The sequence below is a fragment of the Streptomyces sp. NPDC046379 genome, from assembly GCF_055587785.1.
The window spans coordinates 115,344-171,480 of the sequence record NZ_JBVJFP010000005.1 but is presented as its reverse complement, the minus strand read 5'-3'; the positions used below and the strand labels follow the sequence as shown (position 1 = coordinate 171,480).

At 72.4% G+C, this 56,137-nt stretch carries 50 protein-coding genes and 1 pseudogene (2 of these 51 only partly in view); 28 read left to right on the top strand and 23 right to left on the bottom strand.

Features of this window, described 5'->3' with window-relative positions; all coding sequences use genetic code 11:
- A protein-coding gene (locus ACZ6KF_RS11625) for an effector-associated constant component EACC1 (RefSeq protein WP_469238305.1) crosses the window boundary here: on the bottom strand, window positions 1–459 show its 5' portion. It extends 6 nt beyond the left edge of the window; 459 of the gene's 465 nt are visible here — the first part of the coding sequence; its start codon is at window positions 457–459; its stop codon lies off the left edge, out of view.
- A gap of 93 nt (window positions 460–552) precedes the next feature.
- Here ACZ6KF_RS11625 and ACZ6KF_RS11620 point away from each other — a divergent pair, with 93 nt between their 5' ends.
- The gene (locus ACZ6KF_RS11620; protein ID WP_356633685.1) at window positions 553–1,137 is read left to right on the top strand and encodes a sugar O-acetyltransferase; all 585 of its coding nucleotides are present in this window, start codon (window positions 553–555) and stop codon (window positions 1,135–1,137) included.
- 10 nt (window positions 1,138–1,147) lie between these two features.
- Window positions 1,148–1,708 (top strand): TetR/AcrR family transcriptional regulator, encoded by a 561-nt coding sequence (locus tag ACZ6KF_RS11615; protein WP_469238302.1) that lies wholly within the window; start codon window positions 1,148–1,150, stop codon window positions 1,706–1,708.
- A 146-nt stretch (window positions 1,709–1,854) separates the two neighbouring features.
- Here ACZ6KF_RS11615 and ACZ6KF_RS11610 read toward each other — a convergent pair whose 3' ends face one another.
- Together ACZ6KF_RS11610 and ACZ6KF_RS11605 are read right to left on the bottom strand one after the other, a co-directional pair.
- A complete protein-coding gene (locus tag ACZ6KF_RS11610) occupies window positions 1,855–4,239 on the bottom strand; it encodes an ATP-binding cassette domain-containing protein (RefSeq protein WP_469174836.1) in 2,385 nt (794 codons plus the stop codon).
- Between the two features lie 179 nt (window positions 4,240–4,418).
- Window positions 4,419–5,345 carry an SMP-30/gluconolactonase/LRE family protein gene (locus ACZ6KF_RS11605; RefSeq protein ID WP_469238300.1) on the bottom strand — a complete coding sequence of 309 codons (927 nt, stop codon included), beginning with the start codon at window positions 5,343–5,345 and terminating at the stop codon, window positions 4,419–4,421.
- Window positions 5,346–5,622: 277 nt separating this feature from the next.
- Here ACZ6KF_RS11605 and ACZ6KF_RS11600 point away from each other — a divergent pair, with 277 nt between their 5' ends.
- Entirely contained in the window at window positions 5,623–7,659 is a 2,037-nt protein-coding gene (locus ACZ6KF_RS11600; RefSeq protein WP_469238298.1) for a sigma-70 family RNA polymerase sigma factor, read from the top strand.
- 121 nt (window positions 7,660–7,780) lie between these two features.
- On the opposite strand, the gene ACZ6KF_RS11595 is transcribed toward ACZ6KF_RS11600, so the two are convergent.
- Window positions 7,781–9,340 (bottom strand): carbohydrate-binding protein, encoded by a 1,560-nt coding sequence (locus tag ACZ6KF_RS11595; RefSeq protein WP_469157704.1) that lies wholly within the window; start codon window positions 9,338–9,340, stop codon window positions 7,781–7,783.
- 220 nt (window positions 9,341–9,560) lie between these two features.
- Here ACZ6KF_RS11595 and ACZ6KF_RS11590 point away from each other — a divergent pair, with 220 nt between their 5' ends.
- Window positions 9,561–10,334, top strand: coding sequence for a restriction endonuclease (locus ACZ6KF_RS11590; RefSeq protein ID WP_356633697.1), 774 nt, complete (start codon window positions 9,561–9,563; stop codon window positions 10,332–10,334).
- Window positions 10,335–10,341: 7 nt separating this feature from the next.
- On the opposite strand, the gene ACZ6KF_RS11585 is transcribed toward ACZ6KF_RS11590, so the two are convergent.
- Window positions 10,342–10,998: a peroxiredoxin-like family protein gene (locus tag ACZ6KF_RS11585; protein WP_356633699.1), complete on the bottom strand. Its 657-nt coding sequence runs from the start codon at window positions 10,996–10,998 to the stop codon at window positions 10,342–10,344.
- A gap of 179 nt (window positions 10,999–11,177) precedes the next feature.
- Here ACZ6KF_RS11585 and ACZ6KF_RS11580 point away from each other — a divergent pair, with 179 nt between their 5' ends.
- On the top strand, window positions 11,178–11,798 hold the full coding sequence (locus ACZ6KF_RS11580) for a TetR/AcrR family transcriptional regulator (protein ID WP_469238296.1): 621 nt from the start codon (window positions 11,178–11,180) through the stop codon (window positions 11,796–11,798).
- Between the two features lie 497 nt (window positions 11,799–12,295).
- On the opposite strand, the gene ACZ6KF_RS11575 is transcribed toward ACZ6KF_RS11580, so the two are convergent.
- The gene (locus ACZ6KF_RS11575; protein ID WP_469238294.1) at window positions 12,296–13,735 is read right to left on the bottom strand and encodes an endo-1,4-beta-xylanase; all 1,440 of its coding nucleotides are present in this window, start codon (window positions 13,733–13,735) and stop codon (window positions 12,296–12,298) included.
- A gap of 451 nt (window positions 13,736–14,186) precedes the next feature.
- On the opposite strand from ACZ6KF_RS11575, the gene ACZ6KF_RS11570 reads away from it, so the two are divergent.
- Window positions 14,187–15,653: a non-reducing end alpha-L-arabinofuranosidase family hydrolase gene (locus tag ACZ6KF_RS11570; protein WP_469238292.1), complete on the top strand. Its 1,467-nt coding sequence runs from the start codon at window positions 14,187–14,189 to the stop codon at window positions 15,651–15,653.
- Between the two features lie 193 nt (window positions 15,654–15,846).
- Here ACZ6KF_RS11570 and ACZ6KF_RS11565 read toward each other — a convergent pair whose 3' ends face one another.
- From ACZ6KF_RS11565 to ACZ6KF_RS11550, 4 genes are all read right to left on the bottom strand, one after another.
- Window positions 15,847–17,235 (bottom strand): APC family permease, encoded by a 1,389-nt coding sequence (locus tag ACZ6KF_RS11565; protein ID WP_356633707.1) that lies wholly within the window; start codon window positions 17,233–17,235, stop codon window positions 15,847–15,849.
- 171 nt (window positions 17,236–17,406) lie between these two features.
- Entirely contained in the window at window positions 17,407–19,038 is a 1,632-nt protein-coding gene (locus ACZ6KF_RS11560) for a cellulase family glycosylhydrolase (protein WP_469238290.1), read from the bottom strand.
- Window positions 19,039–19,093: 55 nt separating this feature from the next.
- Window positions 19,094–20,200, bottom strand: a complete 1,107-nt coding sequence (locus ACZ6KF_RS11555; RefSeq protein ID WP_356633711.1) for a GDSL-type esterase/lipase family protein — start codon at window positions 20,198–20,200, stop codon at window positions 19,094–19,096.
- A gap of 254 nt (window positions 20,201–20,454) precedes the next feature.
- The gene (locus ACZ6KF_RS11550; RefSeq protein ID WP_356633713.1) at window positions 20,455–20,895 is read right to left on the bottom strand and encodes a hypothetical protein; all 441 of its coding nucleotides are present in this window, start codon (window positions 20,893–20,895) and stop codon (window positions 20,455–20,457) included.
- A 123-nt stretch (window positions 20,896–21,018) separates the two neighbouring features.
- On the opposite strand from ACZ6KF_RS11550, the gene ACZ6KF_RS11545 reads away from it, so the two are divergent.
- Window positions 21,019–21,915 (top strand): alpha/beta fold hydrolase, encoded by an 897-nt coding sequence (locus tag ACZ6KF_RS11545; RefSeq protein ID WP_469238288.1) that lies wholly within the window; start codon window positions 21,019–21,021, stop codon window positions 21,913–21,915.
- A gap of 113 nt (window positions 21,916–22,028) precedes the next feature.
- A complete protein-coding gene (locus ACZ6KF_RS11540) occupies window positions 22,029–22,673 on the top strand; it encodes a TetR/AcrR family transcriptional regulator (protein WP_469174851.1) in 645 nt (214 codons plus the stop codon).
- A gap of 69 nt (window positions 22,674–22,742) precedes the next feature.
- Here the strand turns inward: ACZ6KF_RS11540 and fabI are convergent, their stop codons facing one another.
- Window positions 22,743–23,522: an enoyl-ACP reductase FabI gene (gene fabI / locus ACZ6KF_RS11535; RefSeq protein WP_356633719.1), complete on the bottom strand. Its 780-nt coding sequence runs from the start codon at window positions 23,520–23,522 to the stop codon at window positions 22,743–22,745.
- Window positions 23,519–24,481 (bottom strand): alpha/beta hydrolase, encoded by a 963-nt coding sequence (locus ACZ6KF_RS11530; RefSeq protein WP_469157710.1) that lies wholly within the window; start codon window positions 24,479–24,481, stop codon window positions 23,519–23,521. Before ACZ6KF_RS11530 ends, fabI begins: the two co-directional genes overlap by 4 nt.
- 144 nt (window positions 24,482–24,625) lie before the next feature.
- Between ACZ6KF_RS11530 and ACZ6KF_RS11525 the strand changes: the two genes are divergently transcribed.
- From ACZ6KF_RS11525 to ACZ6KF_RS11515, 3 genes are read left to right on the top strand one after another with little or no spacing between them, the layout of a single operon-like run.
- Entirely contained in the window at window positions 24,626–24,799 is a 174-nt protein-coding gene (locus tag ACZ6KF_RS11525) for a hypothetical protein (protein ID WP_356633723.1), read from the top strand.
- On the top strand, window positions 24,796–25,740 hold the full coding sequence (locus tag ACZ6KF_RS11520; protein ID WP_356633725.1) for a patatin-like phospholipase domain-containing protein: 945 nt from the start codon (window positions 24,796–24,798) through the stop codon (window positions 25,738–25,740). Before ACZ6KF_RS11525 ends, ACZ6KF_RS11520 begins: the two co-directional genes overlap by 4 nt.
- Window positions 25,737–26,087, top strand: a complete 351-nt coding sequence (locus tag ACZ6KF_RS11515) for an indolepyruvate ferredoxin oxidoreductase subunit alpha (RefSeq protein ID WP_356633727.1) — start codon at window positions 25,737–25,739, stop codon at window positions 26,085–26,087. Before ACZ6KF_RS11520 ends, ACZ6KF_RS11515 begins: the two co-directional genes overlap by 4 nt.
- A gap of 147 nt (window positions 26,088–26,234) precedes the next feature.
- On the opposite strand, the gene ACZ6KF_RS11510 is transcribed toward ACZ6KF_RS11515, so the two are convergent.
- The 8 genes from ACZ6KF_RS11510 to ACZ6KF_RS11475 all read right to left on the bottom strand — a co-directional run bounded on the left by ACZ6KF_RS11510 (window position 26,235) and on the right by ACZ6KF_RS11475 (window position 35,572).
- Window positions 26,235–27,206, bottom strand: coding sequence for an acyl-ACP desaturase (locus ACZ6KF_RS11510; protein ID WP_356633729.1), 972 nt, complete (start codon window positions 27,204–27,206; stop codon window positions 26,235–26,237).
- 56 nt (window positions 27,207–27,262) lie between these two features.
- Window positions 27,263–28,708, bottom strand: a complete 1,446-nt coding sequence (locus ACZ6KF_RS11505) for a DHA2 family efflux MFS transporter permease subunit (RefSeq protein ID WP_469157714.1) — start codon at window positions 28,706–28,708, stop codon at window positions 27,263–27,265.
- A 459-nt stretch (window positions 28,709–29,167) separates the two neighbouring features.
- Window positions 29,168–30,061, bottom strand: a complete 894-nt coding sequence (locus ACZ6KF_RS11500) for a prephenate dehydrogenase (RefSeq protein ID WP_356633733.1) — start codon at window positions 30,059–30,061, stop codon at window positions 29,168–29,170.
- Window positions 30,061–30,978: a phytanoyl-CoA dioxygenase family protein gene (locus ACZ6KF_RS11495; protein ID WP_469238285.1), complete on the bottom strand. Its 918-nt coding sequence runs from the start codon at window positions 30,976–30,978 to the stop codon at window positions 30,061–30,063. The genes ACZ6KF_RS11500 and ACZ6KF_RS11495 overlap by 1 nt, the downstream gene beginning before the upstream one ends.
- A gap of 68 nt (window positions 30,979–31,046) precedes the next feature.
- Window positions 31,047–32,111 carry a 4-hydroxyphenylpyruvate dioxygenase gene (hppD, locus tag ACZ6KF_RS11490; protein ID WP_469157716.1) on the bottom strand — a complete coding sequence of 355 codons (1,065 nt, stop codon included), beginning with the start codon at window positions 32,109–32,111 and terminating at the stop codon, window positions 31,047–31,049.
- A complete protein-coding gene (locus ACZ6KF_RS11485) occupies window positions 32,108–33,391 on the bottom strand; it encodes a beta-ketoacyl-[acyl-carrier-protein] synthase family protein (RefSeq protein ID WP_356633739.1) in 1,284 nt (427 codons plus the stop codon). Before ACZ6KF_RS11485 ends, hppD begins: the two co-directional genes overlap by 4 nt.
- Window positions 33,388–35,037, bottom strand: a complete 1,650-nt coding sequence (locus ACZ6KF_RS11480; RefSeq protein ID WP_469238283.1) for a class I adenylate-forming enzyme family protein — start codon at window positions 35,035–35,037, stop codon at window positions 33,388–33,390. The genes ACZ6KF_RS11485 and ACZ6KF_RS11480 overlap by 4 nt, the downstream gene beginning before the upstream one ends.
- A gap of 271 nt (window positions 35,038–35,308) precedes the next feature.
- Complete coding sequence (locus ACZ6KF_RS11475) at window positions 35,309–35,572, bottom strand: phosphopantetheine-binding protein (protein WP_356633743.1); 264 nt, start codon at window positions 35,570–35,572, stop codon at window positions 35,309–35,311.
- Between the two features lie 18 nt (window positions 35,573–35,590).
- On the opposite strand from ACZ6KF_RS11475, the gene ACZ6KF_RS11470 reads away from it, so the two are divergent.
- On the top strand, window positions 35,591–36,253 hold the full coding sequence (locus ACZ6KF_RS11470) for a 4'-phosphopantetheinyl transferase family protein (protein WP_356633745.1): 663 nt from the start codon (window positions 35,591–35,593) through the stop codon (window positions 36,251–36,253).
- Here the strand turns inward: ACZ6KF_RS11470 and ACZ6KF_RS11465 are convergent.
- Window positions 36,197–37,669, bottom strand: coding sequence for a class I adenylate-forming enzyme family protein (locus tag ACZ6KF_RS11465; RefSeq protein WP_469238281.1), 1,473 nt, complete (start codon window positions 37,667–37,669; stop codon window positions 36,197–36,199). The two genes, ACZ6KF_RS11470 and ACZ6KF_RS11465, sit on opposite strands and share 57 nt — an antisense overlap.
- Before the next feature lie 220 nt (window positions 37,670–37,889).
- Complete coding sequence (locus ACZ6KF_RS11460; RefSeq protein WP_469238279.1) at window positions 37,890–38,960, bottom strand: alpha-hydroxy acid oxidase; 1,071 nt, start codon at window positions 38,958–38,960, stop codon at window positions 37,890–37,892.
- 187 nt (window positions 38,961–39,147) lie between these two features.
- On the opposite strand from ACZ6KF_RS11460, the gene ACZ6KF_RS11455 reads away from it, so the two are divergent.
- The 10 genes from ACZ6KF_RS11455 (at window position 39,148) to ACZ6KF_RS11410 (ending at window position 47,062) form a co-directional block, all read left to right on the top strand.
- Window positions 39,148–39,846 carry a TetR/AcrR family transcriptional regulator gene (locus ACZ6KF_RS11455; RefSeq protein ID WP_469238277.1) on the top strand — a complete coding sequence of 233 codons (699 nt, stop codon included), beginning with the start codon at window positions 39,148–39,150 and terminating at the stop codon, window positions 39,844–39,846.
- Window positions 39,836–40,786 (top strand): alpha/beta hydrolase, encoded by a 951-nt coding sequence (locus tag ACZ6KF_RS11450; protein WP_469238275.1) that lies wholly within the window; start codon window positions 39,836–39,838, stop codon window positions 40,784–40,786. Before ACZ6KF_RS11455 ends, ACZ6KF_RS11450 begins: the two co-directional genes overlap by 11 nt.
- A gap of 3 nt (window positions 40,787–40,789) precedes the next feature.
- Entirely contained in the window at window positions 40,790–42,124 is a 1,335-nt protein-coding gene (locus ACZ6KF_RS11445) for an aminotransferase-like domain-containing protein (RefSeq protein ID WP_469238273.1), read from the top strand.
- Between the two features lie 131 nt (window positions 42,125–42,255).
- Complete coding sequence (locus ACZ6KF_RS11440) at window positions 42,256–42,858, top strand: TIGR03086 family metal-binding protein (protein ID WP_356633757.1); 603 nt, start codon at window positions 42,256–42,258, stop codon at window positions 42,856–42,858.
- Window positions 42,859–42,905: 47 nt separating this feature from the next.
- Entirely contained in the window at window positions 42,906–43,166 is a 261-nt protein-coding gene (locus tag ACZ6KF_RS11435) for a hypothetical protein (protein ID WP_469238271.1), read from the top strand.
- 42 nt (window positions 43,167–43,208) lie between these two features.
- The gene (locus ACZ6KF_RS11430) at window positions 43,209–44,180 is read left to right on the top strand and encodes a ferritin-like domain-containing protein (RefSeq protein ID WP_469238256.1); all 972 of its coding nucleotides are present in this window, start codon (window positions 43,209–43,211) and stop codon (window positions 44,178–44,180) included.
- A complete protein-coding gene (locus tag ACZ6KF_RS11425) occupies window positions 44,116–44,571 on the top strand; it encodes a holo-ACP synthase (protein WP_469238226.1) in 456 nt (151 codons plus the stop codon). The genes ACZ6KF_RS11430 and ACZ6KF_RS11425 overlap by 65 nt, the downstream gene beginning before the upstream one ends.
- A gap of 20 nt (window positions 44,572–44,591) precedes the next feature.
- Entirely contained in the window at window positions 44,592–45,002 is a 411-nt protein-coding gene (locus ACZ6KF_RS11420) for an acyl-CoA thioesterase (RefSeq protein WP_469238224.1), read from the top strand.
- Complete coding sequence (locus tag ACZ6KF_RS11415; protein WP_469238222.1) at window positions 44,999–46,573, top strand: AMP-binding protein; 1,575 nt, start codon at window positions 44,999–45,001, stop codon at window positions 46,571–46,573. The genes ACZ6KF_RS11420 and ACZ6KF_RS11415 overlap by 4 nt, the downstream gene beginning before the upstream one ends.
- Window positions 46,574–46,807: 234 nt before the next feature.
- Window positions 46,808–47,062: a hypothetical protein gene (locus ACZ6KF_RS11410; RefSeq protein ID WP_469238220.1), complete on the top strand. Its 255-nt coding sequence runs from the start codon at window positions 46,808–46,810 to the stop codon at window positions 47,060–47,062.
- An 89-nt stretch (window positions 47,063–47,151) separates the two neighbouring features.
- On the opposite strand, the gene ACZ6KF_RS11405 is transcribed toward ACZ6KF_RS11410, so the two are convergent.
- Complete coding sequence (locus ACZ6KF_RS11405; RefSeq protein WP_469238218.1) at window positions 47,152–47,661, bottom strand: potassium channel family protein; 510 nt, start codon at window positions 47,659–47,661, stop codon at window positions 47,152–47,154.
- Between the two features lie 346 nt (window positions 47,662–48,007).
- On the opposite strand from ACZ6KF_RS11405, the gene ACZ6KF_RS11400 reads away from it, so the two are divergent.
- The 6 genes and pseudogenes from ACZ6KF_RS11400 to ACZ6KF_RS11375 form a co-directional block, all read left to right on the top strand.
- A complete protein-coding gene (locus tag ACZ6KF_RS11400) occupies window positions 48,008–48,448 on the top strand; it encodes a DUF7144 family membrane protein (protein WP_469238217.1) in 441 nt (146 codons plus the stop codon).
- A 45-nt stretch (window positions 48,449–48,493) separates the two neighbouring features.
- Window positions 48,494–48,730, top strand: a pseudogene (locus ACZ6KF_RS11395) (hypothetical protein); the annotation flags it as partial.
- A 325-nt stretch (window positions 48,731–49,055) separates the two neighbouring features.
- On the top strand, window positions 49,056–50,123 hold the full coding sequence (locus ACZ6KF_RS11390) for a DUF2332 domain-containing protein (RefSeq protein ID WP_469238214.1): 1,068 nt from the start codon (window positions 49,056–49,058) through the stop codon (window positions 50,121–50,123).
- Between the two features lie 301 nt (window positions 50,124–50,424).
- Window positions 50,425–51,654 carry a right-handed parallel beta-helix repeat-containing protein gene (locus ACZ6KF_RS11385; protein ID WP_469238212.1) on the top strand — a complete coding sequence of 410 codons (1,230 nt, stop codon included), beginning with the start codon at window positions 50,425–50,427 and terminating at the stop codon, window positions 51,652–51,654.
- Window positions 51,655–52,014: 360 nt separating this feature from the next.
- The gene (locus ACZ6KF_RS11380; RefSeq protein ID WP_469238431.1) at window positions 52,015–55,176 is read left to right on the top strand and encodes a glycosyl hydrolase 115 family protein; all 3,162 of its coding nucleotides are present in this window, start codon (window positions 52,015–52,017) and stop codon (window positions 55,174–55,176) included.
- Window positions 55,173–56,137, top strand: partial view of an SGNH/GDSL hydrolase family protein gene (locus ACZ6KF_RS11375; protein ID WP_469238210.1) — the 5' portion only. It continues 367 nt past the right edge of the window; the window shows 965 of its 1,332 coding nt (coding positions 1–965); its start codon is at window positions 55,173–55,175; its stop codon lies beyond the right edge, outside the window. The genes ACZ6KF_RS11380 and ACZ6KF_RS11375 overlap by 4 nt, the downstream gene beginning before the upstream one ends.

Sequence of the window (56,137 nt, the reverse complement as noted above, 5' to 3'; positions counted from 1 at the left end):
GGCGGGCGGGCGGCCGTCGTCGGCGTCCGGGCGGGGAGCGTCGTCGGCGTTCCGGGCGCGGGGACGCGCGTCCGGGCCGGCCGGATCGTCGCCGGGCGGGGCGGCGGCGTCGACCGCGGCCGCCAGTTCGCGGGCCAGGTCGGCCGCCCGGCGGGCGTCCAGGGCCTTGACCTGGGCGGCCGTGACGGTGATCCGCGTGCCGTCGGGGCGGGTGATCGTCACGGTCCGGGTGCCTCGGCGGCTCTGGAGCCAGGCGACCAGGGCGCCGGCGAACACCGCGGCGATGCCACCGGGCTCCACCAGGGCGACCAGTGTGTCGGACACGGCGCCCGTGGCGCCGGGCGGCGGCGCGTCCGCCGGCCGGACCCGGCCCCGCATCTCCGGTTCGGCCGTCAGCCAGCGGCGCAGCTCGTGGCCGCTTCCGGAGTCGTCGCCCTCGACCGTGACGATGATGCGCATGGCACGTCAACCTACCAGTGGACGCAGGGCACTTGACCCCCAAGATCGGCCGAATCCGGGACAGCCGGACCCTGGGAGCGTACGATCGTACGCATGTCGACGACGGACTACTTCGCCCAAGACCCCCGCACCAACCTCGAGCGCATGCTCGCGGGTGACCTCTACATCGCGGACGATCCCGAGATCGCCCGCCGGCAGCAGCGGGCCGTGCGGCTCGCCGCCCGCTACCAGGCCGCGTACGCCGAGGACGCCGGCGCGGCCGGGGCCGTCCTCGCCGAGCTGCTCGGCGCCCTGGGCGAGGAGGCGCACGTACGGCCGCCGCTGTACGTGGACTACGGCAGCAACATCTCGATCGGCGCGCGCACCTTCGTCAACTACAACCTGACGGCGCTGGACGTAGCGGCGATCACGATCGGCGAGGACTGCCAGATCGGGCCCAACGTCCAGCTGCTCACGCCGACCCACCCGCTGGAGCCGGAGCCCCGCCGGGACAAGCTGGAGGCGGCGAAGCCGATCACGATCGGCGACAACGTGTGGCTCGGCGGCGGCGCCGTCGTGCTGCCCGGCGTGACGATCGGCGACAACTCCGTCGTCGGCGCCGGGGCCGTCGTCACCAAGGACGTGCCGGCGAACGTCGTCGTCGTGGGCAACCCGGCCCGCCCGGTCCGCACTCTGTGAACACCCCGCCATGGCCACCGGGCACGCCGATCCGCAGCGCCGCGAGCGCATCCTCGCGGCGGCGCTCGACCTCATCGCCGAGGAGGGCGTCGCCGGGGTCTCCCACCGGAAGATCGCCGCGCGCGCCGGGGTGCCGCTGGGGTCGATGACGTATCACTTCGACGGCATGGACCAACTGCTCCGGGAGGCCTTCGGCCGCTTCACCGACCACATCGTCGCGGTCTTCGACGCGTACCTCTCCGCCCCGGCCACCCGCGACGAGGCGAGGGAGGCGGTGGCCGACCTCGTGCACGCGCTGTCGGAGGGAAGCCGCCGCGATCTGGCCGTCACCCAGGAGCTGTACACCCTCGCCGCGCGCCGGCCCGCCTACCGGGAACTGACCCACGAGTGGATGCGCCGCAGCCGGGTCCATCTGGAGAAGCACTTCGACCCGGACACCGCCCGGCAGCTCGACGCGCTGATCGAGGGCCTGACCCTGCACCGGGCGCTCGCCGCCGCACCGCACGACCGCGCCCTCACCCTGGAGGCCGTCTCCCGCATCACCGCCACCGGCGAACGGCGCGATCCCTAGAAGACTGATGAAGATCTTGCTGAGGGACCGTCGGCCGGACCGGACGGCGGACGCCGGGCCCGGCGCGCGCTCGCCCACAGCCGCCCGTGCGGCACGGACCTGACCGCCGTGCCGCACGGGCTCCCCGCCCTGCCCTTCACCCGGGGTCAGGCGCCGACGTACGCCGCCAGGTGCTCGCCGGTGAGGGTGGAGCGGGCCCGGACCAGGTCGGCCGGGGTGCCCTCGAAGACGATCCGGCCGCCGTCATGGCCGGCGCCGGGGCCGAGGTCGATGATCCAGTCGGCGTGCGCCATGACCGCCTGGTGGTGCTCCACGACGATGACGGACTTCCCGGAGTCCACGAGCCGGTCCAGCAGGGCGAGCAGCTGCTCCACGTCGGCCAGGTGGAGGCCGGTGGTCGGCTCGTCCAGGACGTAGACGCCGCCCTTCTCGGCCATGTGCGTGGCCAGCTTCAGCCGCTGGCGCTCGCCGCCGGACAGGGTGGTGAGCGGCTGGCCGAGGGTGAGGTAGCCGAGCCCGACGTCGGCGAGCCGGTCGAGGATCTTGTGCGCGGCCGGGGTGCGGGCCTCGCCCGTGCCGAAGAACTCCTCCGCCTCGGTCACCGACATCGCCAGCACCTCGCTGATGTCCCGGCCCCCGAGCCGGTACTCCAGCACCGACGCCTGGAACCGCTTCCCCTCGCACTCCTCGCACGTCGTCGCGACGCCCGCCAGCATCGCCAGGTCGGTGTAGACGACGCCCGCGCCGTTGCAGGTCGGGCAGGCGCCCTCGGAGTTGGCGCTGAACAGGGCCGGCTTCACGCCGTTGGCCTTGGCGAACGCCTTGCGGATCGGATCGAGCAGTCCCGTGTACGTCGCCGGGTTGCTGCGCCGGGAGCCCTTGATCGCACCCTGGTCGACCGAGACGACGCCGGCGCCGGCCGGGACCGAGCCGTGCACCAGGGAACTCTTGCCGGAACCTGCGACGCCGGTGACGACGCAGAGCACGCCGAGCGGGATGTCGACGTCGACGTCGCGCAGGTTGTTCGCGTCGGCCCCCCGGATCTCCAGGGCGCCGGTCGGCTTGCGGACCGACTTCTTGACCGCGGCCCGGTCGTCCAGATGGCGGCCGGTGATCGTGCCGGAGGCCCGCAGGCCTTCCACCGTGCCCTCGTAGCAGACGGCGCCGCCTTCCGTGCCGGCGCCCGGGCCGAGGTCCACGACGTGGTCGGCGATCGCGATCGCCTCGGGCTTGTGCTCAACGACCAGCACGGTGTTGCCCTTGTCGCGCAGGCGCAGCAGCAGGTTGTTCATCCGCTGGATGTCGTGCGGGTGCAGGCCGACGGTCGGCTCGTCGAAGACGTAGGTGACGTCGGTGAGCGAGGAGCCGAGATGGCGGATCATCTTGACGCGCTGCGCCTCGCCGCCGGAGAGGGTGGCCGCGGGGCGGTCCAGGGAGAGGTAGCCGAGGCCGATCTCCACGAACGACTCCAGGGTGTGCTGCAGCGCCGCGAGCAGCGGGGCGACGGACGGCTCACCGAGGCCGCGGACCCACTCGGCCAGGTCGCTGACCTGCATCGCGCAGGCGTCGGCGATGGAGATGCCCTGGATCTTCGAGGACCGGGCGCCCTCGCTGAGCCGCGTGCCGTCGCAGTCGGGGCAGGTCGTGAAGGTGACGGCGCGCTCCACGAAGGCCCGGATGTGGGGCTGCATCGCCTCCTTGTCCTTGGACAGGAACGACTTCTGGATCTTGGGGATCAGTCCTTCGTACGTGAGGTTGACGCCGTTGACCTTCACCTTGGTCGGCTCGTGGTAGAGGAAGTCCCGCAGCTCCCGCTCGGTGAAGTCGCGGATCGGCTTGTCGGGGTCGAGGAAGCCCGACTGGGCGTACAGGCCGACGGTCCACACGTTGTCCGACTTCCAGCCGGGGATGGTGAACGCGCCCTCCGCGATGGACTTGGAGTCGTCGTAGAGCTGGGTGAGGTCGATGTCGGAGACCGTGCCACGGCCCTCGCAGCGCGGGCACATGCCGCCGGTGCGGGTGAACGTCGCCTTCACCGCCTGCTTGGAGCCGACGCTGATCGCGCCGCTGCCCCGGACGGAGGCCGTGTTGAAGGAGTAGGCGCTGGGCGGGCCGATGTGCGGCTCGCCGAGCCGGCTGAAGAGGATGCGCAGCATGGCGTTGGCGTCGGTGGCGGTGCCGACGGTGGAGCGCGGGTCGCCGCCCATCCGCTGCTGGTCGACGGTGATGGCGGTGGTCAGGCCGTCGAGGACGTCGACCTCCGGGCGCGCCAGCGTCGGCATGAAGCCCTGGACGAAGGCGCTGTAGGTCTCGTTGATCAGCCGCTGGGACTCGGCGGCGATCGTGTTGAACACCAGCGAGCTCTTGCCCGAGCCGGAGACGCCGGTGAACACCGTCAGCCGGCGCTTGGGGATCTCGATGCTGACGTCCTTGAGGTTGTTCTCGCGGGCCCCGTGCACACGGATCATGTCGTGGCTGTCGGCGGCGTGCCGCGCAGGCGGCCGTGTGTCCGTCCTCGTGGCCTTGCTCATCGTTGTCTCCATCCGTCGGGCGGGGCCGCCTGCGCGGCCGTGCGCTGCTCGCCGGGCGCGTGTCCGACCGGCTGCGGGGGCTTGGTTTCGCCGGTCAGCCTAGGCAAGGGCGCGGGTCCGGCGCTTCTCGATTCCCGCTCGTCCGACGCTCGTCGTTTCCGCTCCTGCGCGCCGCCGGGTCACCGGCGGGCGGTCGGCAGGGGCGGGGTGCCGGTGACCGAGAGGACGAGGGAGTACAGCGTCGTGTCGGCGGCGATGAACATGCGGTTGCGCCGGAGTCCCCCGAAGCGGATGTTGGCGACCACGCCGGGGACCAGGAGGCGGCCCAGGAGGGTGCCGTCCGGGTCGTAGCAGTGGACGCCGCCGTCCATGGCGGCGGCCCAGAGGCGTCCGGCGTCGTCGAAGCGGATGTTGTCGAACTTGCCGAGGCGGCACTCGGTGAAGACCTCGCCCTCGCCGAGCGTGCCGTCGTCGCGGACGTCGAAGACGCGGATGTGGTTGGCGCGGCTGTCGGAGACGTAGAGCCGGCGTTCGTCCGGGGAGAAGACGAGGCCGTTGGGTCCGTCGAAGCCGTCGGCGACCAGGCGGACCTCTCCGTCGGCCGGGTCCACGCGGTAGACGTTGCGGGCGCCGATCTCGCTCTCGGCGCGGTGGCCCTCGTAGTCGCTGATGATGCCGAAGTCGGGGTCGGAGAACCAGATCGAGCCGTCCGACTTCACGGCGGCGTCGTTCGGGCTGTTGAGCCGCCTGCCCCGGTAGCGCTCGGCGATGACGGTGACGGAGCCGTCGTGCTCGGTGCGGGTGATCCGGCGGTTGCCCTGCTCGCAGGTGACGAGGCGGCCCTGGCCGTCCAGCGTGTTGCCGTTGGGGTGACCGGCGGGCGAGCGGAAGACGCCGACCTCGCCGGTGGTCTCGTCCCAGCGGAGCAGGCGGTCGTTGGGGATGTCGCTCCAGAGCAGGTAGCGCCCGGCGGGGACGTACAACGGACCCTCGGCCCAGCGGCAGCCGTCGAAGAGGACCTCCAGCCGGGAGTCGCCGGCGGTGCACCTGCCGGTGCGGAAGCGTTCGTCGAAGACCTCGTACAGTTCCGGTCGCTCGCCGGGCATCCGCCCACCTCACCGTCTCGTCGCGCACATCGCCGTCGATCTCTTCCGGCACCAGAGTATGCGTGAACCGTCCCCGGCCTGCTCGCGGACGGGGCCGGGCGAACCGGGGCGGGGCCGGGCCCGACCGCGCACGGGGCGGGCCGGGTCGGACGGCGGGCAGGGCGTGCGGCGCGATTTCCGTTGTCGCGCGGGCGCTCCGCCGTCTCCCATAGTGGGCGGACGACGATCGTCCGGCCCGGGTACCGCCCCAGGGCATCAGAGAGGAAGAAGACGCTCCATGCGCACAGACCACGGGCACGACCCCGGCGCCGCCTTGGTGTCCGCTGCCTGCGCCGGCGATCCACGAGCGGTCGAAGGGCTGGTGTCGCAGTCGTTGCCGCTCGTCTACAACCTCGTCGGGCGCGCGCTGGACGGCCACCAGGACGTGGACGACGTCGTGCAGGAAACGCTGCTGCGGGTGGTGCGCAGCCTGAACCGGTTGGAACGCCCCACGGCGTACCGGTCTTGGATGGTGGCCATCACTGTGCGGCAGATACGGGACTGGATGCGCGGCCGGCAACAGCAGCGGCGTACGCAGGAGCCGATCGACGTGGCCGCGCATCTCGCCGACCCGGCCTCGGACTTCGCGTCGCTCACCGTCCTGCGGCTGCAACTGCGCGACGACCGCCGGGAGGTCGTCGAGGCCACCCGCTGGCTGGACGGCGATCACCGTGAAGTGCTCTCGCTGTGGTGGCTGGAGGAGACCGGTCAGCTGACGCGTGCCGAGGTGTGCGAGGCGCTGGGGCTGTCCGGCCGGCACACGGCGGTGCGGATCCAGCGGCTCAAGGAGCAGCTCGACGCCGGGCGGGCCGTGGTGCGGGCACTGGCCGCGCAGCCGGTCTGCGCGGAGCTGGCCGAGGTGACGCGGACGTGGGACGCGCGGCCGAGTCCGCTGTGGCGCAAGCGGATCGCCCGGCACCTGCGCGACTGCCGCCGGTGCGGTGAGCAGGGCGACGGGCTGCTTCCGGTGGCGCGCCTGCTGGTCGGTCTGCCGCTGCTGGTTCCGCCGGCAGGGCTCCACGACACCGCGCTGGAGGCGGTACGGGCCGAGGCCGCGATGGGCGCCGCACGGGCCGCCGAGGCCGCGCCGGACGCCGTACCGGCCGAGGCCGCGCCGGATGTCCCACCTGCCGACGCCCACGCGTCCGCCTCGTCGCCCTCCGTAGCGCCGCCGCAGGCCCCGCCGCGGTCCCGGTCGGTGCGGCCCGGGCGCCGGCGCCGCACCGCGGGGCGCGCGCGGCACGGCCGTGCCGTCGTCGCCGCCATGGCCACCGCCGCCGTCGTCGTCGGTGCGTGGGTCCTGACGCCGTCGCGGGACGGCGGCCCGACGGCGGCGCCCGACAGCGGGGCGCGGCCCGCCGCCGGCCCGGCGTCCGCGTCCGCGACGGCGCGGGAGCGCAGCGCGCCTGTCTCCCCCAGCCCTTCGGCGACCGAGCGGAAGGCGAAGCCGTCCGCTTCGGCGAGCGCGTCGCCCCGCGCGTCGAAGTCCGAGGCGCCGAAGGCCGCCGACGCGCCCGAAGCGGCGTCGCCGGTGGTGTCCACGCAGCGCAAGGGCGTCGGAGTGTGGTCGTTCTCCCGGGCGCAGGACGCGCTGCGGCAGTCCGGGGCGGGCTGGTACTACACCTGGTCCACCCGCCACCCCGGCATCACGTCCGCCGGCGGCGCCGACTTCGTGCCGATGATCTGGGGAGCCGACAGCGTCACCCCGCAGGCCCTCGCGGAGGCGAAGGCCGCCGGTCCCTACCTGCTCGGCTTCAACGAGCCCGACTTCGACTCCCAGGCGAACATGAGCGTGGAACAGGCCCTCGACCTGTGGCCCCGCCTGGAGTCGACCGGCAGCGTCCTGGGCAGCCCGGCCGTGGCCTACGGGGGCGACCGGCCCGGTGGCTGGCTGGACCGGTTCATGACCGGGGCCGAACAGCGGGGCCTGCGCGTCGACTTCATCGCCCTGCACTGGTACGGCGCCGACTTCCGCACCGAGGCGGCGGTGGAACAGCTGCGGGGCTACCTGGACGCCGTGCACCGGCGGTACGGCAAGCCGATCTGGCTGACCGAGTTCGCGCTCATCGACTTCTCGCAGGGCGTGCGCCACCCGGCCGACGAGGAGCAGGCGGCCTTCCTGACGTCGGCCACGAAGATGCTCGCCGGGCTGCCCTACCTCCAGCGCTATGCCTGGTTCGGGCTCGGGACGGACGAGTCGGGGCCCGGGACCACGCTGTTCCGGCCGGGCGGCACGCTGACGCCGCAGGGCAGGGCGTTCCGGTCGGCGCCATGACCTCGGCCGCGATCTCTCGACGGTGGCCGCCGCGGCGCCGGTGCCCCTGGCCGGCGCCGCACCGGTGCCCGGCCCGCCCGGACGGACTGCCGGGTGGGCCGGGCGTTCAACGGCGTCGGCGTCAGCCGAAGGTGACGACCAGTCGGCCGTCCGAGGCGAAGGACCACCTCAGCGTGCCCGCGTAGGAGGAGCAGCGGGAGCCGTTCGAGCCCGACCAGAACTGGTTGGAGCCGTCGGCGCTGCCGATGATCCGGTCGTTGGTGCCGCTGCCGCTGCGGCAGGAGGTGTTGTTGCGGAACACCGAGGTGCCGCCGTCGAAGTTGAAGTTGCGCTCGGCGTTGTCGACGCTGACGTTGTCCGAGACCGTCATGGTGCCGGGGTTGCTGTTGTACGTGAACCCGTGCTTGCCGTTGCGGTAGGCGATGCTGCGCCGGACGACGTGGTCGACCTTGATGTTCTCGCCGCCGAGCTTGTAGCCGTTGCGGTCGCCGTTGCCGGCCTGGGAGCCGTCGCTGAGCGTGCCGTTGGTGTGGGCGAGGGAGTCCTCGATGGTCACCGGCCCGATCGCGCCCGTGTCCGACTTGGTGTAGAGGTCCCAGCCGTCGTCGATGTTGTGATGGGCGACGGCGTACCGGAAGACGTTGCCGCTCCCGGTGGTGAGCTTGGCCGCGAAGCCGTCGGCGTCCTCGCCGTCCGAGTCGGCGTTGTCGTGCGACTCCGCGCTCAGGATGAGGTTGTTGGAAGGCCACTGCTCGCGGGGCGTGGTGGACAGCATGCGGGAGAGCTGGAGGCCGGTGTCGCGGTTGTAGCGGGTGACCGTGCGCTCGATGATGTTGTTGCTGCCGCCGACGAAGATGCCGTTGTCGCCGGCGCGTTCGACGACGAGGCCCTTGACGTGCCAGTAGGACCCGTTGACGGCGAGGCCGCGGTTGGCCGGGTCCTCCGTCTGGGCGGAGAAGTTGAGCACGGGGGTCTCGCCGGGGTGGGCGAGGAGTTCCGTGCGGTCGCTCGCGGTGCCGTTGTTGCCGGCCGGGATGGTGACCGTCTGCGAGTGGCGGTACGTCCCGCCGCGCAGGTAGATCGTGCCGCCCGGGGTGATCCGGCTGATGGCCGAGGTGAGCGTGGTCGGGGCCGCCTCCGTGCCGGCCGCGCCGTCGGTGCCGCCCGGCGCCACGTAGAGGGCGGAGGACGTGGGCGGCGGGGTGGTGGTGCCGCTGGTCTCTACGTCGACGTAGTCGATGTTGGGCAGGCCGCCCGACGTGGTGGGGCTGAGGCGGATGGTGTTGCTGCCCGAGGCGACCGGGACGGTCACCGTCTTGGTGACCCAGGTCGCCCAGGCTCCGGTGCCCTCGAACGACAGGGTGGTGGCCGCGCCGCCGTTGACGGTGAGGTTCGCCGGTCGGGCGGTGGAACTGCCGTTGGCGAAGCGGATGCCGAGCGTGGCCGTGCCGGCGGCCGATGCGTTCACGGTGAACTGCGCGTACGCGCCCACGGTGTTGTTCGCGTTGCAGAATCCGGTGCCCGAGTAGCCGGACCAGTCGGAGTCGATGCTCCCGGTGCAGACCGCCGGGGAACTCTCGGCCTCGTAACGGGTGGTCGCCGCCTGGGCCGTGTTCCCGGACAGCGCGACGAGCGTGCCGGCCAGCAGGCCGACGCAGGCAAGAACGGGTGTGCGGTGCATCGTTGATGTCTCCCGGTGTGGTGGGCTCGACCGACGAGGGGCGCACGACCCCCGTTGTGAACCGCAGCGCTTTTTCCTGGACGGTAAGCGCTTGCCATGGGCGCGTCAACGGTTGCGTCACTGATCGTCGTTCACTTACCTGAACGTCGACGCATGTGAGCGCGCTGGTCGGCTCATCACTCGCACGGGTGAAAGTCCCGATCGAGGGCAATCGGCGTGCATGATCAGTCCCGAGCACCGCACCCGGCCGATCCATCGCGGGCGCCGCTTCGACCTGCGCTCCACGGCCGTGTTCTTCGCCCTGCTGGCGACCGTGCTCATCGCCCTGGGGCTGGCGGGCCGCGCGGCGGCGGATGCGCTGGAGCAGCGTCCCGTGTGGACCGGAGCCCTGCTGTCCGTGGGGTTGGCAGCGGCCGTCGGTCACGGACGTGGACGCCTCCGCAGACGCTCCGCGGCGAGGCTCGCCCGGCGGGCCGCCGAGGCGCTGGAGCGGGGCACGACGACGGCGCTGGAGGACCTGGAGCACACGGCCGTCCTCCCGCGGGACGGGTCGTCCGGCCCGCCGTCACCGCCCGGCGCCGCCGACGGCGTCCTCGCCCACGACGCCCTGAGCCCGGAGGAGTTCGAGCAGGCCGTGGCCGGCCTGCTCGAGCGTGACGGCTGCTCGCAGGTCGAGGTGGTCGGCGGGGCGGGAGACCTGGGCGCCGACGTGGTGGCGCTCGCGCCGGACGGCCGGCGGCTGGTCGTCCAGTGCAAGCGCTACGGCGAGGAGAACAAGGTCGGCTCACAGGACCTCCAGCGCTTCGGAGGCACCTGCTTCACCGTCCACGAGGCCGACCTCGCCGTCGTCGTCACCACCGGCGACTTCACGGCGCCTGCCCTGGAGTACGCCGGACAGTGCGGCATCGTGTGCGTGGACGGGCGGGCCCTGATCGCCTGGTGCGAGGGCAACGGCCCGACTCCATGGGCGGGTTGGGACCGCCGGGAGGAGTGAGCGGCCGTCAGCCGACGCGGTCCAGGCCGTCCAGCGCGGCAAGGACGTCGGCCGGCTCGGCGCGGACGGTGTGGTCGTGGTGCACGAACGCCCAGCGGATCACGCCCTCCCGGTCGATGACGTACGTCGCGGGCATGGGCAGCGTGCGCGGGTGGCCGGCGTTCGAGCGGGCCAGGTCGATGCCGAACTTCTCGTGCACGGCGGCGAGATCCTCCGGCATGTCGAAGGCGAGACCGTACTGCTTGGCCGTGTCGCAGCCGACGTCGCTGAGCACGTCGAAGGCGAGCTGGTGCTTCTCCACGAGGGACAGGGACTCGTCGGGGATCTGCGGGGAGACGGCGACCAGCCGCGCGCCGCGGGCGATGACGGCGTCGTGGTGTTCCCGCAGGGAGCGCAGGGTGATGTTGCAGTACGGGCACCAGGAGCCGCGGTAGAAGGTCAGCACCACCGGTCCGCCGGAGAGGAGTTCGGTCAGCGAGACGGACAGCCCGGTGGCCGAGGGCAGCGTGAAGGCCGGGGCCTTGGCGCCCACGGTCAGGGCACGCTCCGCCTGCCTTGACTCGGCCAGTTCATCGACCCCGCGCTGGAGGATGGCACGGATCTCGGCGGGGATGTGCTCCTGACGGCTGTCGAAGAAGGCGCGCAGTTCGGCGTTGACGCTCACGGGTGTTCCCTCCGGAGGGACTTGGCGGCATGAACTTGGAACGACCGTTTCAAGATAGGTGGTGGAGCGCACTCCGAGTCAACGCCGGAGAGTTATCTTGGGACCGCCGTCCCGGAATGGCTCGACGCCGGCGCGGCGGCAGGACGGCGAGACCGATCGACGAGGCGGGATGGGCGCGGATGCCGGACACCAAGCACTTCGATCCGGACGCCGTCCTCGACACGGTGGTCCGGCTGTTCTGGCGCCGGGGCGTCGCCCGGACGGGAATCCAGGACGTCGTGAACGCGACCGGCCTCAACCGCTCCAGCCTGTACGCCACGTTCGGCGGCAAGCAGGAGCTGTACCTGGCGGCCCTGGAACGCTACGTCGCGCAGCGCTCCCGCCCGGTCCTCGCCCGGCTGGCGGCGGACGACCGCGGACTGCCCGCCGTCACCGAGTTCTTCACGAACCTCATCGAGTCCCGCTGCACCGGGGCGTACGCCCGCTGGGGCTGCATGATCTCCAACGCCCACGCGGGCGCCGAGAACACCGAACCCGCACTGCGCGCCGTACTCGACCGCCAGCACGCGCACCTGCGCGACGCCCTGCACTCGGCCCTGCGCACGGCACAAGGGCTGCGCCAGCTCGCCGACGGAGTGGACCCGGCGTCCGCCGCCGAGTTCCTGGCCCTCCTCGCGCACGGCGTCAACATCCGCTCCCGCGCGGGAGTCGACGCACAGCAGCTGCACGCCACGGTCACGGCGGCCCTCGACGCGGTGACGGGCACGTCCGGGACGACCGCGACGCGCCCTCGGTCCTGACGCCGCACGGCCCGCCCGGCCCGCGGCCTTGACGCCGGGGCCGCGGTGCGGCGTCATCGCGGACACACCGCATCACGCACATACCGCGAGGCGGCCCTCCCGGGCGTATACCTCGGACGGCGGACGGCGGACGGCGGAGGAGGACGCATGGCACAGCGCAGTGGCCTACGGCGGCGCAGGGCGGTCCTGGAGGACGAGTGGCGCCGCTGGGCGCCGCGGCGTTCGGCGGTTACAAGAAGTCGGGCATCGGCCGCGAGACCCACCGCATGATGCTGGACCACTACCAGCAGACTTAGAACATCCTCTGTTCCTACAGCCCGCGGAAACTCGGCTTCTTCTGGAAGGTGAGGCCGGTTGTCCGGCCGCCTCGTCGTGTGCCGGGCGGCCGGACGTACAAGAGGAGTGGGGCCAGGATCGGCCTGGCCCCACTCCTCGGTGCGAACGGATCGCCGACTCGACGAAGAACCTTCGGACCCCGTCGTTGGCAGGGGCTCCCGTCAGGCGCGGGTCCAGCGCTGGTTGCTGCCGTTCGAGCAGGTGTAGAGCTGGATCAGGGTGCCGTTGGCGGTTCCGGCCCCGACGGCGTCGAGGCAGAGGCCGGACTGGACGCCGACGATCGATCCGTCGGAGTTGAGGCGCCATTTCTGGTTGTCGCCGCCCCAGCAGCTGTAGATCTGGACCTTGGCGCCGTTGCCGGTGCCGGCGGCGTCCAGGCACTTGTTGCCGTAGACCCTCAGCTCGCCGGCGGTGGTGTGCGTCCACTGCTGGTTGGTGCCGCTGTGGCAGTCCCACAGCTGGACCTGGGTGCCGTCGGTGGTACTGGCGCTGGGCACGTCGAGGCAGCGGCCCGAAGCGACGCCCTTGATCTGTCCGCCACCCGGCGGGGGGTCCGTGGGAGGTGTGGAGCCGCCGTTGAGTGCGTTGAGCACCGCGGTGTAGGCGGGCTTCTTGCTGCCGTCGTTGTTGAACAGCAGCGGCGTGTCCCCCGATCGCCAGGAGTCCATGTCGCGCACGCCCCAGACGGTGATGCCGAGGCAACGCGGGACGGCCAGGCAGTCGTTGACCACGTTGGCGTAGGTCGTGGCCGAGGCGCCCTGGATGTCGAGTTCGGTGACGGCCACGTCGACGCCGAGAGCGGCGAAGTTCTGCAGGGTGGTGCGGAAGTTCGCGTTGTAGGGGCTGCCGCTGTTGAAGTGCGCCTGGAAGCCGACGCAGTCGATCGGCACGCCGCGCTGCTTGAAGTCCCGCACCATGGCGTACATGGCCTGGGTCTTGGCCCAGGTCCAGTTCTCCACGTTGTAGTCGTTGTAGCAGAGCTTGGCGGCCGGGTCGGCGGCGCGCGCGGTCCGGAAGGCGACCTCGATCCAGTCGTTGCCCGTGCGCTGCAGGTTCGAGTCGCGCCGGGCTCCCGAAGAGCCGTCGGCGAACGCCTCGTTCACGACGTCCCACTGGGCGATCTTGCCCTTGTAGTGGGCCATCACGCCGTTGATGTGGTCGATCATCGCCTGGCGCAACGCGCTGCCGCTCAGGTTCTGCATCCAGCCGGGCTGCTGGGAGTGCCAGGCCAGGGTGTGGCCGCGCACCTGCTTGCCGTTCCGCACCGCCCAGTTGTAGACGCGGTCGGCGGCGGTGAAGTTGAACTGGCCACGCTGCGGTTCGGTGGCGTCGATCTTCATCTCGTTTTCGGCCGTGACCGAGTTGAACTCACGGTTGGCGATCGTCGTGTACGCCGAGTCGCCCAGCTTGCCCGAGGCGATGGCGGTGCCGAAGTAGCGGCCGCTCTGCGCCGCCGCGGCGCCGAGCGTGGTCTCGGCGGCGTGTGCGGCCGGCGGCGCGGTCAGTGCGGCGGCCGTGCCGACGGCGCCGACCACCAACGTCATCAGCAGGCCGCGGATCCTCCGGCCGATAGCGGCTCTGGGAAGGGCATAGGAGCCCATGGGCTGTGCCTCCAAAATAATCACAGAAGGACTGGAGCGCAGGGTGATGCGTCGTCCGCTCCCGCTGGACGGTCGGACGGGGCGGGCCGGGAACCGGCTGTGCGTGGACCTGCCGTGGCAGTGCAGCTCACCCAAGACCCTCGTTCGACATATCGAACTTTGGCCGGTCTCCCAGACAGGATGATTGAGGCGTTGACGATGAACCGTCAATACTGCTCGCAGAAAAATTTACGACCGCCACTCGAAATTTTCGGAAGCCGAAGCAGGCGTGCTGCGTGGGCAGTTCTGCGGCAGGCCTTGACCGAACGGCTCAGTCGTTCCTAGCTTGTGCCCTCGACGCCTCCGAGACCCCTTCGAAACGTTTCGGGGCCGTCCCCTGCCCCCGGCCGCCCGCTGCGTGGTTCGGACCGGGCCACCTCACTCACGCCTGCCCCCAAAGGAGTGCCCTCTGATGCGGTTCCGCCGACCGTCCCCGATCCGCCTGAAACGCTTACTCGCCGCCCTCGTTCCCTTGCTGCTCGCCGCCACCTTCCTCGGCGCCCAGCCGGCCGCCGCGGCGACCGTGGACCCCAACGCCTCGTACGTGCTGGTCAACCGCAACAGCGGCAAGGCGCTGGACGTCTACAACATGGCCACCAGCGACGGCGCCCGCATCACCCAGTGGACCAGGAACGACCAGGCACAGCAGCAGTGGCAGTTCGTCGACGCCGGGGGCGGTTACTACCGCATCAAGTCCCGCCACTCGGGCAAGGTGCTGGACGTGCACAACTGGTCCACCGCGAACGGCGGCTCGATCGTCCAGTGGACCGACCTGAACGCCGCCAACCAGCAGTGGCGGCTGGCCGACAGCTCGGACGGCTACGTGAGGCTCGTCTCGCGCCACAGCAACAAGGCCCTCGAAGTGCAGGGCGCCTCAACCGCCGACAACGCCAACATCGTCCAGTACGACGACTGGGGCGGCGCCAACCAGCAGTGGCAGCTCGTCAAGGTCGGCGCCGGCAATCCCGGCACGTGCGATCTGCCGTCGAGCTACCGCTGGTCGTCGACGGGTGCGCTGGCACAGCCCAGGCCGGGATGGGTCTCGCTCAAGGACTTCACCGTCGCCCCGTACAACGGCAGGCAGCTGGTCTACGCGACGACGCACGACACGGGGACGAGTTGGGGTTCGATGAACTTCAGCCCGTTCACCAACTGGTCGGAGATGGCCTCGGCGAGCCAGAACGCGATGTCGTCCTCCACCGTCGCGCCCACGCTCTTCCACTTCGCGCCGAAGAACGTCTGGGTGCTCGCCTACCAGTGGGGCAGGACCGCCTTCTCCTACCGGACGTCGAGCGACCCCACCAACCCGAACGGCTGGTCGGCCGAGCAGCCGCTGTTCTCCGGGACCATCACCGGCTCCGGCACCGGGCCCATCGACCAGACGCTCATCGCGGACGGGACGAACATGTACCTGTTCTTCGCGGGTGACAACGGCAAGATCTACCGGGCCAGCATGCCGATCGGGAACTTCCCGGGCAGCTTCGGCACGACCTCGACCGTGGTCATGAGCGATACGACGAACAACCTGTTCGAAGCCCCGCAGGTCTACAAGCTGCAGGGCCAGAACCGGTACCTCATGATCGTCGAGGCGATCGGCTCGCAGGGCCGCTACTTCCGCTCGTTCACGGCCACCAGCCTGAACGGCTCGTGGACGCCCCAGGCCGCGACCGAGAGCAATCCCTTCGCCGGCAAGGCCAACAGCGGCGCCACCTGGACCAACGACATCAGCCACGGCGAACTGCTCCGCACCAGCGCCGATCAGACCATGACCGTCGACCCCTGCAATCTGCAGTTGCTGTACCAGGGGCGCAGCCCCAACTCCGGCGGCGACTACGGCCTGCTGCCCTACCGTCCGGGTCTGCTGACACTGCAGCGCTGACGGCAGACGCCCTCTCCTCGGGCACGGCCGCCCACAGCCCACCGCGGGCCGTGGGCGGCCGCACTCCCACCAGTTCTCGTACCGCGCCTCCCCGAGGCCCGGACGCCGCCCGGGTTACGACACCGTCACGCCGCCGTAGCCGGCCAGGTCGATATCGCCAGTGCCGGCACCGGTCCGGTCCGGCACCCGGCGGTCAGGGCTCGTCCCGGACGGCGCCACCGGCCCCGCCGTGCGCGTCCGCCCGATCCGGCTCGTTTCGGCGCCGGTGACGCCGTGTCGCCGCCATCGCGCCGAGCAGCGCGCCGACGGCCAGGACGGCCGACCCGCGCAGCCAGACCTGCCCCTCGATCCGCGTGGCGAGTAGGACGCACGAGGCGGCGCCCAGCACCGGCAGCACGGTCGGAGCCCGGAAGTGCGCCGACGTGCCGGGGTCGCGGCGCAGGACCAGCACGGCGACGTTGACCATGAAGAAGACCACGAGCAGCAGCAGGACCAGGGTGGACGCCAGAGCGGTGACGCTGCCGGTCAGCGCGAGGAACATGGCCGGCGCCGTGGTGGCGGCGATGGCCGCCCACGGCGTACGACGGCCGGGCAGTACCTTGGCCAGCGGCGAGGGCAGCAGTCCGTCGCGGGCCATGCCGAAGGCGAGCCGGGAGGCCATGATGCCGGTCAGCAGGGCGCCGTTGGCGACCGCGACGAGCGCGATGGCGCTGAAGAGGAGCGGGGGCACGCCGCCCGCCTCCCTGACGACTTCCAGCAGCGGCCCGCTGGACGCGGCGAGCCGGTCCGTCGGCACGGCCGCCGAGGCGGCGACGCCCACCATGACGTAGACGGCGCCGGCGGTGGCCAGGGCGCCGAACAGGGCACGGGGGTAGGAGCGGCGCGGGTCGCGGGTCTCCTCGACGACGTTCACGGACGTCTCGAAGCCGACGAAGGAGTAGTACGCGAGGACGGACCCGCTGAGGATCGCGGCGGCCGCCCCGTGCTCCGCGGTGCCCAGCCGCGTCAGCCGCCCGGCGTCGCCCTCGCCTCGCAGGAGCAGCCATGCGCCCAGGGCGACGACGACGAGCAGCCCGCCGACCTCGACGACGGTGGCGACGACGTTCGCGCGCATCGACTCCTTGATGCCGCGTGCGTTCAGCAGGGCGATCAGGGCGAGGAAGACGACGGCGACCAGACCGACGGGCAGGGACACGAAGGCCGACAGGTAGTCGCCGCCGAACCCGCGGGCCAGGGCGGCGACCGAGACCACGCCGGCGGCGAGCATGCAGAAGCCCGCGAGGAACCCGGCGAACGGCCCGAAGGCCCGCGTGGCGTAGTGGGCGGCCCCTCCGGCCCGCCGGTACTTGGTGGCCAGCTCCGCGTACGAGGCGGCGGTCAGCATCGCCAGCAGCAGGGCGACGACCAGTGGCGCCCACACCGCTCCGCCCGCGTCGGCGGCGACCTGGCCCACCAGGACGTACACCCCGGCGCCCAGGACGTCACCGAGGATGAAGAAGTACAGAAGCGGCGTGGTCAGGGCCTTCTTGAGCGCCGGGCCGCCCGGGGCGGTCGCCGGTCGCTGATCTCTCACTGCTGGCATACCGACCCGTATCCCCCGCGACGCGTCCCTCACGCCCAGGGATCGGCCCATCGGCCCAGCGCGGCCGTCCGTCGTCCCGGACGAGGCGGTGCGGGACACCGTGACACCGGGACGCGGGGGCGCGGCGGGAAGCGGGCCCCGGCCCGGTGTGCGGGCCGGGGCACCGGACGGTCAGGCCGTGGAGCAGGCGGAACCGTTCAGGGTGAACGCGGTGGGGCTGGAGTTCGTGGCGCCCCGGGAGGCGGTGAAGCCGAGGGTGACGGAACCCGCCGCGGGCACGGACGCGGTGTACGGGGCCGAGGTCACCGTGACCTCCGCGCCGCTCTGTACGGCCGTGCCGCCCCACAGGTTGCTGACGCGCTGACCGTCGGCGAAGGTCCAGCGCAGCGTCCAGCCGTTGATCGCCGACGTACCGGTGTTGCGCAGCACGATCTCGCCCTGGAAACCGCCGGGCCACTGGCTCGTGACCTTGTAGCCGACGGTGCACGCGGCCGTGGAACCGCCCGAGGAGGTGGTCACCGCCACGGTGCCGGAGCGCTGCGAGCGGTTGCCGGCGGCGTCGCGGGCGTACACGGCGAACGTGTACGAGGTGGCCGGGGTGAGCCCGGTGACGGTGGTGGAGGTGCCCGTCGTACTGGTGACGGCCGTCTCCTCCGCGCCGGCGACACGGACCACGTCGTAGCCGGTGACGCCGACCGCGTCGGTGGAGGCGGACCAGGACAGGGTGACGGACGAGGAGGTCACCGCCGACGCCGCGGGGGTTCCCGGAGCGGTCGGTGCGACGGTGTCGCCGGAGGAGGAGTAGACGGCGGCCTCCTTGGCCGTGGCGGCGATGCCGTTCGGGCCGTTGAAGAGCCGCTGCCCCCACGGGGTGAGCTGGTTCGGGTCGAAGTTCGTGACCATGTCCAGGTACTCGACCCCGCCGCCGTTGCCGCTCCAGGACCAGCCGAGGTAGCCGAGGTCGAGCTGCCGCGTCACCGCCAGGATCGCGTCCTCGTCGGGGTTGCCGTCCGAGTGGTCGTGCCCGAACTCGCCGACCACGATGGGGAGTTTCGCGGTGACGAAACGGTTGAGGTAGTCGCCGACCTCGGCGGCGGTGTCGAAGACTCCGTACATGTGGATGGAGAAGACCGTGTTGCGGTCCGGGTCGGCCGCGAACACCGAGGCGGCGTTGTCGCGCATGGTGAAGGACCAGTCCTGGCCCCAGTTGGGGGCGTCCACCATGATCGTGTGCTGGAAGCCCGCGCCGCGCAGCTTCTGGATGGCCGCCTTGGTGTCGGCCGTCCAGTTCGTGTAGTTGGTGTTGCCGTACGGCTCGTTGCCGATGTTGACGATGACGTACTTCTCCTGGCCCAGCAGGGCGTTCTGCACGCTGATCCAGTAGTCGGCGGCGCGCGACAGCGTGACGGCCCCGCTCTGCTCGCCGTAGCCCGTGGTGTCGTGCACCTCCAGGACGCAGATCAGGCGGGTCCGCTTGCACTCGGCGACGACGTTGGCCACGTCCGTGGTGTCGTTGCGGGTCCAGCGGTCACCGCTGGAGAGGACGACGCGGACGGTGTTGGCTCCCTTGGCCTTGATGTGGGAGAGGGAGCTGAACCGGTCCGGATACCAGGTGTGCGCGTGGTTGACGCCGCGCATCACGAAGTCGTTCCCGGACGCCTCCAGCAGGCGGCCGTTCTCGACGCGGAAGCCGGTGGGCGCCGCGTGGGCCGGGGTGCCCAGGGCGAGCAGGGACAGGAGCAGCCCCGCCATGGCGGCCAGGACGGTGGCCAGGCGAGGGGCGGTTGCGGTGGAAGATCTCATGGCGGCTCCACAAGAGGGATGACGGTGACGGGACGAGGGATGAGGTGAAGGGCTGTCAGGAGACGGCAGCCCTGGCCGTGCAGCCGACGGTCGCCGACGGGACGCCGGCCGTGTCGGAGGTGGTGGCGATGTAGCCGAAGGTGGCGCTCGCTCCGGGTGCGAGCGTGCCGTTCCATGCCAGGTTGGTGACCGTGGCGGTGCCGTCGGCGGCGGTGGTGAGGCTGCCGTTCCAGACCTGGGTGAGCCGTGCGCCGCCCGACGGCACGACGGTGGCGGTCCAGCCGGAGACGGCCGAGGCGGAGGTGTTGCTCACCGTCACCTCGCCCTGGTGTCCGCCCCGCCAGACGGAGACGGCCCGGAACGTCGCGGTGCAGGTGGGCTCGCTGCCGCCCGGACCGCCGGGCCCACCCGGCACCCCCGCGTCGAGCGTCGCGGCGAGGGCCGGGTACCAGCGGGCGGCGATCTTGTCGTCGCCGGACGCGTTGGGGTGGACGCCGTCGTAGGTGTCGGCTGCCGTGCTGAAGCCGGTCCACTGGTCGACGACGGTCACCGGGGAGCGGCTGGTGCTCGTCGCCCGCGCCCAGTCGGGGATGCGCGCGTTCAGGGCGACGACGCGCTGGGCGCACTCCGCGCAGGTGCTGGGGTTCATCGGGATGATCTGCGCGACGAGGACCCTCATGTCCGGGTTGGCGGCCCGCATCTGCTCGACCAGCTTGGTGTAGGCGGCGAGGATGCGGTCCGGCGGGATGTTGCTCCAGACGTCGTTCGTGCCGAAGTGCATGACAACGATGTCCGGCTGCGTCGACGCGAGCCGCGCGGGGAGCAGGTTCCGGTCGGCCGTGTTGGTCACCAGCTCGCCGCCGTGGCCCTCGTTGTCCCCGTCGTGCGCCTGACCGCAGCCCTGGGGACCGAGGGTGCCGACGAAGTCGATGTCCGTGTACCCGGCGCTCAGCAGCCGGTTCCACAGCACCGCCCGCCAGCAACCGGGCGAGCCGGTGATCGAGTCGCCCAGCGGCATGACGCGCACCGGGTCCGCGGTCGCCCCGACCATGGGTGCGGCTGCGGCGCTCGGGGCGAGGAGCATCCCCAGGGAGAGGACCAGGGCGGCCAGGAGACCGAGGAGAGGAAGGGCTGGCGGACTCGACGAACGGGGTCTGTTCATGGCGGTCCCTTCTTCGTGTGGGGATGGGAGCGGCATGGGAGCGCTCCCACAAGGACCATCAACCCATCATTGTCATTTACCCGTCAACCCTGCTGCGGCAGACCGGCGTTCCGGTGTCCCGGGCGGCGAGTGAAAACACCCCCGGCGGTCCGCGTGCGCCGCGCCGTGCACACCTCTCCGGCCGCACGCCTCGTCCCGCGCCCCGTCGAGCGGGCGCCGGACCCCGCCGCCGTCGGGACCGCGCGGGGAAGGATTCACCGGGGGGCGGGCTGCGCGCTCCATTCCCGGATCAGGGACCGCGCCGCCACAAGGGTCTCCCTCTTGTCGAAGCGGTCCGTCCGCCAGGTCGCCGAGTGCAGGTCACCGCGGTCCCGGTAGGCGCGCATGATGCGCACGTGGTCGTGACGGGCCACGAAGGCGTGCAGGTGCCGCTCGTCGCGCCATACGGAGACCGAGCCCGACCGGGGGCGCAGCAGACCGGGGACGCTCCACAGCCAGAGCCCGACCGCCCCCTCGACGTCGCCCCAGCTCCGGCGCAGGGCGGCGCCGCGGGCGTTGACACCGAAGGAGGTCCAGGGGCGGTGCGGGACGAAGTCCGTGACGCTCACGACGGCCGTGCCGCCCGGTTCGTCGTCCGGAGCGGCACGGTCCGCCGGTCCGGGCTTCCACGGGGCGAACCAGATGGCGGCCGGCATGGCGTCTCCTCGCGGGCAGGTACAGCGGATGGATGGTCGAAGCGGGCGGTCAGGACCGTTGAAAACTGCACGGTCGTTCGTGCTAATATATCAGGCCCCTGATGCCTACCGAGGAGCTCGAGCATGAAACCCACCGAGGCCGTCGCGAGCACCGTCCTCAATACCGCCGCCCTGGTGTCGGGACGGCTGGCGGGCAAGGGCGCGTTCACCCTGTTCCACATGCCGCTCGCACGCAGCGGGCTGCGGTCCGCCGAGCGCGAGCTGTTCGAGAAGGCCGAGGTCGACCGCGTGGACGTCGGCGGCGGCAAGCAAGCGGTGACCTACCGCTGGGGCGACGGCAGCCGCCCCGTGCTGCTGGTCCACGGCTGGCAGTCGCGCGCCTCCCGGCTGTCCGCCTTCGTCCCGGGTCTGCTCGACCGCGGCCACAGCGTCATCGCCTTCGACGCGCCGGGGCACGGTGACGCGAACGGCCGCGGCACCACGATCCTGGAGTACCGCGACATCGTCTCCGCGCTGCACGACCGGTACGGCGCCTTCGAGTGCCTGATCGCGCACTCCCTCGGGGTGCTGGGGTCGTTCTACGGGCTCAAGCACGGGGTGACGGCGCGGAAGATCGTGACCATCAGCGGCGTCTGCGACTTCGACTACCTGGTCGAGGAGTTCTGCACCGAGCTCAAGGTGCGCGACCGGCTCAAGGCGCGGCTGCACGACGAGATCCGGACGAACCTCTTCCCCGACCTGCCTCCCGCCGAGGTGCCCTTCTCCATCACGGACGTCACGGGGATCGTGCGCTCGCCGATGCTGGTGATCCACGACGAGGACGACACCCGGATCCGGGTGACGCAGGGCCGCCGGCTGGCCGGGGCCTTCGGCGACCGGGCGCGGCTGGTCGTCACGAACGGCCTCGGTCACCGCCGGATCCTCGGCGACCCGGAGGTCGTACGGACCGTGCTGGACTTCATCGCCCAGGACCCGCGCCCGGCCGACGGGGCGGACCCCCGCGCGGTCGCGCTGGACTGAGTCGTTCCGGTTTCGCGCACGCTAACCGCACGAACGTCCGCTCATTGGTTATGATTGCTGTCGCCTCAACGGAACCGAGAAGTCCGGTGCCAGGAGAGTAGGTGCACATGGGCGTGGCAGGGACGCAGGCCGACGGCCGGATCGCGCGCGGCAACCAGACCCGGCAGATGATCCTCAGACGTGCGGTGGACATCGCCTCCGTGGAGGGCCTGGCGGCGCTGTCCATGGGACAACTGGCGAGCGACCTCAAACTGAGCAAGAGCGGCGTGTTCGCGCTGTTCGGCTCCAAGGAGGACCTCCAGCTCGCCACCATCCGCACGGCGATCACCGTGTATCTGGAGCATGTGGTCCAGCCGGCCCGTGACCTGCCCGCGGGCATCGGCCGGCTGTGGCGCCTGTGCACGGGGTGGCTCGCATACTCCCGCGAGCGGGTCTTCCCCGGCGGCTGCTTCTTCTACTCGGTCTCCGCCGAGTACGACGCCCGCGAGGGCAAGGTCCACGACACGCTCGCCTCGGCGCGCGCCAACTGGGTCTCGTACATGGAGCAGACCGCGCGCGAGGCCCAGCTGGCGGGCGAGCTGGCGGCCGACGCGGACGTCCCGCAGCTCGTCTTCGAGCTGGTGGCGCTGCTGGAGATGGCGAACGCCGAGTCCGTCCTGCACAACGACTTCGCGTGCTACGACAAAGCGGCCACCGCCGTGCTCAACCGCCTGCGCGCGGTGGCCACCGACCCGGCGCTGCTGCCCGACGCCCCCTGACGCGCCGCGCCGCACGCCCGGAACCGTGCGGCGGCGGCCCGTTCACCCGAGCGGGCCGCCGGGCCGCCGTCACGCGCCGATCGCGTGCACACCGCCGTCCACGTGCACGATCTCCCCCGTCGTCCGGGGGAACCAGTCGGAGAGCAGGGCGGCGACGGCGCGGGCCGCCGGTTCCGGGTCGGAGACGTCCCAGCCGAGGGGGGCCCGGGTCTCCCAGACCTCCCGGAACGTCTCGAACCCGGGGATGTGCCTGGCCGCCATCGTCTTCACCGGCCCCGCGGCCACCAGGTTGCAGCGGATGCCGCGCGGCCCGAGGTCGCGGGCGACGTAGCGGGAGGTGGCCTCGAGTGCCGCCTTGGCCACGCCCATCCAGTCGTACGCCGGCCAGGCCGTGCTCGCGTCGAAGTCGAGACCCACGATCGCTCCGCCGCGCTCCTCCATGAGCGGCAGGCACGCCACGGCGAGCGCCTTGAGGGAGTACGCCGAGACCTCGACGGCGGTCGCGACGGAGCCCCAGCCGGTGGCCAGGAAGTTGCCGCCCAGGGCGTCCTGCGGGGCGAAGGCGATGGAGTGCACGACGCCGTCGAGGCGCGCCTGCGCCCCCACCTGCTCCCGGATCCGGTCGGCGAGGCTCTCCAGGTGCGCCCGGTCCTGGACGTCGAGCTCGACGAGCGGGGCCGGGCGCGGCAGCCGCCTGGCGACGCGCTCGACGAGGCCGAGCCTGCCGTATCCGGTGAGGACCACCTCGGCGCCCTGTTCCTGGGCGATCCGGGCGGTGTGGAAGGCGATCGAGGACTCCATGAGGACGCCGGTGACCAGAACGCGCTTGCCCGCGAGAAGGCCGCTCATCGTGCCGCCACCTCGCTCCTGCGCTCGGCGGGGGCGGCAGCGCGGGCTCGGACGTCGGCACGGGCCGCCGGGGCCTGGGCATCGGCGGGGCCGGGGGCTCGTGCGACGGCTGGGTCGGGGGCTTCGCCGGCGGCCGGGTCCTCGCCCGTGACGAACCGGGCGATCTCGTCGACGACCCGGGGGGCTCCGAGGATCAGCCGGTGCCCGAGCCTGCGGGTGACGACCAGGCGCGCCCGTCCGCCGAGGGCCCCGGCGATGCGCTCCGCCTGCTCCGCGCCCACCGCCTCGTCGTTCTCGTCGTGGACGACGAGGAGCGGGACGGGCAGACGCGAGGCGAGGTGGAGGACGGAGAAGCGGGTCCACATGTCCTCGCCGGGGTAGAGGTCCCGCTCCAGACGGTGGCGCAGCTCGTTCTCCCGGTGCGGCTCCAGTCCCAGGTGGGCGCAGAAGGAGTCGACCAGATAGCCGAAGTCGGGCACGGAGCTGATCGCCACCATCCGTTCGCCGCGCACCCCCCCGGACAACGACAGGAGGGAGGCCAGCACGCCGAAGGAGTGGCCCACCACGGCCACGAAGTCCCCGTGCGAGCGGTGCAGTCGGTCGATGACGGCGCGGTACTCGAGGAGGGTCGTGGTGTCGCCCTCGGACTCGCCGTGTCCCGGCGCGTCGAAGGACACCGGGCTGTGGCCGAGTTCGACGAGCCGGGTGACGAGCTTGGCGTAGCGCGAAGCGCGCGACTCCCAGCCGTGCACGAGCAGCACCGGGCGCTCGCCGTCGCCCCAGGAATACGTGACGACCGTCCTGCCGTCGACGTCCAGCTCGCCGGTGCGCGCGCTGTCGATGACCGCCCGCTCGTCGGGGCGGGGCCTGCTGCGCCCCTGGGGCCGCCGGAAGAGGTCGAACAACCGCTCCCCCTCGGCACTCCGGACCGGGTCCACGGCCTCCGTCGCGGGATCCATGGCAGTGCCTCCAGATCGTTTCGGAGCGAGATAGTAGCACGATCGTTCGCTCATATTTAGGAGCAGTCTTGCGTACGGGTCTAGAAAAGTAAACGCACGGTCGTGCTAATGTGCGAAGGTCAGCACTCCCGCTTGGAGGACGCCATGACGCTCTCGCACCCCGCCCCCCGCCCCCCTCGGACCGCGGCGGACCGGCAGCCCGGCCCGAACCAGTGGTTCAAGGACCATCTGAACGCGGTGATCGACGCCGAACTCCTGAAGGACTGGCCCCCGCAGCCGGCCGGCGCGGCGCGGCCCGGGAAGGAGGACCGGCCATGACCGACGTGGAAGGCAGAAGCGGTGCCGGGCCCGGGATGCGCCTCGGCGTCGCGGTCGCCTCCGGCATGCTCAAGGGCGTCTACGGCCACGGCGTGCTGTCCGCCTTCGAGGAGCGCGGCCTGCGCGCCGACGTGTACGGCACGGCCTCGTCCTCGGGGCTCTCCGGCGGCCTCGCCGCGACGGGCCGGGCCCGAGGGGTCGGCGTGGACTACTGGCTGGGCGCCGCCGCGGCCTCCGTCGACAAGGGCATGAGCACCGTCGTCCTCGACAGCATCGCGGAGTACGGCCCCGGCCTGCGCGAAGGACTGTTCCGGCCCGGCGCCCCGGAGTTCCTGCTGGCCACCAGCAAGGTCACCGACGCTGCCGCCGCCGAGACCACACAGGGTCCCGGCGCGAAGGCCCTGGGCCGGCAGCTGTTGCGCGACGTCTTCACCGGGAACCGCGACTGGGTGGAGCGCAACCTCGCCCCCGTCGTCTTCTCCACGCACGCCGAGCCCGGCGACGGCCGGCCGCGCCTGACTCCGGAGAACTACGACGCCGTCGCCTACGCCTCGACGCGCATGCTGCACGCCTGGTCGGTCCCCGCCGAGGTCGACGGAGAGGCGTACGTGGACGCCTCGTACACCTGCTCCTGCCCGGCGCGTGAGGTCGCCGCCCGGGGCGTGGACGTGCTGATCGCGATCGGCTCCGACCCGTTCCCGCTCTTCCGCGACCTCTACGCCTCCGAGGAGATCGTCGACGGCTCCGGGCTGGACGGGGCCCGGGTCCTCGTCGTCAAGCCGGACCGGGATCTCAAGGAGCTGGGCGTGGACTACGCCGCGGCGACCGCCGAGGGGCTCGCCGAGGCGTACGGGACCGGTCTCGCCGCCGGGCACCGCTTCGTGGACGGACACCCCGAGCTGGCCGGCGCGCACGGTGCCCGACGGGAGGGCGTCGCATGACCCACGTCGTCACCGAGCAGTGCGTGCACTGCAAGTACGCCGAGTGCGTCACCTACTGTCCGGTCGCCTGCTTCCGCGAGGCCGGCGCGTTCCTCGTGATCGACCCCGAGGAGTGCATCGACTGCGGCAACTGCGTGGAGGCCTGCCCGGCCGACGCGATCTACCCGGAGGACGAGCTGCCGCCCGAGCTGGCGCCGGCTCTCGAGTGGAACGCCCGGCTCGCTCCCCGGCTGCCCCTGGCCACGACGGACGTGGTGCCGCTCGCCGGCCCGGACGAGTGGCTCGGACGGCCGGACAAGTGGCACACGCTCCCGGAGGAGGAGGCTCCCCGCGCCACCTGCTCCTGACCGGACCCGCACCTGCTCCCGCTCCGGGACCTCCTGCCGGCGCTCGCGGTGCGGCGGCCCCGAACCCCGGCGGCCCGTTCCGCCCACCACGAAGGGGGCGGCCGAGTTCCGGCCGCCCCCTTCGCCGTGCCCGCCGGCCGCCCCGGCTCAGGCCGCGGCGGCCTCCCGTTTCGCGCGCGCCGCCCTGATGCCCTCGCGGCGGTCGGTGAAGGAGGTCGCCTTCTCGTCCAGCTGGGCGACGAACCGGGCGAGTTCCTCCCGTGCCGCCTCCCCCGGCGCGCCGAGGCCGTCCCGCTCGAAGACCCGCAGCTTGCGCAGGACGGGCATGACGACGCTGTCGTGGTGGAGGCGCAGGTCGTAGATGCCGGCGATGGCGATCTCCGCCGACTTGCGGCCGAAGTCCCTGATCGTGGAGCCCGGCATCTCGAACCCGACGACGACGTCCCGGACCGCCCGCATGGCCGTGTCGGGCGCGAGTTCGAACGCGGCCTCGACCAGGTTGCGGTAGAAGACCATGTGCAGGTTCTCGTCCGCGGCGATCCGCGCGAGCAGCGCGTCACAGCGCGGATCCGTGCTCGCCTGCCCGGTGTTGCGGTGCGAGATGCGCGTGGCCAGCTCCTGGAACGCGGCGTACGCGATGGCGTGCAGCGCGCTGAAGCCGTCGGGGCGGTCGTAGCCGCCCGACATGTGCGTCATCCGGGCTCGTTCCAGGGCCCTGGGGTCGACGGCCCGGGTGACCAGGAGGTAGTCGCGCAGGGCGGTGCCGTGCCTGGCCTCCTCCGCGGTCCAGCGGTCGACCCAGGTGCCCCACGCGCCGTCCTTGCCGAACTCGGCCACCGCGAAGTGGTAGCCGGGCAGGTTGTCCTCGGTCAGGAGATTGACCACCAGGGACGTGCGGGCCACTTCGGGCAGCGTGGCCTCCTCGTCGCTCCACGGCTGCCCGTCGAGCGGGCCGTCGAACGTACGGCCCTCGCTCCACGGGATGTACTCGTGCGGGAACCACTCCTTGGCGACGGCCAGGTGACGGTGGAGGTTGCTCTCCACCACCGGTTGCAGTTCCGCGAGCAGGGAGTGCTCGGCTCGCGCGACCGTGCGGTCGGATCGATCGATGGGGGGCATCGTGCTCTCTTCTTCACAATGTCGCGGGAGCCGTCGACCCCCGCCGGGCCTGACGGTCACGTGTTCGGCGCGAACCGGGACCGGATCGCGGGCGCCGTGACGGCGGCCGCCACGGCCCCGATGCCGCAGGCGAGGAACACCTGGAGATAGCCCTCGTCGTCGAGGACGTCGAAGCGCGCGAGGATCGCCGCGAGGACGGCGATGCCGAGGGCGCCGCCGATCTGCCGGGTCGTCATGAGCAGACCCGTGCCGGAGGCGAAGCGCTGCGGCGGCAGCGAGGCCGTGGCCGCGTTGGAGATCGCGGTCAGGGCCGCGCCGATGCCGATGCCGGCGACGATGCCGAGGGGCAGCCAGACCGCCGCGTACTGCTTCTCCGGGCCGAGGAGGAGGTACATCGCGACACACGAGGCGCCGAAGAGCGCGGAACCGATGGCGACGGCGGCCCACTGGGCGGCCGGACCGACCCGGCGCCCCACGATCGTCGCCCCGATCGCGGCGGCGAAGGCGCCCGGCGTCACCGCGAGACCGGCCTTCAGCTCGGAGTAGCCCCACACCGCGTTGAGGAACAGCAGGGAGCTGAGCAGATAGGAGTACATCGCCGCGCCGAAGAGCACCGAGGTCGCGTTGGTGGCCGCGAAGGCACGGCTGCGCCACAGGTCGAGTTCGAGGGCGGGCGCGGCGTGCCGCCGGGAGAGCAGCAGGGCCAGCCCGAGCACCAGGACGCCGCCGATCAGCAGGCCGAGTACGCGTCCGCTGCCCCAGCCCCACTCGGTGCCCTGGGTCACGCCGAAGACGACTCCGCCGACGCCCAGCGCCAGGGCGAGGGTGCCGACGGGGTCGGGCAGCCTGCGCCCGCTCGGCGCGTCGGTGGTGAGCCTGGCCGCTCCGGCCAGGATGGCGAGCCCGATCGGCAGGTTGATCAGGAAGACGCTGCGCCAGCCCCAGACGTCCACCAGCAGTCCGCCGAGGCTCGGGCCCACGGCGGCGGCCATGCTGCCGACCGCGCCCCAGACGCCGACGGCCACCTGCCGGCGGGCCGGGGGCGTGTGCTGGAGCACCAGTCCGAGCGCCGAGGGGATGAGTCCCGCGGCTCCCACTCCCTGCAGCGCACGGGCGGCGATCAGCATCGGCACGCCCGCCGCGAGCCCGCTCAGCAGTGAGGCCACGATGAACACGGCCGTGGACCACAGGAACAGCTTCTTGCGGCCGATGACGTCGGCGACCCGGCCGGCCACGGCGAGCAGCGCCGCGAAGACGACGGTGTACGAGGTGACGACCCAGGTCAGCTGGGACAGCGAGGCGTCGGGGAAGTCGACGCGCAGGTCCGCGAAGGCGATGTTCACGACCGTGGTGTCGAGCACCGCGAGGAAGGTGGCGCCCGAGGCGACGAGGAGGGCGAGCTTGGCCGTGGCCGCGGCGGACTGCTGCGCCTGCCCGGCGTCCTCCGGCTGCTTGGTTCTGGCCGGACCGGTGTCCGACGAGTGGGGTGAGGCGGTCGTCATGCGAGGTGGTCCCTTCGTCTGATGCGCCGCCGTCGCCCGTCCGCAGCGGCCGCACCCGCCCCGTAAAACTAAACGATCGTGCGTTCAGTTAAAAGAGGGGCCCGACCGATTAGGGCACGGGGAAGCCGTCCGTCCTCCCGGCGGGCGCCCTCTCGCCCGGCGCCGTGCGGCGGCTCGAGGACGTCCGCAAGCAGGACCGGACGCGTTTCGCCGCGCCTGTCACGAATCATCCACATCGCTGCGTCCGGCTTCCCTCGGCATATGCGCCGGACGCCCCCTGCGGGAATTGGCCGGAAAGCACTCCCGGTTGCGGGTGCCGACCCGGGACCGGCGCGATCCGAAGCGCGCGCCGCCGGCGGGCGGGGGCGCGGAGGGCGGGGCGACGGGGACCGGTGCGGCCGCGGTCGCCCGCCGCCGCCGTGGACCGGACCGACGGCGCACCGGCGCCCCGGACCCGTCTCATGCCCCCACGGCCACACCGGTCAGGCTCAGGCCGCCGGCAGCGCGCTCCTGGATCAGGCCGCGCCCCCGCACCCCGCGTGCCAGGGCGTCGTTGAGGTGGGCCCCGGCGGTGCCGGGTTCCGACGGGGCCTTCGCCAGTTCCCGCAGGGCGTCCACGGCCGCGTCCAGTTCGAGGACCAGCTCCGTCAGCACCTCCGCGACCGCCGACGCGTTCGAGCTGAGGATGTCGGTCCACAGGTCGGCGTCGCCCGCGGCGATCCGGGTGGCGTCCCGCAACCCCTGGCCGGCCAGCCGCAGATGGGACTCGTCGCCGTGCAGCAGCCGGGCCGCGAGGAGGCTCGCGACCAGGTGCGGGGTGTGCGAGACCAGGGCCACCGCCCGGTCGTGCTGGTCGGGTTCCATGACGACGGGCCGTGCCCCGCACAGTTCGGCGAGTTCACGCGCCCGGACCACGGCCCGGTCGCCGGCGCTGCCGGCCGGGGTGAGCACCCAGGGCCTGCCCCGGAAGAGGTCGGCCCGCGCCGCGAGCGGGCCGGACTGCTCCCGGCCCGCCATCGGGTGGCCGCCCACGAACCGGGTCAGGTCGCAGCCCAGCCGCGCCGCCTCCTCCAGCGGCCGCACCTTCACGCTCGACACGTCGGTGAAGTCCTGGGCCAGCCCTCGCGCCTGCTGCTCGTGCAGACACGCGGCGACATGCTGCGGCGGTACGGCGATGACGGCCAGGTCGACCGGTGCGCGGGGCGCCCCCACCACGCCGGCGCCCAGGTCGGCCGCGGTCCGCGCGGCGTCCGGGTCGGCGTCGAGGAGGTGGGGGGTGATGCCCCGGGCCCGCAGGGCCAGCGCGATCGACGTGCCGATCAGCCCGGTTCCGACCACCGCGGCACTGCGCATCAGCGGCTGCGCCACAGCACGGGGAGGAACTCGGGGTCGCTGTAGTCCGGCGTCCCCTCGGGCGTCTTGCGCACCACGACGTCGTGGTTGTAGGTGACGTCCGTGCCGTCGGAGCGGCGGAAGGGACGGTAGCGGTTCTCGCCGTCCTGGAGGTGGAAGGAGATCGCACGGCGCGGGCGGTCGCTCACGTTGGCGCCGCTGCCGTGGTACGTGCGGCAGTGGTGGAAGCTGACGTGGCCCTTCGGGATCATCATCGGGACCTTGCGCACCTCGACGCCGTTGTACGCGGCGTTCTCGTCCAGCATCTGGTCGAGTTCGCTGCGGTCGCGCTCGGCGAAGTGCAGGGACGTCTCGTCGTTGGCGGCCGTCTCCTTCCACCGGTGGCTGCCGTCCACCATCGTGATCGTGCCCATCTCCTCGCCGCAGTCGTGGAAGGGGATGAACGCGGTCAGCATCCGCTCGGAGGTGGAGGTGGCCCAGTAGTGCCGGTCGAAGTGCCAGGGCACGATGTTGGACTGCTCACCGGCGACCGGCGGCTTGTAGATCAGGGTGGACTGGAAGACCCGTATCTCCTCGGCCTCGGTGAGCCGGGCGGCCACCGCGCCGAGCAGCGGCTTGCGCAGGATGCGGCCGATCGTGTCGTCCTCGTAGTGGATGTAGTCGTTGTGCCGCTGCACGGGGCCGTGCCCGGGCTCCCAGTAGGCGAGCTTGGGCGGGCGCACCGGCAGGGTGCGGTCGCGGTGTCCCGCGTAGAAGCGCTCGCTGGCCGACTCCAGGAGGTCGACCTCCTCGTCGGTGAAGATCTTCTTGGACAGGTACCAGCCGTGCTCGGCGTAGAAGTGGACTTCCTCGTCGGTGGGCAGGAGCGCGCGCTCCTGCTCGGTCAGCGTGAACGGTGCGGTGTCCTGATCAGTCATGGTCTTCCTCGAGTGCTGCGGTTGCGGACGGTGGAGAGGTGCAGGCACGAAGGACGCCGGCCGCGGCGTCAGGCCGGCGCCTTCTCGCGGGCCACGGCCTCGTAGAGGGCCTTGATGTTGCCGCTGCCGAAGGTGCGGGCGCCGTGCCGGTCGATGACCTCCCAGAAGAAGGTCTTCCGTACGTGCATGGACTGGGTGAAGATCTGGAAGACCTGCCCCCAGTGGTCCTGGTCGACCAGGACGTTGGTGCGGCGCAGGTCGTCGACGCGCAGGTCGGGCTCGCCCATGCGCTCGGTCAGCTCGTCGTAGTAGGCGCCGGGCGTGTCCAGGAACGTGACGCCGCGGGCCTCCATCGCCGGGACGGCGGTGACGATGTCGTCGGTGAGCAGGGCGAGGTGCTGCACGCCGGCACCGCCGTGGCGGGCCAGGAAGGCGTCGATCTGGCCGGGCTTGCGGTCGGTCACGGGCTCGATGAGCGTGAAGGTGACCTTGCCGGACGGGCTCTGCACCACCTTGGAGTCCATGGCCTGCTCGCCGACCTCGATGAACTCCTCGAAGATCTGGCTGAAGCCGAAGACCTTCTCGTAGAAGGCGACCGTCGACCGCAGGTCTCCGGCGGGCAGGCAGATCGCCGCGTGGTCGACGGTGTGGAGCAGCTGCTCGCTCTCGTCGGGGTCGGCGGCGAAGATGTCCATCGTCCCGGGCAGGAAGTCGGCGCGGTCGCCGGCGCGCTGCACGAAACGGTGCGCGACGTCTCCGAAGCCGAGCACGGAGGCGGTGACGACCTCGGCTCCGCCGCGGCTGTGCACGACGGGCCGCTCCACCGGGGTCGCCCCCCGCTCGACGGCCGTCTCGAACGCCTCGACGGCGTCGGTGACCTCGAAGGCGATGGTGGCCACGCCGTCGCCGTGCTGGGACACGTACGCCGCCGCCGGGTGGTCGGGGGTCAGCGCGGACGTGAGCACGATGTCGATGCCGCCCTGGCTCAGCAGCAGGGAGCGGCTGTCCGGCCGGCCCGTCTCGGGGCCGGCCTGGCCGCGCAGCCGGAAGCCGAACGCGGTGCAGAGGTAGAACGCGGACTGCTGGGCGTCGCCGACGTGGAACTCGACGTGGTCCACGGCTCCGATGTTCACTTGTGGTCTCCCTCGTGGTGTCGCTTGCTGCGGGTGCTGGCCGTGCCGAAGAGCAGGCTGACGTTGTGGCCGCCGAAGGCGAACGAGTTGGAGATGGCAGCCTGGACGGGCACGCGCCGGGCCTCGCCCCGCACGTGGTCGAGGTCGCAGGCCGGGTCGACGTCGGTGAGGTTGTGGGTGGGCGGCAGCGCGCCGCGCGCGATGGCGAGGGCGCAGACGGCCGCTTCCACGGCGCCGGAGCCGCCGAGCAGATGGCCGGTCATCGACTTGGTGCTGCTGACGGCCGGGGAGCGGTCCCCGAACACGGCGTGCACGGCCCTCGTCTCGGCGACGTCGCCCAGCTTGGTGGCCGTGCCGTGGGCGTTGATGTAGCCGACGTCGTCGGGCGTCAGCCCGCCGGTCCGCAGCGCCCCGCGCATGGCCTGCGCGGCGCCCTCGCCGTCCGGGCGCGGCGCGGTCGGCTTGAAGGCGTCGGTGGTGGAGCCCCAGCCGAGGAGGTCGGCGTAGCCCGCCGCGCCGCGGGCGTCCGCGTGGTCGGCGCGCTCGATCACCAGCACCCCGGCGCCCTCCGCGAGGACGAAGCCGTTGCGGCGGCGGTCGAAGGGGCGGCTGGCCGCCTCGGGGTCGTCGTCCCAGCCGCTGGCCAGCGCCCGGGCGTGCGCGAACGCCAGCGCGGACGTCGCGTTGAGCGGGGCCTCGGCTCCGCCGCAGACGACCACGTCGGCCTCGCCGTACCGGATCAGCCGGGCGGCCTCCGCCACGGCGTGGGCGCCGGCGGCGCAGGCCGTGGAGACGGCCGAACTCCAGCCCCGGATGCCGTGCTTGATGGCGATGCGGGCGGCCGCCATGTTCGGCAGCATGCCGGGCAGCAGGTAGGGGCTGACCGCCGTCGGGCCGCGCCCGACCCGCTCGTGGGCCTGTGCCTCGTACGTGGTCAGACCGCCGGCGCCGCTGGAGACGACGACCGCGACCCGCTCCGGGTCGGCGTTCTCGCCCACCACGAGCCCCGCGTCGGCGAGGGCGTCGTCGGCGGCGGCCAGCGCCATCAGGGCGAAGCGGTCGACGAGCCGGCCCTCGCTGGGCGGCAGCACCTCCCGCGCCTCGATGTCCGGGGCGATGCCGGCGGTGCCCACGGTGCCGTCGAGCAGATGTCCCTCCGGCGGTCGCCGCAGGCCCGACTTGCCGTGGCACAGGGCGTCGAAGGTGTCGGCGGCGCCGCGGCCGAGCGGGGTGAAGGTGCCGAGGCCGGTGATGACGGCGCCGGGAAGCGCGGCGGTCATGCGGCCACCTGCTTCGCGGAGGACTCCCGGCCGAGCAGTTCGCCGTCGAGGAACCGCTGGCGCAGCAGGAACTTGCGCACCTTGCCGGTGGCGCCGAGCGGGATGCGGTCCGGGCTGACGACGACCACGCGGTCGACGGTCTCGGCCACCCGCGGATCCAGCGCGGCGAGCACCTGCGCCGTGCGGTCGGCCTCCTGGTCGGCCTCCGGGTCCAGCATCAGCAGCACCGACGTGACGACCCGGCCCTCGCTCGGCACGGCGACGACGGTGCACTCCAGCACGTCGGCGCAGTCCGCCAGCACCCGCTCCTCGCAGAGCATGGTGTAGAGGCGGTGGCCGTCGCCGAGGTCCACCGCGTCCACGGCACGGTCGACGTGGTAGTAGTAGCCGTCCTCGTCGCGGTAGACGAGGTCGCCGGTGAGGAAGTAGCCGTCCCGGCGGGTGCGGTAGGTGGTCACCGAGTCGTTCCAGTAGCCCAGCGACAGCGTGGGCGCGCTGATGGCGAGCTGGCCGACCTCGCCGACGCCGAGCCGCTCGCCCTCGTCGTCGACGACCGCCACGTCGGAGAAGGCGTGCGGCTTGCCGATGCAGCGGCCGTAGCGGCTGGTGTCGGGGGTGTGGGTGATGTGGAACTGGGAGTGCCCCATCTCCGAGGAGCCGAGGCCGTCCACGAAGAACGAGCCGCGGGTTTGCACCCGTCCCTGCGCGGTGACGGACTCGCGCGTGCCGGTGGCGATGAGCTTGCGGATGTGCGCCTCGTGCGCGCAGTCCCCGGTGTTCCACCAGGTGCGCACCGAGTCCATGGCACGGCGGGACAGGTCCTCGCCCGCGAGCTCGGACCAGGTGGCGGCGAAGCCGAGGACGCTGGCCGGCTGCCAGGACTCGATGGCGTCGAGCACCGCGGACCCGGTCTGCCGGGACATCACGGCCAGCTGTGCCCGGTTGGTCAGGGCGAGGTTGACGGCGATGACCGTGGCCGCGTGCGCCGAGGGCAGGGCGCCCAGCATGCGGTCCAGGCCCTGGCCCTTGGGCAGCGAGAGCCGGTGGCGGATGGCCGCGAACAGACTGTGGTGGGAGTGGATCACGGCCTTGGGCAGGCCGGTCGTCCCGGAGGAGTGGGTGATGACCACGGGCTCGTTGCCGTGGTGCCGGTAGGGCCTGGGGGCCTCGTCGGGGTCGCCCTTGCCGAGGTCGGCGGGGTCCGCGAGCAGCGGCGTGGTGTTGCTGGCCGAGGACAGCGCGTCCCAGTGCGGCACGTCGGCGACGACCCCGACGGCACGCAGCCGCCTGATGTACTCGGCCGCCTGCTCGGCGGGCACCCTGCCGTTGACGAGCGCGGGGATCGCGCCCAGGCGGACCAGCGCCAGGTAGCCGAGGACCTGGTCGGCGCCGTCCGTCACCCAGACGGCGACCGCGTCGCGGGGCCTGACCCCGAGGGAGTGCAGCACCGAGGCCCGGGCGGCGACGCGCTCGCCGAGCTGCGCCAGGGTCAGGGCCTGCCAGGCCGGGTGGCCGTCCACCTCGGTGTCGAAGGTCAGGGTCGGAGTGTCGAGGCGGGTGCCCCGCTCGATCAGTGTGGTCAGCACGTTGCCCACGCCCAGCCGTTGATCGGCCGCGAGTTCCGCGCGCTCGTTCTTCGGGTTCATTCCCGGGGTCCCTCTTTCGGGCCTTGTGTCTCGTCTTCGCGTACGGCTGCGCCGTCACGGTTGTCTCGTACGGCCGCGCCGGTCACGGCTCCTCGTCCCCGGCCGCGCCGGTCGGGCCCCGGTGCACGGTTCGCCCGTCACGGCCTTCGGGTACGGCTCGGTCGCGGGGCGGCCGTTTCGCGTACGGCTTCGCTCCGCGCCCCTCCCGCCCGGCGCCGGGGCGCCCGGGCCGGGAGGGTGCGCGCGTGTCAGGCCGTCGCCGGCCGCGGGGTCACCTGGTCGCGGCGGCGGAGGAGGCGCGGTCGACGATCTCCTTGACGAGACCGGAGACGGTCAGCAGCGCGACGGTCTCCATCTCGTCCTCCTCGAACTTCACTCCGTACGTGTCCTCGACCTGGATGGCGATCTCGGCGACCGAGAGCGACTCGAGGTCCAGGCCGGCCGGGCCGAGCGGGGTGTCGCCGGTGACGTCGGACACGTCGTAGTTCATGTTCTTCAGCGCCTCGATGATGAACTTCTCGACTTCAGCGGACATTTGATTGACTCCTGCTTCATGGATGGGCGCCCGGGTCTGGACCCGGACACGGTGACGGTGCTGTGGTGCACCACGGACGGGAACGAGCGCCGGCTGGCGCGCGCCCTGCTGCTGCGGAACGCGGCCGGAATGCTCGGCGTCCCGGAGTCCGGGGTCTGGGTGGAGCACGAACCCGGCGGCCGCCCGTATCTCGGCGGGGCCGGAGCAGGTGTGCGGGTGAGCGTGGCCCACACGCGGGGAGCGGTGGCGATCGCCCTGACCGGCGGAGTTCCGGTGGGCGTCGACGTCGAGAGGGTGCGGCGGCTGCGCGCCGAGTCGATGGCCCGGGCGTGGCTTCATCCCGCGGAGGCGGCCTGGATCGGCGGGCTGCCCGAGCCGGAACGCTCCGTCGCCTTCCTGTGGTTGTGGACGCAGAAGGAGGCGGTCGGCAAGGCGCTGGGCCGCGGACTGCGCGGCGGCGGCATGAGCCGTCGTATGCCGGTCGAGGAGTGCTGGCCGCCGGGTCCGGGCGCCCGGGCTCCGCGCCCGCTGCCCGACGACGGCGGTCTCGCGTCCTGCGCGGTCCTGGTGGACGACGGCCGCCATGTCGTCGGCGTCGCGCTGTGCGGTGACGCCGCGGGCGGTTCAGGCGAGGGCGGTGTCCGCGTTCAGGTGCACCGGGTCACCGGAGCCCCGGCCTGAGTCGTCCGGCGCGGCGGCGGACCGCACGGCGGCGCGCAGGATCTCTGCGTTGCGCACGGGCTTGCCGGTGACGGTACGGGGGATGTCGGGCAGGTCGTGCAGCGTGCGGGGGCGCTTGTACGGCGCGAGGCGCGCCGCGAGCCGGGCGGGGAGGCCGTCGAAGGCCGCCCGGTCCGTGACAGTCACGAAGGCCTCGATGCCGGTGCCCTGCACGACGACGGCGTCGGTGACCCCGGGCATGGCGGTGAGGGCCTCCTCGACCTCGGCGAGGTCGACCTTGAGGCCGCCGATGGAGACCTGCGAGTCCATCCTGCCGTGGACGGTGAGCAGGCCGGTGGCCTCGTCGATGCTGCCGGCGTCCTTGGTGCGCAGCCAGCCGTCGACGAAGCGGGTCGGGTCGCTCGGGCCCACGTACGGGGTGGCCGGGAGGCCGAGCAGGATCTGTCCGTCGTCGACGCGCACCCTCATGCCGGGCGCGGGCGTCAGACCGGGGCGGGTGGATCCGGTGAGGTCGGTGGCGATGACGCCGACCTCGGTCATGCCGTACATGACGCCCAGGTCGGCGCGGTAGTTGCGGGTGAACCGCTCCCAGACGTCCGTCCTGACCAGTTCGCCGCCGACGATCATGCGGCGCAGCTGGGGAAGGCGGGGCGGGGTCTGGGGCGCGGTGAGGAGCGCCGCCTGCGAGGGGACGCCGAGGACGGTGGTGGGCTCGTCGCCGGCCGCGACGGCCTTGAGGATGCCGTCGACCGTCTGGGTGCCGGGCAGGACGACCTCGGATCCGGAGGCGAGTCCGTGCAGCAGTCCGCCGATCAGGCCGAGGACGTGGACGACCGAGGCGAGCACGACGGTGCGTTCGCCCCGGCGGGGGAAGCCGTCGAGCCGGGAGTAGCGGTCGAGTTCCTCCAGGAGGCTGCCGACCGTGCGGCCGATCACCTTGGAGGGGCCGGTCGAGCCGGAGCTGAGCTGGAGCAGCGCGTGCGGCGAGGCGGCCGGGCGGCCGCCGTGCAGGGGGGTGATGCGGGTGGTCAGTTCGAAGTATCCGCGCAGCCGGCCGGTGGCCTCCTCGACGGGTTCGACGACCAGTTGCGGAGTGAGCCGCGCGATGGCCTTGCCGACCTCGTAGGTCGTCAGCCGGTGGTCCAGGAGCGCGACCTGGGCGCCCGTGCGCCACCCGGCGAGCATGGCGACGATGCAGGCGAGGGAAGGGGGTATCCGCACGGCGAGCGTGCCGCCCGGCACGAGTCCGGCGGCCCGCAGACGTTCCTGCTCCTCGGCGACGAGCCGGCGCAGCTCCGCCAGGCTCACGGGCCTGCCCAGGTGGAGGGCGGTTCTGCGACTGTCCCCCTCGAGCAGTATGTCGTCGATCCAGGCGCCTTCACTGCAAACGGTCCTTTTCGGTACCGCTTCCCCCACTGAAATCCCCACCCATCGAAAAACCGATACGGTCCTGCCGCCGTACTCACCCCGTGGCAGCAGATTCATCGTTGCTCACTACCTGCGAGTAAGCAAGTAAAGGCGATGAAGTGTTGCACGTCACCATATGACCTGCGGAGTTGTTCTCGAGCATGCCGAATACCCCCATTCATTTCCCGAGGGGCAGATGAATGGGGGTGACCCGAGGGTCAAAGAGATTTCACCGCCGGGTAACCCCCGACGGGCCGAAAAGCGGAACCCGAGGCACCCCCATAAGGGCCATGACCTCCTCGAACTCCTCCGTGAGCGTCCGGAGGACGGCGGACGCGCCGACGCTTCCGGAATGTGCGAGTCCCCACAGAACGGGACGCCCCACAAAAACGAAATCGGCGCCCAGGCAGAGCGCCTTCGCGATATCGGCACCGTGCCGTACCGCACCGTCCAAGATCACGGGACAGCGCCCCGCGACGATCTCGGAAATTTCCGGGAGCGCTTCCACCGCAGGTTGCGCAAAATCGAGCTGCCGCCCTCCGTGATTGGACACGACAATGCCGTCGACCCCGTGCTTCACGGCCAGCTCGGCATCCTCCGCGGTCAGCAGGCCCTTCAGCACGAGGGGGAGACTGGTGCGCTCGCGCAGCCAGGCCAGGTCCTCCCAGGTGATGGTGGCGTCGAACTGCTCCCGGGAATGGCGTGCCACGGCGGACTCCCGCGAAGCGCCGACGTGGGAGGCCGACATGACGGAGGGGTCGACGTTCACCGCGCGGACGCCCTCCGGTATCGCGAAGCCGTTGCGCGCGTCGCGCGGACGGCGGGCGACTCTCGGCGCGTCGACCGTCAGGACCAGCGCACGGTACCCGGCGGCCTCCGCCCGCCGGACCAGGGCGATCATCGGCTCGCGCCGTTTGAGCCAGTAGAGCTGGAGCCACAGGGGCCCCGTCGCCTCGGCGGCGATGTCCTCCAGGGTGCGGCTCGCGAACATGCTGACGGTGAACAGCACGCCCGCCTCGCCGGCGGCGCGCGCGGTGGCCACCTCGCCGTCGGGGTGGGCGAGCCGGTGGTAGGCCATGGGCGCGATGCCCAGCGGCGCCGCGAGGTCCGCGCCCAGCACCGAGGCGCCGGGGTCGCAGTCCGACACGTCGACGAGGCAGCGGGGCCGCAGCCGGAGCCGGTCGAGGGCCTCGCGGCCGGCCGACAGCATCGACTCGGTCCCGCTCCCGCCTGCCAGGAAGTCCCACACCGGACCCGGCAGCCGCTTCCTCGCGGCCGCCTCGTACTCGTGAAGCGCCATCGGCACCACTGCGAACACCCCCGTGTTCTCGCTCGCTCTCGCGCGCTCTGCCGTGCTTCCCAACTAACCGCACGGGCGTACACTAACCGAACTCTCCCACATGTCCGCACGGTCGTCCACATACTCCGGTATCCGGCCGACCGGGAACGGCGGACGACCTCGACGGGAGGTGACTAGGAGGTGTCCCTTGGCAGGGACAGGCACGGACGGACGGATCGAACGCGGCAACCAGACCCGGCGGGCGATCCTCCACAAAGCCGTCAGGATCGCGTCGGTGGAGGGCCTCGAAGGCCTGTCGCTCGGCCGCCTCGCGGGCGAGCTCTCCCTCAGCAAGAGCGGGGTGTTCGCCCTGTTCGGGTCGAAGGAGGAGCTGCAACTCGCCACCGTGCGCGCCGCCGTCAAGGTCTTCATCGAGCGCGTCGTGCAGCCGACCCGCGACCTGCCCGCCGGCCTCGGCCGGCTGCGGTGCCTGTGCGGCAACTGGCTCCTCTACTCGGAACAGCGCGTCTTCCCCGGCGGATGCTTCTTCTACTCGGTCTCGGCGGAGTACGACGCCCGCCAGGGCAAGGTGCACGACGCCGTGGCGAGCGCGCACGGCAACTGGTTCACCCTCGTCGAGCAGACCATCGACGAGGCCAAGGAGGCGGGCGAGATCCGCCCGGCCACGGACTCGGCCCAGCTCGCCTTCGAGCTCGTCGCCCTCCTGGAAATGGCCAACGCCGAATCCGTACTGCACGGAAACTTCACCTGCTACCGCAGGGCCGCCGACGGCATCATCAGCCGGCTGCGCGACGCCGCGACCGACCCGTCGCTGCTGCCCGACACCCTTGAACCGCCCGTGACCACAGTGCTCGCGGGCCCGGACCGGAGGCACCATGCCATTTGATCCGCAGTTGCAGACCCTGTACGACCGTCGCGCGGCGCAGGGCGTGCGCCCGCTGTACACGATGACGCTGGAGGAGGCGAGAGCCGCCGACCTCGCCGCCATCCAGGCCGGGGCCGGCACGCCCGAGCCGGTGGACCAGGTGCTGGACCTCACCGTCGACGGCCCCGGCGGCCCGCTGCCGGTGCGCGTCTACCGTCCGGCTGGCCAGGGGCCGTTGCCCGTGCTCGTCTACTTCTTCGGCGGCGGCTGGACCCTGGGCTCCCTGGACACCGGCGACGCGCTCTGCCGCAGCCTCGCCAACTCCGTCGGCTGTCTCACCGTCGCCGTCGGCTACCGCCTGGCGCCCGAGCACAAGTTCCCCGCCGCTCCCGAGGACTGCTTCGCGGGCGTCCGGTGGGCCGCCGAGCACGCCGCGGAGTTCGGCGGGGACACGAGCCGGCTGGCCGTCGCCGGCGACAGCGCCGGCGGCAACCTCGCCGCGGCCGTGACGCTCATGGCCCGTGACGCGGGCGGCCCCGGCATCCTGACCCAGCTGCTCGTCTACCCGAACACCGACTACCTGGCGGACACCCCGTCACGGCGGGAGAACACCGACCCGCTGCTCTTCAACGACAAGTCGGTGCACTGGTACTGGGACAACTACCTCGCCGCCCCCGAGGACGGCGCCCACCCCCTCGCCTCCCCGCTGCGCGCCCCCGACCACTCCGGGCTGCCGCCCGCGCTGGTGATCACCGCCGAGTACGACCCGCTGCGCGACGAGGGCGAGAGCTACGCCCGGCGGCTGCGGGAGAGCGGGGTGCCCGCCGAGTCGACCCGCTACCCGGGCATGGCGCACGGCTTCTTCACCATGTCCGGCACGCTGGACGCGGCCCGCCGGGCCGTGGAGCAGGCCGCCGCCCACCTGCGCACCGCCTTCGCCGACGCCGCCACGAAGGGCTGAGCCGTGACGGACACCACCGCCATCCCGGCGCTCGCCCTCCAGGACCTGCACGCCTCGCTCACCGACCCGGTGCTCGACGCGATGAACTTCCTCAACGAGGTCGTCGCCCGCTTCCCCGAAGCCCTGTCCTTCGCGCCCGGCAGGCCGTCCGAGGGCGCGTTCGAGACCGACGACCTCGCCCGCCACCTGCGCTCGTACACCGACCACCTGGAACACGCGCGCGGCTGGTCGAAGGACCGGGTCCGCACCCACCTCTTCCAGTACGGGCGCACCAACGGCATCATCCACGAGCTGATCGCCCGCACCCTGGCCAACGACGAGCAGATCCACGTGCCGCCGGAGTCGATCGTCGTGACGACCGGCTGCCAGGAAGCCATGCTGCTCACCCTGCGGGCGCTGTTCGCCGGCCCCGAGGACACGCTCCTGGTCAGCTCCCCCTGCTACGTCGGCATCACCGGCGCCGCCCGGCTGCTCGACATCGCGACCCACCCGGTGCCGGAGGGCGCCGACGGCCCCGACCCCGAGGCCTTCCTGGCCGCCGCGCGCGGGCTGCGCCGGGCGGGCAGGCGGCCGCGCGCGCTGTACGTGGTCCCGGACTTCGCCAACCCGTCGGGCACCAGCATGAGCGTCGCCGCGCGGCAGCGGCTGCTGGAGGTCGCGGCGGAGGAGGATCTGCTCGTCCTGGAGGACGATCCCTACGGGTTCTTCGTCCGGTCCGGCTCCGCACGCCCCACGCTGAAGTCGCTGGACCGCGAGCGACGGGTGCTGCACCTGGGCTCGTTCGCCAAGACCGCGCTGCCCGGCGCGCGCGTCGGCTACGTCGTCGCCGACCAGGAGGTCGTCGGCCCGGCCGGACGGCGTTCGCTGCTCGCCGACGAGCTCTCCAAGATCAAGAGCATGACGACGGTCAACACCTCGGCCGTCGCCCAGGCCGTCATCGGCGGACTGCTCGTGGAGTGCGACTGCCGGCTGCGCGAGGCCAACGCCGGGGCCATCGCCCACTACGCCACCAACCTGGCCACCCTGCTGGGCGAGCTGGAGCGTCACTTCCCGCCGGAGCGGCGCCGTGAGCTGGGCCTGAGCTGGAACGAGCCCACGGGAGGCTTCTTCCTCGTCGTCGACGTCCCGTTCGTCGCCGACGCCAAGGCCCTGGAGGACTCCGCCCGCGCCTTCGGTGTGCTGTGGACGCCGATGAGCGACTTCTACCCGGACGGCGGCGGTGAGCGGCGTCTGCGGCTGTCCTGCAGCGCGCTGACCGCCGATCAGATCGTGGAGGGCGTGCGGCGGCTGGCCGACTTCATCGAGTCCCGGGCGGCGGAGCCGGCCGAACGCCTCTGACCTGGCGATCGACGACCGAGGGCCCGGCCGCCGACAGCGGCCGGGCCCTTCTTTTCGAGCCACACCCTTAAAACTAAACGCACGGTCGTGCTAATGTCCCGGCTCGGACCATCACTCGCGAAAGGGCCCGCATGGATATCCGGAAGCTCGACCGGACGGCTGTGCTGGAGACCGTACGCCTCGTGCAGCAGGCCGGCCCCGGGGACTGGGACCTGCCGACTCCGTGCACCGGCTGGACGCTCCACCAGCTCGTGTCCCACATGGCGGGCCAGCACCACGGGTTCGCGGCGGCCGCGGCCGGGAGCGGCGACGACCCGACCGCCTGGCATCCGGCCGCGCTCGGCGAGGACCCGTCGACGACGTACCGGGCCGCGGCCTGGACCGCCATCGACGCCTTCGCCCAGCACGGCGTGCTCACCCGGGAGTTCGCCCTCCCGGAGATCAGCACCGCCCGGCGGTTCCCCGCCTCGGTCGCGATCGGGTTCCACTTCCTGGACTACGTCGTCCACGGCTGGGACGTGGCCCGCACCCTCGGCCTGCCCCTGGACCTCGACGAGGAAGTCGCCGACGCCGCCGTCGCGTTCGCCCTGCGCGTGCCGGACGACGAACGCCGGCTGGTGCCCGACCCCCTCTTCCGTCCCGCCCTTCCCACGACGCCCGGCGCGAGCTCGCTCGACCTCGTCCTCACGTCGCTCGGCCGGTCGCCGGAATGGTCAGCGGCGACGGTCCAGTAGCCGCGGCCCGGACACACCCTCCAGCCCGACACGCACAGGGAGACACCTTGCTCACCGACCTCAAGCAGCATGTCGCACGGCGTCTCGGTCTGACGCAGGCGGAGGTGTTCGCCGGGCAGCCGCTGTCGGCGGTCCTCGTCGCCTCGCCGAGCGCGATCAACTCCATCGACCTGCTGGACGCGTTCGCGGGCGCGCTCGCGGACACCGGCTTCGACGAGGACGTCGAACTGCCGACGATGACCCTCGACCACACCGCGGAGGACGTCCTCCAGGCCCTCGCCAGGCAGCTCGCGCCCAGCTCCTCCTGAACGGACGACTCCCCCGCCCCTCCCGGCCGGAAGGCGAGACACATGCTGATCATGACCGACATCGTCAAGGAGCTCCGCTCCGGGGCCACCATCACCGACGTGCTGCGCGTCCAGCAGAGCTACCACGAGCAGCGCCGCTGGTCGTCCGACGAGCTGTTCGACGGCCGCCGCCTGACGCGTCCGGGCGAGAGCGACAAAGCCGCCCTGTGGCACGCCGCCCGCGCCGAGCTGACCACCCAGCCGGCCGGCATCCGGCTCGCCGTGGACGGCGTCAAACTGGCCAACGAGATCCGCGAGTCCAACCCGCTGGGCAGTGACGTCCTGCACATCGCCGCCGCCTGGTCGGCCCGCTACTGGCTGGAGGAGGAGGCCCACCACGAGGTCGCCTTCGGGCGCCTGATGGAGATGGCGGGCATCGACGCCATCGACACGGAGGAGGTCGTCGAGCACCGCGGGGCCTTCCCCACCGACAACTACGCCCGCGTCTGCATCCTCCAGGCGTGCGTGGAGATCGAGGCCTGCGTGTCGTACCAGCACGCGGCGCGCACCAGCGAGGACGAGCTGGTGCACGACGTCTTCCACACGATCATGAAGGACGAGGTGCAGCACCGGCAGTACTTCGCCTCCTTCGCCAAGGCCCTGGTGGAGTCCGGGGTCTACCCCGTCAAGGACGTCCTGTCGATGGCGTACACCTGGATCCGCCCCGACGGCGGCGAGACGTTCGGCTCGGCGCGCGAGGCCCAGACCGAGCGCCAGGGCTTCGTCAACTGGTGGGAGCGGATCCGGACCGAGGACGAGTTCGCCCTCGGCGAGGACGCGCTGCACGAGGGGTCGGTGCACTCGCGCAAGCTGAGCAGCGTGTTCGCCCTGGTGCGGGAAGTCACCGGCATCGAGACCCGATCCTACGAGGACCTGAAGCGTGCCTACTTCGCCAGCCTCCGCACGAACGATGTCGACCGGATTCGATCTGCAGTGCGTCGCGGAGCTGGCGCGCCGGCCGCACTTGCGGGATAGCGGTGCGGTGTTCACCGCCGGGGAACGGGCGCACTGCCGCTCGCGTCCCGACCCGGACGCGTCCCTGACGGGGCTGCTGTCGGCCAAGGAGGCCTTCATCAAGGCGCTCAGCTCCATGGGCGGGGCGCCTGCGTGCTCCTTCCCGGAGATCGAGGTCGGCCACGGCCCCGCCGGGCAGCCCCGGCTCCGGCTGCACGGGGACGTCGGCCGCTGGTGCCGGGAACGGAACATCGCGGCGGAGCTGTCGATCAGCCACAGCGGCGGCATGGCCGGCGCGGTGGTCGTCCTCCTGGCCGAGCCCCACGCGACGACGGCGCAGGCTGCGACCGCGCACGGGACGACGAGCGGAACGACGACGATCGGGACGACGAGCGGAGGCAACCCTTCATGACCACCGCCACACCACCGCCGGTGCTGGAACACACTTGCGAAGTCGCCCTACGCCCCAACGACTTCGACTGGGCCGGGCACCTGAACAACAGCGTGTACCCCCAACTCCTGGAAACCGGCCGCTGGGAGTGGGGGCTCGCCCACGGCGTCGACGCGCGCGAGGACACCGTGGTCGCCGTGGTGCTCCAGCTCCAACTGGACTACCTGCACGCGGTCGACTGGGACCCGGTCGGCCGCCTGGTCGTGCGCACCTCCCTCGCGGACCGGACGGCCTACAGCTTCACCCTCGCCCAGGACGTCGAACTCCCCGACGGCACCAAGGCGGCCAGGGGCAGGGTCCGCCTCGGCCTCGTCGACCGGCTCACCAAGCGCGTCCACCGCGTCGACCTGGACTCGATGTTCGACGGCGGCGGCTCCGGGAGCACGGCGTGACGGCGCACACCGTGGACACGGCCGCGGACACCCTCCCCGGGCGGCTCGCCGCCCAGGCCCACCGCACGGGCGCGACCGTCACCTTCGGCACCTCCGCCCGGCGGGAGACCCTCACGTATCCCGAGTTCGCCGAGCAGGTCGCGGCGGCGGCCGGCGGCTTCGCCGAGCAGGGCGTACGCCCCCGCGACCGGGTGATGCTCCGCATCGGCAGCACCCGCGAGAGCCTCCTGGCGCTGCTGGGGCTGATGCACCTGGGCGCGGTCCCGGTGTCGGTCAAGCCCCGCGTGCCCGGAGCGGTGGTCGAGCAGTACCTCGCCGCGGTGTCCCGGCAGCAGGGCACACGTCACGCCTTCCGCATCTCCGGTCCCGGCCTGCGCGAACTCACCCTGGAACCGGTCCTGTCGACGCCGTCCGGCCCGGCGCCGGGGCATCCGGAGGACCTCGCGTTCGTCCAGTACACGAGCGGCTCCACCGGCATGCCCCGCCCCATCCCGCTCAGCCACCGCGCGGTCCTCGCCAACATCGGGGCGATCAGCGGCGTCTCCGGCATGCGGCCGGGCCACGCCGGCATCATCGCGCTGCCGCTCCACCACGACATGGGCCTGATCGGCGTACTGACCGCGCTCGTACAGGGCGCCGATCTGGTCCTGGAGGAGCCGGGGGCGTTCCTGCGCAGACCTCTGGCGGCCCTGCGCCTGGTGCGGGACGCACCGTGCGTGCACAGCGCCCTTCCCGACTTCATGCTGCGGTACCTGGCGGCGCGGATCGCGGAGGCGGCGGCGCGGGGGGAACTCGACCCGGGCCTGTTCCGGACCTGGAGCACCGTCTTCTGCGGGGCGGAGCCCATCCGCCGGGAATCGGTGCGCACGTTCCTCGACGCCACCACTCCTTGGGGCTTCGACCCGTCGGCGCTGGTGTTCTGCTACGGCCTCGCGGAAGCGGTCCTGATGGCCACCCACCACCGCCTCACGGACCCCGGCAGCGCCTTCCGCACCCGGGGCGCGGTCGCCACCGCTTGCCTCGGCACCCCGGTGCCCGGCCTCGGCCTGCGCGTCGTGGACGAGGCGGGGCGCGACTGCGCCGAGGCCGAGACGGGCCGCGTACAGCTGCGCGGGGACTCCCTGTTCAACGGCTACGACGGCGCCACCGACCACCGCACGACCTGGTTCGACACCGGCGACCTGGGCCACCTGGACGCGGGCCTGCTCCACGTCGACGGCCGGCGCTCCGACCGGGTATCGGTCAACGGCGCGAACGTCTTCGCCGAGGACGTGGAACAGGTCGCGGCGGCCGAGCCGGGCGTCGCGGAGTGCGTCGTCCTGCCCCACGGCGCGTCGTTCGCCGTCGTGGTGGTGGCGGAGCGCGGCCGGCACATCGACGCCGACCGCCTCGCGGCCCGCATCACCGCGGACTTCACCGTGGCCCCGGAGACCGTCCTGCAGGTGCCGCACAGCGCCGTCGTCCGCACGGCGAGCGGCAAACCCGCGCGCACGTACATGGCGGCCCGGCTGGAGGAACTCCAACGGGCCGGCGCACCCGGGCAGTCGACTCGGCGGTCGGCGGAAACGTGACCCCGTACGTTCTTCGAGCCGCTCGGGCCCGGGACGGACAGTCACCCCGGCCCGGGTCCGGGGCCGGCGGGGATCGCCCGAGGCGATCCACGGGGGCGCCGTACGGTCGGCCGCGATGAACGAGACACCCCAGCCCTTGCCGTTGCCGGACCGCGAACCGGCCGGCGCCACGGTGGCGGGCAGACCGATCGCCGCGCAGTTCCCGCCGGCCTGGTTCCACGGCGGGGCGGGCCCGTGTGGGTACCGGCGCCGCACGGGCCCGGACCCCGCGGCCGGCCCGCGCTCGCCCTCTTCTCCTCCACCTGCGTGCCGCTCGTCGCGGCGATCACGACCATCGGCGTCGAGCAGGGGGTCCTCGGCACCGACGAGGCCGCCGCGCTGGTCGGCGCGGCGATGCTCTCCGTCCTCCTGCTCCCGCTTCTGGCACTGAAGCTGCGCGGCGGCGCGACGCGGCCGTCCCTGTCGTCGACGAAGTCGGAGACCTGGTGACGTACGCCGTCCGGGCGGGCTCGGGGGCAGCGGTCGTCCGGGGGTCCGCGCCGCAGTGCACCGCGGGGCGCCGGCGCGGCCGGCGGAGGTCAATGACGCGTGCGGCCGCTCAGCCGGGCCTGCGTCAGCCGCCACACCCGGCGGCTCAGCGCGGTCGCCGCGGCGGTGAGGAAGACGAAGCTGTACAGGATCTGCACGACGACCGTCCCACGCGCCGCCTGCCCGCGCGGGGTGATGTCGCCGTAGCCGATGGTCGCCAGCGTCACCAGGGTGAAGTACAGGGCGTCCACACGTGTCTCCAGACCCGTGAACGCGCCCGGGCGGCGGGCGAGGACGAAGTACCCGGCGGCGAAGACCAGCACCGACAGGGACAGCAGGACGGCGATGACGAGTCCGGAGCGGGTGCCGGGCCTGTCGAGCAGGACGTCACGGATCTGCCGCACGATCAGCGCGGCGATGACCGCCAGCGCCCCGCAGAACAGCGTCCAGCTCAGCACCGGACGGCCATGGCCCAGCCGGTCGAGGGGGAGCAGGAAGTAGCCCGTGGCCGCCGCGGCCACCAGGAGCGGCGCAGTGGCCGCCCGGCCGGCACCGGACATGGTGGACCATCCCCTCGTCAGCACCGCGGCCCGGTTCCGGCCTCGGCAGACGGGGCCCATCGGCGCACGGCGCCGGACACCGCGCCGTGGCCCACCCGTCCCGCCATGCCGCCTCCGCCTGCTCTGCGATCGCTGCCACCTCAGTGAAGAGCCACCGCCCGCCCGTCGCACGCCGAGACCCCCCGCTTCCCCGTCCTCGACACCGACGGCTCCGGACGCCCTCCTGACACTTCACTCGGACGGCGTAGCCCTCGTGGCCGCATCGCCGCGCGAGCCCGAGGGTCGAAGGTGACCGGTGCGGACGGCCGGAACGGCACGGTCCGCCCCCGAGAACGGAGTGTCCCCCATGACGACACAGCCACGCACCGGACCGCCGACGGGCAGCCACGGACCGGCGGCCACCGGCGGTTCCTGGGCCGCGGGCGGCGCCACCTTCGCGGGCGTCCTGCTGTTCCTCAACGGCGTCCTGGCCGTCTTCCAGGGCATCGCCGCCATCGCCGAGGACGACGTCTACGCCCGGATCGGCAGCTACGTCTACGAGATCAACCTCACCGGCTGGGGCTGGATCCTGCTGATCCTCGGCGTCATCGTGGCGCTCGTCGGCGGCGGCATCCTCTCCAGCGCGGCGTGGGCACGGGCGGCGGGCATCGCTCTCGCGTCGCTCAGCCTGATCGCGCAGTTCCTCTTCCTGCCGTACGCGCCGGTGTGGTCGGTGGTCATGATGGCCATCGACGTCTTCGTCATCTGGGCGCTGGCCACGTACCGCTCCGAGCCGACGGTGCGTTGAGGCTCCGGCGGCACCGGCCCACCGCGTCGGCCCACGGCCGCGCGCATGGCCGTGCAGATGGCCGCAGGGCCGCCTGCCGACGCGGCCGGGCCCGGAAGGGATTGCCATGCGCCGCTGTCCGCCCATCGCCGACCACGGCATGGTCGGCGACCTCCAGACCGCGGCCCTCGTCTCCTCCGAGGGGTCGAGTGGATCTGCGCACCCCGCTTCGACTCCCCGAGCCTCTTCGCGGCCCTGCCGGACCACGACCGCGGCGGCCACTTCGCGATCACCGTCGACGGCACGGACGTCACCACGCGTCAGCCCTACCCGGCCGGCACCGCCGTGCTCATCACCCGCTGCCTCACCCCCCCGTTCCAGGCCGTCGACGAGTTCCCTCGCCGTCGAGGCGGCGTCGGGCGGCTCTTGGAGCGGCGCCCAGTGACCGGTCCGGGTGCGGCCGGTCCGCCGCCGGTCGGCCCTCGCCTGAAGGTCGATCGAGAGAGAGCCGCCCGGGACCGCGCCGTCGGTGCAGAGAGCCGTCCGCCGGCCGTCCCAGCCGCGGTCGGCTCCGCCCTCCCCGGCTACAATCGCCGGGCCGGCACAGCCGACCGCAGGAGGCGCACCCGTGGGCACGGCCCGCACGCTCGCGCACGCGTACCGACGCTTCGGCGAGGTCGACGCCGCCGGGATCTCGCCGCTGTACGAGCGCGTCGCCGTCGCGCTGAGCGAGTCCGCCGAGGCGCTGCAGGCGATCGGGACGGCGCCCGGACGCAGGCGGCAGCCCGCGCTGATCCTCGCCGCGCTGCACGACCTCGCCCTCGCCGGACGCGCCCCGGCGCTCGCCGCGGCCTATGCGGCCGAAGACGGTGACGCCGCCGCCGACGCGGCGATCGACACGCTGCTGCGCCAGGCCGACTCGGTCGTGGCCGTCGCCGTGCGGCGCCGGCGGACGCGGCCCGACGAGACCGGCCGCTGCGCGGTGCTGTACCCGGCCGTGGCCGAGGCGGCACGCCGGGTGGGTGCGGACGCGATCGGGCTGATCGACGTGGGCTGTTCGGCCGCGCTCAATCTGAACGTCGACCGCGTGCGCATCACCTACGGCGACGGACGGTCGCTGGGCGACCCTTCGTCCCCCGTGCACATGCCGGCGTCGCTCGTGGGAGACCGGCCCGTTCCGGCGACGGCGATGCCCGAGGTCGCCGCCCGCGTGGGCGTCGACGCCGACCCGGTCGACGTGACCGACGCGGACGACGTCCGATGGCTGCGCGCCTGCGTCTGGCCGGGCCGGCCGGAGCGTGCCGCGCGGCTCGAAGCGGAGATGGCGCTGGCGGCGACGGCCCCGGCGTCGCTGCTGCGCGGCGACGTCGTGGAGATGACGCCCGAGGCCGTGGCCCGTGTGCCGGCGCACGCCCTGCCCGTCGTCACCACGACCTGGGCACTGTCGCGCATCCCGGCAGAGGACCGCCGGCTCTTCCTGGACCGCCTCGCCGAAGCCGCGGCCGGCCGCTCGGTGGCGTGGGTGTCGGTGGAGGGGGTCGGCGTCGCGCCGACGGTACCGACCCTCGGCGACCGCCCCGCTTCCGGGCACAGCATCATCGGCCTGACGGTGCTCGACGGTTCGGCCCCGCGCGGTGAGGCCCTGGGCCGCTGCTGGTCACGGGGCCGCATGCTGGCGTGGCTGTCGGACTCCTAGGCTCCGTCGTGCAGGGCGGCACGGTCGGCGTTCCGGGCGTTGGCGGCGCGCCGCCCGGCGGACCCCGGCCGGAAGTCATGCGTCCACAGGGCTCGTGAAGTCGTCCCCTCCCTCACGCCAAGGACGTGCCGTCACCCTTCCGAGTTCGCATACATGAACGTAAATCACGTACAGGTCTATTGACGCACCCAGGGCAGCCACCCTAGCTTCACGCAGAAAGCGATTTCCAACGATCCGTCACAAGGCCCGCTCCCCCGCATTTTCCGCGTGCGCTCTGCACCCTGGCATCCTGGAGACGACCATGCGCCTGGCACCCCCCACCCTGTCCACCGGCCTCGCCGGCGTCCTGGCCGGGCTGCTCGTCCTGTCCTCGGCCGTGGGCGCGCACGGCGTCCCCGGGGACCCTGCGGCACAGACCGGCGCCCGGGCCCTGGCGGGCGAGTTGTACGTGGCGGGCGACGGGAACGACAGCAACCCGGGGACGCTCGCCGCCCCGTTGAGGACCATCCAGCGCGCGGTGGACCTGGCGCAGGCCGGCACCACGATCCAGGTCCGGGGCGGTACGTACGCACCGAGCGCCAACATCAAACTGCTCAAGAGCGGCACGGCGAGCCAACCCATCACCCTGCGCAACTACAACGGCGAGCGCGTGGTCGTCGACGGCGAGAACATGCCGTACACGCCGGGGGCCGTGGGATCCAGCATTCCCCGGGCGGAGCGCGGCGCGGTCCACATCGAGGGGGAGCACTGGCGGCTGATCGGTCTGGAGATCGTCCACGGCCCCTACGGCGTGTTCGGCCTGGACACCGGCCACAACGTGTTCGACCGGCTCGTCACCCGGGACAACTACGAGTCCGGTTTCCACCTCCAGGGCGCCTCGAGCCACAACCAGATCCTCAACCTGGACAGTCACGGCAACCGCGATCCGCGCAAGAACGGCGAGAGCGCCGACGGCCTGGCCATCAAGGAGGGTTCCGGCGCCGGCAACGTGCTGCGCGGAGCCCGCCTGTGGAACAACGCGGACGACGGTCTGGACTTCTGGATGTTCGCCGACTCGCCGATCCTCGTCGAGAACACCCTCGCGTGGGGCAACGGCTACAACCGGTGGAACCTGCCCGACTATCAGGGCGACGGCAACGGCTTCAAGATGGGCGGCAACGGCGTGGCGGCGGGCCACACCGTGCGCAACAGCATGGCGTGGGACAACTCCGCGGGCGGCTTCGTCGACAACGACAACCCGGGCAGGATGACCATCGACCACTGCACGGCGTGGGACCACCCGAAGGCCGGGTTCGACTTCAGCCGCTCCTCCAGCACGCTGACGAAGAACCTGGCGGTGGCCAACGGCGCCAACGCCTCGCTCGGCCCGGCTTCCACGGGCAGCGGCAACTCCTGGAACCTCGGCGGCAGCTGGTCGTTCACCAGCACCAACCCGAGCACCATCACCGGCCCCAGGACGGCGACGGGCGCCATCCCGTCCTCCACCTTCCTGCGCCCGAGCAACGGCGCGGACGTCGGCGCGCGGTTCTGAGCGGCAGACACGTCCGAGGACACCGGGAAGCGCGCCGACAGATATCCGATCGAGGCCCCGGGGCAAGCGCCCCTGGGCCTCGTCGTGCGTTGACCTGTGATGCGAGGTTCGACATCCGATCCCATGTCGAAAGTTTCGCAGCGCGTTCGACGATGTGCGGAGGCATCCGTCAACACCGTTGCGCTGCACACACCTTGACCATGCTGGAAATGCACCCCTAGATTCCCCCGAGAGGTTCGCACACATGCGCCCTATCCACATATGTGACCACATTCGAGGAGGGGAACCCGTCAACCCCTCCGCACCATGCGCTCCATCAGTGGAAACTTTCGAACGCGAGGATGTCTTATGCATGCCCGTATGGACGACAACGGCAGTCAGCCGCCGAGCCGGCGGTCGGTTCTCGGCTGGGCCGTCGGCACGGCCGCGCTCGCCGGCCCGCTCGGCTCGGTGCTGGACCCCTCCGGCGAGGCGCTCGCCGCCGAAGGGAGCGTCGTGGAGCGGTCCGCGCGTCCCACTGATTCCGGCGCGTACATCTCCTTCACTCCCGTCCCGGGCGGGTTGGCGTTGGTGCGGGCGGGCCGCGCGGTGCCGTTGGTGGTCAGCGACGACGACTGGCCCGGCGTCGTGCGCGTGGTGGGCGACCTGCGGGACGACATCGAGCGGGTGACCGGGGTCCGGCCGGCGGTCGTCCGGGGTGAGGCGCCGGCGGCGCGGGAGATCACGATCGTCGGGACGATCGGCCGCAGCCCGCTGATCGACCGGCTCGTGGCCGCCGGGAAACTCGACGTCAGCGGTATCGAGGGCAAGTGGGAGACGTCCCTGCAGACCGTGGTGGACAAGCCGTTGCCTGGAGTCGAGCGCGCGTTCGTGATCGCGGGCAGCGACCAGCGCGGCACCGTCTTCGGCGCCTACGACGTGTCCCGGGGCATCGGCGTCTCCCCCTGGTACTACTGGGCCGACGTCCGGCCCGTGCACCGGGACGCGCTGTACGTCCGGCCCGGCCGGCACACCCAGGGCACTCCGGCGGTGAAGTACCGCGGCTTCTTCATCAACGACGAGAACCCGGCCCTGGGGACCTGGGCGCCGGCGACCTTCGGCGAGGGCAAGGCGCCCGGGCATCCGGGCGGGTTCAACGCCGCGTTCTACGCGAAGATCTTCGAGCTGCTGCTGCGGCTGAAGGGCAACTACCTGTGGCCGGCGGTGTGGGGCCGTGCCTTCGCCGAGGACGACCCGGACAACCACGCCACCGCGAAGGCGTACGGCGTCGTGATGGGCACCTCCCACGAGGCGCCGATGATGCGCGGCATCGAGGAGTGGAACCGGCACGCCGTGCCCGCCGTGCGCGACAAGGACGGTGTCGTCGTCACTCCCGGGCGCGATCCCTACGGCGGCACCGGCGAGTGGTCGTTCCGGTACAACGCCGAGGCGGTCAAGGCGTACTGGCGCGACGGCATCCGGCGCATGGTGGACGAGGACTTCGAGGGCGTGGTGACCCTCGGGATGCGCGGCAACGGCGACACGGCGCTGAGCGACGGCGACGGCATCGAGCTGATGGAACGGATCATCGCCGCCCAGCGGAAGATCCTCGCCGAGGTCACCGGCAAGGACGTCACGACCGTTCCGCAGGTGTGGACCATGTACAAGGAAGTGCAGCGGTACTGGGACGAAGGGCTGCGCGCCCCCGACGACGTCACCGTCGTCTTCACCGACGACAACTGGGGCAACGTCCGCAAGCTCCCCGGCGCCGCCGAGGACGGACGCAGCGGAGGGTACGGCCTCTACTACCACTTCGACTACGTGGGGGCCAGCCGCAACTACAAGTGGGTCGACACCAACTCCCTGCCCAACATCTGGGACCAGCTCCACCAGACGTACGCCTACGGCAGCCACGGCCTGTGGGTCACCAACTCCGGTGACGTCAAGGGCAACGAGCGGCCCACCCAGTTCTTCCTCGACTACGCCTGGTCGCCCGACCGCTGGACCCTGGACCGGCTGCCGGAGTGGGATCTGCGGTTCGCGCGGCAGAACTTCGACGGCCGGTTCGCCGACGAGATCGCGAAGGTGCTCAGGACGTACGAGCACCTGCAGGCGCGCCGCAAGCCGGAACTGCTCAACCGCCGCCAGACCCTGGGCGACCCCGCGAACCCGTCCACGATCGTCACCGACGACCAGGCCTCGCCGTTCAGCCTGACCGACTACCGGGAGATGGACCGCGTCACCCGCGAGTGGCAGGACCTGGCCGGCCGGGCCGACCGGATCGCCGCCGAGTTGCCCGCGAGCGAACAGGACGCGTGGTTCGAGCTGGTCGGTTACGCGGTGCGGGCCACCGCGAACCTGTATCTGCTGCGGCAGGCCCAGTTCACCAATCTCCTCTACGCCGCCCAGGGCCGGGCCGCGACCAACGACCTGGCCGACGCCGCCGAGGCCCGGCTGGCCGACGACTTCGCGCTCGCCGACCGTTTCAACAACGAGGTCGCCGGGGGCAAATGGAAGGGCTTCCAGACGCAGACCCACATCGGCTACGGCGACAAGGCCCGCTACGGGGCCGACGCCGCCTGGCAGGAGCCGCCGCGGCCCGATCGGATCTACCCCGCCGTCAAGCGGATCGCTCTTCCCGCCGCGGCGGAGATGGGCGTCGCCGTGGACGGCTCCGACAAGTGGTGGCCGCACGAGCCGGGCGAGGCGGTGCTGCCCGCGTTCAGCCCCTACCAGACGCAACCCGCCCAGTACATCGAGGTGTTCAACCGCGGGACCGCCCCGTTCACCTACCGCGTCGACACGGGCGTGCCGTGGCTGACCGCCGACCGCCCCGGCGGCACGGTGGACCTGCAGCAGCGGGTCGTCCTGAAGGTGGACTGGGACCGGGCGCCCCGCGGCGTCCGCCGCGTCCCGGTGAGGGTCACCGGGTCGGAGGGGACCGAGGTCACCGTCCAGGCCGTCATCGAGCGTCCGGCCGCTGCGCGCTCCCGGCTCAAGGGGTTCGTCGAAGCGGGTGGCCATGTATCCGTCGAGGCAGCGCACTTCTCCCGCTCCGTCGGCGCCGGCGGCGTGTCCTGGCAGCGCGTCCCCGGCATCACCCGCACCGGCGACGGCATGGAACCCTTCCCCGTCACCGCCGCCCGCCGCTCCCCCGGCCGGGGCCCCCGGCTCGAGTACGACATCAGCCTCTTCACCACGGGCCCCGTCACCGTCTGGGCGTACGTCTCGCCGCGCAACCCGGCCCTGCCCGGCCGCTCCGGACTGCACTACGCCGTCTCCCTCGACGACGCGGCGCCGCAGACCGTGGACGTCGTCGCCGCCACCGGCGCCAGCGACCTCACCATGAACACCGGGTGGGGCCGCAACACCGCGGACAACGTCAACCGGACCCGGACCGTCCACCACGTCGACACGGCCGGGCACCACGTCCTGAAGTTCTGGATGGTGGACCCCACCGTGGTCCTGCACAAGATCGTGATCGACACCGGCGGCCTGAAGTACAGCTACCTCGGCCCGCAGGAGAGCCGGTGGCTGTCATGAGACGTGCGTCCCTGCTGGCCGGAACGGCCTCCGCACTGGCCGCGGCCGTCACCGGCGCCGTCACGCCCTCGGCGGTCGCGGCGCCCCGGAGCCGTCCGTCCGGTGACGCGACGGCGCCGGCCGCCGGCGCCCACTGGGTGCACACCTGGTCGGCCACGCCCCAGCTGACCGAGCCGCACAACATGCCGCCCGCGCCCTTCACCGGGACCGGCCGCGCCCTCGCGGACACCACACTGCGCCAGACGGTGCGCGTGTCGGTCGGCGGCCGGCGTCTGCGGCTGCGGTTCTCCAACGCGTTCGGGGGCACGAACCTGCCGATCACGGGCGTGTCCGTGGCCCGTCCCGCCGACGGGAGGGCCGGCGTCAGCGCCGTCGTGCCCGGCAGCGCCCGCCCGGTCACGTTCGGCGGGCGACCGGGCATCGACGTCCCCAAGGGCGCCCAGGCGGTCACCGATCCGCTGGACTTCGCCGTCCGGCCGGGAGAGAACCTGACCGTGACGCTCCACCTCGCCGAGGGTCAGGCGTCCACGGGCATCACCTCGCACCCCGGGTCGCGCACGACGTCGTACCTGCTGGCCGGCGACCACCTCACCGCCGGCGAGCTGCCGGGGGCCACGGCGGTCGACCACTGGTACTTCCTCAGCGGCGTCGAGGTGCGGGCGGGGCGGCGGACCTCCACGACGGTCGTTCTTGGCGACTCGCTCACCGACGGCCGCGGCTCCACGACCAACGGCAACGACCGCTGGCCCGACCAGCTCTTCGAACGTCTCCGGTCGGGTGCGGGCGACGATTTCGTCGCGGTCGTCAACGAGGCCGCCGGCGGCAACCGGGTCCTGCGCGACGGCCTCGGCCCCAACGCCCTGGCCCGGCTGGACCGCGACGTCCTGTCCAAGAGCGGCGCGGACCGGCTCGTCGTCTTCCACGGCGTCAACGACATCGGCACGGCCGGCACGTCCGAGGA

Coding starts and splice junctions, on each gene's coding strand:
- ACZ6KF_RS11620 (WP_356633685.1), top strand. CDS start 553: ATGTCGACGACGGACTACTTCGCCCAAGACCCCCGCACCAACCTCGAG.
- ACZ6KF_RS11615 (WP_469238302.1), top strand. CDS start 1,148: ATGGCCACCGGGCACGCCGATCCGCAGCGCCGCGAGCGCATCCTCGCG.
- ACZ6KF_RS11610 (WP_469174836.1), bottom strand. CDS start 4,239: ATGAGCAAGGCCACGAGGACGGACACACGGCCGCCTGCGCGGCACGCC.
- ACZ6KF_RS11605 (WP_469238300.1), bottom strand. CDS start 5,345: ATGCCCGGCGAGCGACCGGAACTGTACGAGGTCTTCGACGAACGCTTC.
- ACZ6KF_RS11600 (WP_469238298.1), top strand. CDS start 5,623: ATGCGCACAGACCACGGGCACGACCCCGGCGCCGCCTTGGTGTCCGCT.
- ACZ6KF_RS11595 (WP_469157704.1), bottom strand. CDS start 9,340: ATGCACCGCACACCCGTTCTTGCCTGCGTCGGCCTGCTGGCCGGCACG.
- ACZ6KF_RS11590 (WP_356633697.1), top strand. CDS start 9,561: ATGATCAGTCCCGAGCACCGCACCCGGCCGATCCATCGCGGGCGCCGC.
- ACZ6KF_RS11580 (WP_469238296.1), top strand. CDS start 11,178: ATGCCGGACACCAAGCACTTCGATCCGGACGCCGTCCTCGACACGGTG.
- ACZ6KF_RS11575 (WP_469238294.1), bottom strand. CDS start 13,735: ATGGGCTCCTATGCCCTTCCCAGAGCCGCTATCGGCCGGAGGATCCGC.
- ACZ6KF_RS11570 (WP_469238292.1), top strand. CDS start 14,187: ATGCGGTTCCGCCGACCGTCCCCGATCCGCCTGAAACGCTTACTCGCC.
- ACZ6KF_RS11565 (WP_356633707.1), bottom strand. CDS start 17,235: ATGCCAGCAGTGAGAGATCAGCGACCGGCGACCGCCCCGGGCGGCCCG.
- ACZ6KF_RS11560 (WP_469238290.1), bottom strand. CDS start 19,038: ATGAGATCTTCCACCGCAACCGCCCCTCGCCTGGCCACCGTCCTGGCC.
- ACZ6KF_RS11555 (WP_356633711.1), bottom strand. CDS start 20,200: ATGAACAGACCCCGTTCGTCGAGTCCGCCAGCCCTTCCTCTCCTCGGT.
- ACZ6KF_RS11550 (WP_356633713.1), bottom strand. CDS start 20,895: ATGCCGGCCGCCATCTGGTTCGCCCCGTGGAAGCCCGGACCGGCGGAC.
- ACZ6KF_RS11545 (WP_469238288.1), top strand. CDS start 21,019: ATGAAACCCACCGAGGCCGTCGCGAGCACCGTCCTCAATACCGCCGCC.
- fabI (WP_356633719.1), bottom strand. CDS start 23,522: ATGAGCGGCCTTCTCGCGGGCAAGCGCGTTCTGGTCACCGGCGTCCTC.
- ACZ6KF_RS11530 (WP_469157710.1), bottom strand. CDS start 24,481: ATGGATCCCGCGACGGAGGCCGTGGACCCGGTCCGGAGTGCCGAGGGG.
- ACZ6KF_RS11525 (WP_356633723.1), top strand. CDS start 24,626: ATGACGCTCTCGCACCCCGCCCCCCGCCCCCCTCGGACCGCGGCGGAC.
- ACZ6KF_RS11520 (WP_356633725.1), top strand. CDS start 24,796: ATGACCGACGTGGAAGGCAGAAGCGGTGCCGGGCCCGGGATGCGCCTC.
- ACZ6KF_RS11515 (WP_356633727.1), top strand. CDS start 25,737: ATGACCCACGTCGTCACCGAGCAGTGCGTGCACTGCAAGTACGCCGAG.
- ACZ6KF_RS11510 (WP_356633729.1), bottom strand. CDS start 27,206: ATGCCCCCCATCGATCGATCCGACCGCACGGTCGCGCGAGCCGAGCAC.
- ACZ6KF_RS11505 (WP_469157714.1), bottom strand. CDS start 28,708: ATGACGACCGCCTCACCCCACTCGTCGGACACCGGTCCGGCCAGAACC.
- ACZ6KF_RS11500 (WP_356633733.1), bottom strand. CDS start 30,061: ATGCGCAGTGCCGCGGTGGTCGGAACCGGGCTGATCGGCACGTCGATC.
- ACZ6KF_RS11495 (WP_469238285.1), bottom strand. CDS start 30,978: ATGACTGATCAGGACACCGCACCGTTCACGCTGACCGAGCAGGAGCGC.
- ACZ6KF_RS11485 (WP_356633739.1), bottom strand. CDS start 33,391: ATGACCGCCGCGCTTCCCGGCGCCGTCATCACCGGCCTCGGCACCTTC.
- ACZ6KF_RS11480 (WP_469238283.1), bottom strand. CDS start 35,037: ATGAACCCGAAGAACGAGCGCGCGGAACTCGCGGCCGATCAACGGCTG.
- ACZ6KF_RS11475 (WP_356633743.1), bottom strand. CDS start 35,572: ATGTCCGCTGAAGTCGAGAAGTTCATCATCGAGGCGCTGAAGAACATG.
- ACZ6KF_RS11470 (WP_356633745.1), top strand. CDS start 35,591: ATGGATGGGCGCCCGGGTCTGGACCCGGACACGGTGACGGTGCTGTGG.
- ACZ6KF_RS11460 (WP_469238279.1), bottom strand. CDS start 38,960: ATGGCGCTTCACGAGTACGAGGCGGCCGCGAGGAAGCGGCTGCCGGGT.
- ACZ6KF_RS11450 (WP_469238275.1), top strand. CDS start 39,836: ATGCCATTTGATCCGCAGTTGCAGACCCTGTACGACCGTCGCGCGGCG.
- ACZ6KF_RS11440 (WP_356633757.1), top strand. CDS start 42,256: ATGGATATCCGGAAGCTCGACCGGACGGCTGTGCTGGAGACCGTACGC.
- ACZ6KF_RS11430 (WP_469238256.1), top strand. CDS start 43,209: ATGCTGATCATGACCGACATCGTCAAGGAGCTCCGCTCCGGGGCCACC.
- ACZ6KF_RS11425 (WP_469238226.1), top strand. CDS start 44,116: ATGTCGACCGGATTCGATCTGCAGTGCGTCGCGGAGCTGGCGCGCCGG.
- ACZ6KF_RS11405 (WP_469238218.1), bottom strand. CDS start 47,661: ATGTCCGGTGCCGGCCGGGCGGCCACTGCGCCGCTCCTGGTGGCCGCG.
- ACZ6KF_RS11400 (WP_469238217.1), top strand. CDS start 48,008: ATGACGACACAGCCACGCACCGGACCGCCGACGGGCAGCCACGGACCG.
- ACZ6KF_RS11385 (WP_469238212.1), top strand. CDS start 50,425: ATGCGCCTGGCACCCCCCACCCTGTCCACCGGCCTCGCCGGCGTCCTG.
- ACZ6KF_RS11380 (WP_469238431.1), top strand. CDS start 52,015: ATGGACGACAACGGCAGTCAGCCGCCGAGCCGGCGGTCGGTTCTCGGC.